Origin of the sequence: Mycobacterium sp. 852014-50255_SCH5639931, assembly GCF_001665605.1 — a bacterium.
Classification (GTDB): domain Bacteria; phylum Actinomycetota; class Actinomycetes; order Mycobacteriales; family Mycobacteriaceae; genus Mycobacterium; species Mycobacterium paraffinicum.
Genome location: NZ_LZSV01000031.1, coordinates 56,129 through 113,159 on the forward strand (window position 1 = coordinate 56,129; position 57,031 = coordinate 113,159).

55 protein-coding genes (2 of these 55 cut by a window edge) are annotated in these 57,031 nt (G+C 69.6%); 23 read left to right on the plus strand and 32 right to left on the minus strand.

The annotated features are described in order from the left end of the window. The 9 genes from mtrB to A5758_RS17875 all read right to left on the minus strand — a co-directional run. Positions 1–1,165, minus strand: the 5' portion of a protein-coding gene (gene mtrB, locus A5758_RS17835; RefSeq protein WP_082939307.1) for an MtrAB system histidine kinase MtrB. Its footprint begins 521 nt before the window's first position; the window shows 1,165 of its 1,686 coding nt (coding positions 1–1,165); its start codon is at positions 1,163–1,165; its stop codon lies beyond the left edge, outside the window. Between the two features lie 46 nt (positions 1,166–1,211). Next, positions 1,212–1,898 (minus strand): two-component system response regulator MtrA, encoded by a 687-nt coding sequence (gene mtrA, locus A5758_RS17840; RefSeq protein ID WP_067205366.1) that lies wholly within the window; start codon positions 1,896–1,898, stop codon positions 1,212–1,214. A gap of 80 nt (positions 1,899–1,978) precedes the next feature. Continuing rightward, positions 1,979–2,668, minus strand: coding sequence for a dTMP kinase (locus tag A5758_RS17845; protein ID WP_067205363.1), 690 nt, complete (start codon positions 2,666–2,668; stop codon positions 1,979–1,981). Positions 2,669–2,759: 91 nt separating this feature from the next. Further along, positions 2,760–4,232, minus strand: coding sequence for an adenosylhomocysteinase (gene ahcY, locus A5758_RS17850; protein ID WP_067205360.1), 1,473 nt, complete (start codon positions 4,230–4,232; stop codon positions 2,760–2,762). A gap of 99 nt (positions 4,233–4,331) precedes the next feature. Then, positions 4,332–4,928 carry a TetR family transcriptional regulator gene (locus A5758_RS17855; protein ID WP_156622693.1) on the minus strand — a complete coding sequence of 199 codons (597 nt, stop codon included), beginning with the start codon at positions 4,926–4,928 and terminating at the stop codon, positions 4,332–4,334. Positions 4,929–4,996: 68 nt separating this feature from the next. Then, the gene (locus A5758_RS17860) at positions 4,997–5,179 is read right to left on the minus strand and encodes a rubredoxin (RefSeq protein WP_066956259.1); all 183 of its coding nucleotides are present in this window, start codon (positions 5,177–5,179) and stop codon (positions 4,997–4,999) included. Further along, positions 5,176–5,349, minus strand: coding sequence for a rubredoxin (locus A5758_RS17865; RefSeq protein ID WP_067742621.1), 174 nt, complete (start codon positions 5,347–5,349; stop codon positions 5,176–5,178). The genes A5758_RS17860 and A5758_RS17865 overlap by 4 nt, the downstream gene beginning before the upstream one ends. Further along, positions 5,346–6,587, minus strand: coding sequence for an alkane 1-monooxygenase (locus A5758_RS17870; protein WP_067742628.1), 1,242 nt, complete (start codon positions 6,585–6,587; stop codon positions 5,346–5,348). The genes A5758_RS17865 and A5758_RS17870 overlap by 4 nt, the downstream gene beginning before the upstream one ends. A gap of 101 nt (positions 6,588–6,688) precedes the next feature. Beyond that, positions 6,689–8,197 (minus strand): APC family permease, encoded by a 1,509-nt coding sequence (locus tag A5758_RS17875; protein ID WP_067742631.1) that lies wholly within the window; start codon positions 8,195–8,197, stop codon positions 6,689–6,691. 99 nt (positions 8,198–8,296) lie between these two features. Here A5758_RS17875 and A5758_RS17880 point away from each other — a divergent pair, with 99 nt between their 5' ends. Further along, positions 8,297–9,673 (plus strand): NAD(P)/FAD-dependent oxidoreductase, encoded by a 1,377-nt coding sequence (locus A5758_RS17880; protein WP_156622694.1) that lies wholly within the window; start codon positions 8,297–8,299, stop codon positions 9,671–9,673. On the opposite strand, the gene manA is transcribed toward A5758_RS17880, so the two are convergent. From manA to A5758_RS17900, 4 genes are all read right to left on the minus strand, one after another. After that, positions 9,651–10,877, minus strand: coding sequence for a mannose-6-phosphate isomerase, class I (gene manA, locus A5758_RS17885; protein WP_067205343.1), 1,227 nt, complete (start codon positions 10,875–10,877; stop codon positions 9,651–9,653). The genes A5758_RS17880 and manA overlap by 23 nt on opposite strands. An 8-nt stretch (positions 10,878–10,885) precedes the next feature. After that, complete coding sequence (locus A5758_RS17890) at positions 10,886–11,986, minus strand: TobH protein (RefSeq protein ID WP_067205340.1); 1,101 nt, start codon at positions 11,984–11,986, stop codon at positions 10,886–10,888. Continuing rightward, positions 11,983–13,380 carry a phosphomannomutase/phosphoglucomutase gene (locus A5758_RS17895; RefSeq protein WP_067742637.1) on the minus strand — a complete coding sequence of 466 codons (1,398 nt, stop codon included), beginning with the start codon at positions 13,378–13,380 and terminating at the stop codon, positions 11,983–11,985. The genes A5758_RS17890 and A5758_RS17895 overlap by 4 nt, the downstream gene beginning before the upstream one ends. Before the next feature lie 121 nt (positions 13,381–13,501). Continuing rightward, positions 13,502–13,945 carry a DUF3499 domain-containing protein gene (locus A5758_RS17900; protein WP_082939747.1) on the minus strand — a complete coding sequence of 148 codons (444 nt, stop codon included), beginning with the start codon at positions 13,943–13,945 and terminating at the stop codon, positions 13,502–13,504. A gap of 172 nt (positions 13,946–14,117) precedes the next feature. Between A5758_RS17900 and A5758_RS17905 the strand changes: the two genes are divergently transcribed. After that, the gene (locus A5758_RS17905) at positions 14,118–14,540 is read left to right on the plus strand and encodes a metallopeptidase family protein (RefSeq protein ID WP_007168084.1); all 423 of its coding nucleotides are present in this window, start codon (positions 14,118–14,120) and stop codon (positions 14,538–14,540) included. Between the two features lie 27 nt (positions 14,541–14,567). Here A5758_RS17905 and A5758_RS17910 read toward each other — a convergent pair whose 3' ends face one another. Next, entirely contained in the window at positions 14,568–14,906 is a 339-nt protein-coding gene (locus A5758_RS17910) for a WhiB family transcriptional regulator (RefSeq protein ID WP_067205331.1), read from the minus strand. Positions 14,907–15,258: 352 nt separating this feature from the next. Between A5758_RS17910 and cofD the strand changes: the two genes are divergently transcribed. Genes cofD through A5758_RS17930 form a run of 4 tightly spaced genes read left to right on the plus strand, consistent with a single transcriptional unit; the run spans position 15,259 to position 19,718 of the window. After that, positions 15,259–16,260 carry a 2-phospho-L-lactate transferase gene (gene cofD / locus A5758_RS17915; RefSeq protein WP_067742643.1) on the plus strand — a complete coding sequence of 334 codons (1,002 nt, stop codon included), beginning with the start codon at positions 15,259–15,261 and terminating at the stop codon, positions 16,258–16,260. Beyond that, entirely contained in the window at positions 16,257–17,597 is a 1,341-nt protein-coding gene (locus A5758_RS17920) for a coenzyme F420-0:L-glutamate ligase (RefSeq protein ID WP_067742646.1), read from the plus strand. The genes cofD and A5758_RS17920 overlap by 4 nt, the downstream gene beginning before the upstream one ends. 10 nt (positions 17,598–17,607) lie before the next feature. Continuing rightward, on the plus strand, positions 17,608–19,185 hold the full coding sequence (locus tag A5758_RS17925; RefSeq protein ID WP_067742649.1) for a class I SAM-dependent methyltransferase: 1,578 nt from the start codon (positions 17,608–17,610) through the stop codon (positions 19,183–19,185). Beyond that, positions 19,182–19,718: an NUDIX hydrolase gene (locus A5758_RS17930; RefSeq protein ID WP_067742652.1), complete on the plus strand. Its 537-nt coding sequence runs from the start codon at positions 19,182–19,184 to the stop codon at positions 19,716–19,718. The genes A5758_RS17925 and A5758_RS17930 overlap by 4 nt, the downstream gene beginning before the upstream one ends. A gap of 19 nt (positions 19,719–19,737) precedes the next feature. Here A5758_RS17930 and A5758_RS17935 read toward each other — a convergent pair whose 3' ends face one another. The 3 genes from A5758_RS17935 to rfbD are packed head-to-tail and all read right to left on the minus strand — an operon-like array spanning position 19,738 to position 22,595. Continuing rightward, entirely contained in the window at positions 19,738–20,817 is a 1,080-nt protein-coding gene (locus A5758_RS17935; protein ID WP_067205312.1) for a sugar phosphate nucleotidyltransferase, read from the minus strand. Position 20,818: 1 nt separating this feature from the next. After that, positions 20,819–21,718, minus strand: a complete 900-nt coding sequence (locus A5758_RS17940) for a glycosyltransferase family 2 protein (protein ID WP_067205309.1) — start codon at positions 21,716–21,718, stop codon at positions 20,819–20,821. Next, on the minus strand, positions 21,711–22,595 hold the full coding sequence (gene rfbD / locus A5758_RS17945; RefSeq protein ID WP_067742655.1) for a dTDP-4-dehydrorhamnose reductase: 885 nt from the start codon (positions 22,593–22,595) through the stop codon (positions 21,711–21,713). The genes A5758_RS17940 and rfbD overlap by 8 nt, the downstream gene beginning before the upstream one ends. A gap of 99 nt (positions 22,596–22,694) precedes the next feature. Between rfbD and A5758_RS17950 the strand changes: the two genes are divergently transcribed. From A5758_RS17950 to ctpC, 4 genes are all read left to right on the plus strand, one after another. After that, a complete protein-coding gene (locus A5758_RS17950) occupies positions 22,695–24,167 on the plus strand; it encodes an LCP family protein (RefSeq protein WP_067742658.1) in 1,473 nt (490 codons plus the stop codon). Further along, a complete protein-coding gene (locus A5758_RS17955) occupies positions 24,155–24,880 on the plus strand; it encodes a TIGR03089 family protein (RefSeq protein ID WP_197503973.1) in 726 nt (241 codons plus the stop codon). Before A5758_RS17950 ends, A5758_RS17955 begins: the two co-directional genes overlap by 13 nt. 90 nt (positions 24,881–24,970) lie before the next feature. Further along, complete coding sequence (locus tag A5758_RS17960; protein ID WP_066949897.1) at positions 24,971–25,252, plus strand: DUF1490 family protein; 282 nt, start codon at positions 24,971–24,973, stop codon at positions 25,250–25,252. 11 nt (positions 25,253–25,263) lie between these two features. Next, on the plus strand, positions 25,264–27,438 hold the full coding sequence (gene ctpC / locus A5758_RS17965; protein ID WP_067742661.1) for a manganese-exporting P-type ATPase CtpC: 2,175 nt from the start codon (positions 25,264–25,266) through the stop codon (positions 27,436–27,438). Between the two features lie 109 nt (positions 27,439–27,547). On the opposite strand, the gene A5758_RS17970 is transcribed toward ctpC, so the two are convergent. Together A5758_RS17970 and A5758_RS17975 are read right to left on the minus strand one after the other, a co-directional pair. Next, a complete protein-coding gene (locus A5758_RS17970) occupies positions 27,548–28,207 on the minus strand; it encodes a cation transporter (protein WP_067742664.1) in 660 nt (219 codons plus the stop codon). A gap of 65 nt (positions 28,208–28,272) precedes the next feature. Next, a complete protein-coding gene (locus A5758_RS17975) occupies positions 28,273–29,877 on the minus strand; it encodes an AMP-binding protein (protein ID WP_067742667.1) in 1,605 nt (534 codons plus the stop codon). A 114-nt stretch (positions 29,878–29,991) separates the two neighbouring features. Here A5758_RS17975 and A5758_RS17980 point away from each other — a divergent pair, with 114 nt between their 5' ends. Both A5758_RS17980 and A5758_RS17985 read left to right on the plus strand, forming a co-directional pair. Further along, positions 29,992–30,906: a class I SAM-dependent methyltransferase gene (locus A5758_RS17980; RefSeq protein WP_067742872.1), complete on the plus strand. Its 915-nt coding sequence runs from the start codon at positions 29,992–29,994 to the stop codon at positions 30,904–30,906. Between the two features lie 13 nt (positions 30,907–30,919). Beyond that, positions 30,920–32,101, plus strand: coding sequence for a CoA transferase (locus tag A5758_RS17985; protein WP_067742669.1), 1,182 nt, complete (start codon positions 30,920–30,922; stop codon positions 32,099–32,101). Between the two features lie 2 nt (positions 32,102–32,103). On the opposite strand, the gene A5758_RS17990 is transcribed toward A5758_RS17985, so the two are convergent. The 6 genes from A5758_RS17990 to A5758_RS18015 form a co-directional block, all read right to left on the minus strand. Next, positions 32,104–32,544, minus strand: a complete 441-nt coding sequence (locus tag A5758_RS17990) for a response regulator (RefSeq protein WP_067205287.1) — start codon at positions 32,542–32,544, stop codon at positions 32,104–32,106. Continuing rightward, on the minus strand, positions 32,541–34,067 hold the full coding sequence (locus tag A5758_RS17995; protein ID WP_082939757.1) for an ATP-binding protein: 1,527 nt from the start codon (positions 34,065–34,067) through the stop codon (positions 32,541–32,543). Before A5758_RS17995 ends, A5758_RS17990 begins: the two co-directional genes overlap by 4 nt. 71 nt (positions 34,068–34,138) lie before the next feature. Further along, positions 34,139–35,332, minus strand: a complete 1,194-nt coding sequence (locus tag A5758_RS18000; RefSeq protein ID WP_067742675.1) for a PP2C family protein-serine/threonine phosphatase — start codon at positions 35,330–35,332, stop codon at positions 34,139–34,141. A 136-nt stretch (positions 35,333–35,468) separates the two neighbouring features. After that, positions 35,469–36,638 carry an acyl-CoA dehydrogenase gene (locus A5758_RS18005; protein WP_067205276.1) on the minus strand — a complete coding sequence of 390 codons (1,170 nt, stop codon included), beginning with the start codon at positions 36,636–36,638 and terminating at the stop codon, positions 35,469–35,471. 14 nt (positions 36,639–36,652) lie between these two features. After that, on the minus strand, positions 36,653–37,174 hold the full coding sequence (gene purE, locus A5758_RS18010) for a 5-(carboxyamino)imidazole ribonucleotide mutase (protein WP_067742678.1): 522 nt from the start codon (positions 37,172–37,174) through the stop codon (positions 36,653–36,655). Next, positions 37,161–38,453 carry a 5-(carboxyamino)imidazole ribonucleotide synthase gene (locus A5758_RS18015; protein WP_082939305.1) on the minus strand — a complete coding sequence of 431 codons (1,293 nt, stop codon included), beginning with the start codon at positions 38,451–38,453 and terminating at the stop codon, positions 37,161–37,163. The genes purE and A5758_RS18015 overlap by 14 nt, the downstream gene beginning before the upstream one ends. Positions 38,454–38,550: 97 nt before the next feature. Between A5758_RS18015 and A5758_RS18020 the strand changes: the two genes are divergently transcribed. Next, positions 38,551–39,210: a GtrA family protein gene (locus tag A5758_RS18020; protein WP_067205262.1), complete on the plus strand. Its 660-nt coding sequence runs from the start codon at positions 38,551–38,553 to the stop codon at positions 39,208–39,210. On the opposite strand, the gene A5758_RS18025 is transcribed toward A5758_RS18020, so the two are convergent. From A5758_RS18025 to A5758_RS18035, 3 genes are read right to left on the minus strand one after another with little or no spacing between them, the layout of a single operon-like run. Continuing rightward, positions 39,165–39,683 (minus strand): PH domain-containing protein, encoded by a 519-nt coding sequence (locus tag A5758_RS18025; protein WP_066949936.1) that lies wholly within the window; start codon positions 39,681–39,683, stop codon positions 39,165–39,167. The genes A5758_RS18020 and A5758_RS18025 overlap by 46 nt on opposite strands. Positions 39,684–39,716: 33 nt before the next feature. Further along, entirely contained in the window at positions 39,717–40,529 is an 813-nt protein-coding gene (locus tag A5758_RS18030; protein WP_067742681.1) for a biotin--[acetyl-CoA-carboxylase] ligase, read from the minus strand. A gap of 17 nt (positions 40,530–40,546) precedes the next feature. Next, positions 40,547–42,112, minus strand: coding sequence for an FAD-binding protein (locus A5758_RS18035; protein WP_067742684.1), 1,566 nt, complete (start codon positions 42,110–42,112; stop codon positions 40,547–40,549). 35 nt (positions 42,113–42,147) lie between these two features. On the opposite strand from A5758_RS18035, the gene A5758_RS18040 reads away from it, so the two are divergent. The 8 genes from A5758_RS18040 to A5758_RS18075 all read left to right on the plus strand — a co-directional run bounded on the left by A5758_RS18040 (position 42,148) and on the right by A5758_RS18075 (position 49,173). Next, a complete protein-coding gene (locus tag A5758_RS18040) occupies positions 42,148–43,788 on the plus strand; it encodes an acyl-CoA carboxylase subunit beta (protein ID WP_067205248.1) in 1,641 nt (546 codons plus the stop codon). Between the two features lie 56 nt (positions 43,789–43,844). Further along, entirely contained in the window at positions 43,845–44,102 is a 258-nt protein-coding gene (locus A5758_RS18045; RefSeq protein ID WP_066949831.1) for an acyl-CoA carboxylase subunit epsilon, read from the plus strand. Beyond that, complete coding sequence (locus A5758_RS18050) at positions 44,099–44,740, plus strand: nucleoside triphosphate pyrophosphatase (protein WP_067742687.1); 642 nt, start codon at positions 44,099–44,101, stop codon at positions 44,738–44,740. Before A5758_RS18045 ends, A5758_RS18050 begins: the two co-directional genes overlap by 4 nt. Positions 44,741–44,808: 68 nt before the next feature. Continuing rightward, positions 44,809–45,297, plus strand: a complete 489-nt coding sequence (locus tag A5758_RS18055) for a pyridoxamine 5'-phosphate oxidase family protein (RefSeq protein WP_067742689.1) — start codon at positions 44,809–44,811, stop codon at positions 45,295–45,297. 39 nt (positions 45,298–45,336) lie between these two features. Beyond that, positions 45,337–46,230 carry a sulfurtransferase gene (locus A5758_RS18060; protein WP_067205237.1) on the plus strand — a complete coding sequence of 298 codons (894 nt, stop codon included), beginning with the start codon at positions 45,337–45,339 and terminating at the stop codon, positions 46,228–46,230. Beyond that, on the plus strand, positions 46,227–46,664 hold the full coding sequence (locus A5758_RS18065; RefSeq protein WP_067205233.1) for a SufE family protein: 438 nt from the start codon (positions 46,227–46,229) through the stop codon (positions 46,662–46,664). The genes A5758_RS18060 and A5758_RS18065 overlap by 4 nt, the downstream gene beginning before the upstream one ends. A 108-nt stretch (positions 46,665–46,772) precedes the next feature. Beyond that, a complete protein-coding gene (locus tag A5758_RS18070; RefSeq protein WP_067205229.1) occupies positions 46,773–48,566 on the plus strand; it encodes an acetyl/propionyl/methylcrotonyl-CoA carboxylase subunit alpha in 1,794 nt (597 codons plus the stop codon). A gap of 175 nt (positions 48,567–48,741) precedes the next feature. Next, positions 48,742–49,173, plus strand: a complete 432-nt coding sequence (locus A5758_RS18075) for an STAS domain-containing protein (RefSeq protein ID WP_067742692.1) — start codon at positions 48,742–48,744, stop codon at positions 49,171–49,173. Here A5758_RS18075 and A5758_RS18080 read toward each other — a convergent pair. The 4 genes from A5758_RS18080 to A5758_RS18095 form a co-directional block, all read right to left on the minus strand. Further along, on the minus strand, positions 49,144–49,932 hold the full coding sequence (locus A5758_RS18080; RefSeq protein WP_067205222.1) for an RNA polymerase sigma factor SigF: 789 nt from the start codon (positions 49,930–49,932) through the stop codon (positions 49,144–49,146). The genes A5758_RS18075 and A5758_RS18080 overlap by 30 nt on opposite strands. Then, positions 49,929–50,366: an ATP-binding protein gene (locus A5758_RS18085; RefSeq protein ID WP_055405180.1), complete on the minus strand. Its 438-nt coding sequence runs from the start codon at positions 50,364–50,366 to the stop codon at positions 49,929–49,931. Before A5758_RS18085 ends, A5758_RS18080 begins: the two co-directional genes overlap by 4 nt. A 389-nt stretch (positions 50,367–50,755) precedes the next feature. Further along, positions 50,756–51,067: a protein UsfY gene (gene usfY / locus A5758_RS18090; RefSeq protein ID WP_067205219.1), complete on the minus strand. Its 312-nt coding sequence runs from the start codon at positions 51,065–51,067 to the stop codon at positions 50,756–50,758. A 95-nt stretch (positions 51,068–51,162) separates the two neighbouring features. Continuing rightward, positions 51,163–51,546, minus strand: a complete 384-nt coding sequence (locus A5758_RS18095; protein ID WP_067742695.1) for a hypothetical protein — start codon at positions 51,544–51,546, stop codon at positions 51,163–51,165. A 278-nt stretch (positions 51,547–51,824) separates the two neighbouring features. Here A5758_RS18095 and A5758_RS18100 point away from each other — a divergent pair, with 278 nt between their 5' ends. Continuing rightward, entirely contained in the window at positions 51,825–52,496 is a 672-nt protein-coding gene (locus A5758_RS18100) for a TetR/AcrR family transcriptional regulator (RefSeq protein ID WP_067742698.1), read from the plus strand. A 38-nt stretch (positions 52,497–52,534) separates the two neighbouring features. After that, positions 52,535–57,031, plus strand: partial view of an ATP-dependent helicase gene (locus A5758_RS18105; protein WP_067742701.1) — the 5' portion only. The gene runs 81 nt beyond the window's last position; only the first 4,497 of its 4,578 coding nucleotides appear in the window; its start codon is at positions 52,535–52,537; its stop codon lies off the right edge, out of view.

A 57,031-nucleotide genomic window follows, 5' to 3' on the forward strand; every position in this document is an offset into this window, starting at 1 on the left:
CGGCCAGGTGGCCCACGTTGCTGAGCGCGCTCTGCACGGTGGTGCGCATATCCACCGCCTCGACGGACAACTCGGCCACACCGGCGTCGTGCCGGGAGATTTCCAAGAGGTCGTTGAGCAGCGACTCGAACCGGTCCAGCTCATTCACCATCAGCTCGGTGGACCGCGCCAGCGTGGGGTCGAGGTCGGCGCTGTGGTCATAGATGAGGTCGGCGGCCATCCGCACGGTGGTCAGCGGGGTGCGCAGCTCGTGGCTGACGTCGGAGGTGAACCGGCGCTGCAGGTTGCCGAACTCCTCGAGCTGGGTGATCTGGCGGGACAAGCTCTCGGCCATGTCGTTGAACGAAACCGCCAGCCGGGCCATGTCGTCTTCGCCGCGCACCGGCATCCGTTCGGACAGGTGCCCCTCGGCGAAGCTTTCGGCGATCCGCGACGCAGATCGCACCGGCACCACCACCTGGCGCGAGACCAGCAGCGCGATCCCGGCGAGCAGCACCAGCAGGACGGCGCCGCCGGTGATCATGGTGCCGCGCACCAGCGTGATGGTGGCCTGCTCGTTCTTCAACGGGAAGATCAGGTACAGCTCCAGGTTGGCCACCTGGGACGACGCCGGCGTGCCCATGATCAGCGCCGGACCGGAGAAGCCGTCGGTGTGCACGGTGGCGTACTGGTACGACGCCTGCCCGGCCTTGACGAAGCCGCGCAGGGAATTCGGCACCTGGTCGACGGGCCCGGCCGTGGTCGCCGCGCGCGGCCCGTCGCCCGGCACGATCAGCACCGCGTCGAACGCGCCGGCCAGCCCGGCGCCCGACGCGGGGTCGGTCTTGGACGTCAACGTGTTGCGGGCCAGCTGCAGGCTGCTGTCCAGCGAGCGCGTCTCCTCGCCGCTAACGATCCCGCCGACGGTGGTGCGCGCGCGCTCGATCTGTTCGATGCCGGCCTTGACCTTGACGTCGAGAACCCGATTGGTGACCTGGCTGGTCAAGACGAAGCCGAGCGCCAAGATCACCGCCAGGGACAACCCGAGCGTCAGCGCCACGACACGCAGCTGCAATGACCGGCGCCACGCAACGGCAACGGCTCGACTCACCGCACCCATGCCGCGGGTCATGGGGCCGGAGCGCCCCCAACGGCTCCGAGTGCGTCGCCGGGAGCCCCAGATCACCGCAGGCGTCCTCCCCCGCGACGCTGTTCATGGTCGCCGGCGCGGATCACGGAGGTCCGGCCTTGTAACCCACTCCTCGAACGGTCAACACCACGGTCGGGTTCTCAGGGTCTTTCTCAACCTTGGCCCGCAGACGCTGGACGTGCACGTTCACCAAGCGGGTGTCCGCTGGGTGACGGTAGCCCCACACCTGTTCGAGCAGCACATCACGAGTAAACACCTGCCGCGGTTTGCGCGCCAACGCGACCAGCAGGTCGAATTCCAGCGGCGTCAGGGAAATCTGCTCGCCGTTCCGGGTCACCTTGTGCGCCGGCACGTCGATCTCGACGTCGGCGATGGACAGCATCTCGGCCGGCTCGTCGTCATTGCGCCGCAGCCGCGCCCGCACCCGGGCCACCAGCTCCTTGGGCTTGAACGGCTTCATGATGTAGTCGTCGGCGCCCGACTCGAGGCCGAGGACCACGTCGACGGTGTCGGTCTTGGCGGTGAGCATCACGATCGGGACGCCCGAATCGGAGCGCAGCACGCGACAGACGTCGATGCCGTTCATGCCCGGCAGCATCAGGTCCAACAACACCAGATCGGGGCGCAGTTCGCGCACCGCAGTCAGGGCCTGGGTGCCGTCACCGATGACCGCGGTGTCGAAACCCTCCCCACGCAACACGATGGTGAGCATCTCGGCTAGCGAAGCGTCGTCGTCGACGACCAAAATCCTTTGCCTCATGAAGTCCATGGTGTCACCAGATCGGGACAAACCCGGCGCGCCACACGGGCGTTTCTTGCGCCGAGCCGCAAATATGGAGGCAAATTCGGTCAAATTCGCGTGCTCGACGCCCCCGGCGTGCCCTCCCGGGCGGTTGCGGGGACCTCTTTGGCGCCGATGAGGGTGGCGGCCAGCCGGTCCGGATCGACCTCCGCGTCGGCGACCAGCCAGGGTCCGCCCCAGCCCGCGGCGGCCAGCTCGGCGTAGACCGCGCCCGTGCGCAGCTGCAGTTCGTGGTCGCGTTCGTAGCTGTCGCGCGCCCGGCCCGGGTCGGACTGCGCCCGGCTGCGGGCGCGCTGCCCGGCCAGCTCGGCCGGCACCGCTAGCAACACCTGCCAGTCGGGGGCGGGCAGCCCGAGCCGCCGGTACTCCAGCTCGAGCACCCAGGCGGCCGCAGCCCCGCCCGCGTCCTCGTGCAGGCGCGCGGCGCTGTAGGCCGCGTTGGATGCGACGTAGCGATCCATGATGACCACGTCGTGGTCGCGGCGCAGGGCCTCGATGTCCTCGACGGCGCCCGCCCGGTCGAGCGCGAACAGCAACGCCATCGCATACACCGACGACGCGAGATCGCCGTGCTGTCCGTGCAGGGCCTCGGCCGCGACGTCGGCGGTCACCGATTTCCCGTAGCGCGGGAACGCCACGATCGCCACCGACTTCCCGGCCGTCTCGAAGGCCCTGCGCAAGCCGTCGGACAGCGTCCGCTTGCCCGCGCCGTCAACCCCTTCGATCGCGATCAGCACGGCGCCAGCCTATCGGCGCGTCGAGCGCCCGGCTGGCCGGGCACTCGGTGCCGAACCCCCGGCTGGCCGGGCATTCGGCGAGAGCGACAACTCAGTAGCGGTAGTGGTCGGCCTTGTAGGGGCCGTCGACATCGACGCCGATGTACTCGGCCTGCTCCTTGGTGAGCTTGGTCAGCTTGCCGCCGAGCGCCTCGACGTGGATACGGGCCACCTTCTCGTCGAGGTGCTTGGGCAGCCGGTAGACCTCGTTGTCGTACTCGTCGTTCTTGGTCCACAGCTCGATCTGGGCGATCACCTGGTTGGAGAAGCTGTTGCTCATGACGAACGACGGGTGGCCGGTGGCGTTACCCAGGTTCAGCAGCCGCCCCTCGGAGAGCAGAATGATCGACTTGCCGCTGTCTTTGAACGTCCACACGTCGACCTGCGGCCGGATGTTCGTCTTGGTCGCGCCCGAGCGCTCCAGTTGGGCGACCTGGATCTCGTTGTCGAAGTGCCCGATGTTGCCCAGCACCGCATAGTCTTTCATCGCCTTCATGTGGTCGAGGGTGATGATGTCCTTGTTACCGGTGGCGGTGATGACGATGTCCGCCTCGCCGATCGCGTCCTCGACCGTCTCGACGTCGTAGCCCTCCATCAGGGCCTGCAGGGCGTTGATCGGGTCGATCTCGGTGACGACGACGCGCGCCCCCTGGCCCTTGACCGACTCGGCGCAGCCCTTGCCCACGTCGCCGTAGCCGCAGACCAGCACCTTCTTGCCGCCGATGAGCACGTCGGTGCCGCGGTTGATCCCGTCGATCAGGGAGTGCCGGCAGCCGTACTTGTTGTCGAACTTGGACTTGGTCACCGAGTCATTGACGTTGATCGCCGGGAAGGCCAGGTCACCGGCCGCGGCGAACTGGTACAGGCGCAGCACGCCGGTGGTGGTCTCCTCGGTGACGCCCTTGACCGACTCGGAGATCTTGGTCCACTTGTCCTTGTCGGTCTCGAAGCGCTTGCGCAGCAGCTCCAGGAAGACCTTCCACTCGCTGGGGTCGTCGTCCTCCGCCGGGGGCACCACACCCGCCTTCTCGTACTGCGCGCCGCGCAGCACCAGCATGGTGGCGTCGCCGCCGTCGTCGAGGATCATGTTGGCCGGCTCGTCCGGCCAGGTGAGCATCTGCTCGGCCGCCCACCAGTACTCCTCCAGCGTCTCGCCCTTCCAGGCGAACACCGGGACGCCCTTGGGCTCCTCGGGCGTGCCGTGCGGGCCGACGACCACCGCGGCAGCGGCGTGGTCCTGGGTGGAGAAGATGTTGCACGACGCCCACCGCACCTGCGCGCCCAGGGAGACGAGGGTCTCGATGAGGACCGCGGTCTGCACCGTCATGTGCAGCGAGCCCGAGATCCGCGCCCCCTTGAGTGGTTGCACTTCGGCGTACTCGCGGCGCAGCGACATCAGACCCGGCATCTCCTGCTCGGAGAGCTCGATGTCCCGGCGACCATAGTCCGCCAACGACAGGTCGGCGACCTTGAAATCGATGCCGTTGCGGACGTCGGCGGTCAGCGAACTTTCGGTCGTCGTCATAAATCTCATTCCTTCTGCGGCTTAGGGTCCAAGAGGATTACTTAGCTTAGGTATGCGCTCTTGCGCCACTGTAGTCGGCGGCCGCGGGGGCAGGAGGCGTCAGGGCACGTTGACGACGCCGTGACGTTCCGCGAACGGCGTCATCAGCCGCGCCAGGTCCGCCGCGACGTCGTGGTCGGCCTCCGGCGGCATCGACACGTAGCTCATCGCCAGCCGCACGATGGCGCGCGCGAGCACGCCGGCGTCCTCGTCACTGGTGGCCACCCAGCTTTGGGTGAATGCCGTACTCAGCCGTTCCGACGCGCGCGTGATGATGGGTCCGCTGTCGGTGGTGATGATTTGCAGCAGGTCCGGCTTGGCGACACCGGTCAGCAGCGAGATCACCAGCGGGTCGGCCGCCGACTCCGCGAAGAAGGCGCGAAAGCCCTGCAGGAACGCTTCGTAGATGTTGCCGACGTGGGCGTCGATCGCGCCTCCGACCGCGTCGACCAGGCGATCGGCCAGGCGCAGGGCGTAACCCTGCGCCAGGCCCTGCCGCGAGCCGAACTCGTTGTAGATGGTCTGCCGGCTGATGCCCGCGGCGCGGGCCACGTCCGAGAGCGTGATGGCGGACCAGTCGCGGGTGCCCAGCAGCTCGCGCATGGCGTCCAGCACCGAGTCGCGCAGCAGGGCGCGCGACGCCTCGGGGTACGGCATCCGCTTCACAGGCGCGACAATAGCTGCTTTCGCGACCGTTTCCGCTTCTTCAACCGTGTTCGTGACGATCACGAACGGGCGATCTCCACCATCTCGAAGTCGGATTTCGCGGCGCCGCAATCCGGGCAGCTCCAGTCCTCCGGGATGTCGTCCCAGCGGGTCCCGGGCGCGATGCCGTCTTCCGGCCAGCCCTTAGCCTCGTCGTACTCGAACCCGCACTGCACGCAGATGAAGAGCTTGTAGTCGGTCACTGTTTCACTCCTATCTCCTGGAAGTCGGCCTTCTCGCGCACCGCGCAATCGGGGCAGCACCAGTCGTCGGGGATGTCACTGAAGGGCGTGCCCGCGGGAAAGCCTTCCCGCGGGGCGCCTTTCGCTTCGTCGTAGATGTAGTCGCAACCCGGGCAGCGGTAGGCGATCATGCGGGCGCCCCGTAGCGCGCCAGCACCTTGCCGCGCATCCGCGGGTGGATGTTGACCTTGGTGATGTCGCCGTCGTAGTGCTCCAGCACCCGGTGGTCCATCACCTTGCGCCACAGCGGCGGGATGTAGGTCAGCGAGATCATCGACGCATACCCGCTCGGCAGGTTGGGCGCACCCTCCATGCTGCGCAGCGTCTGGTAGCGGCGCGTGGGGTTGGCGTGGTGATCGCTGTGCCGTTGCAGGTGGTACAGGAACAGGTTGGTGACGATGTGGTCGGAGTTCCAGCTGTGCACCGGCGCACAGCGCTCGTATCGGCCGTTGGCGTTCTTCTGTCGCAGCAGGCCGTAGTGCTCCAGGTAGTTGACGGCCTCGAGCAGGCTGAAGCCGAAGACGGCCTGGATGACCACGAATCCGATGAGCGCCGGGCCGAAGAACCCGATCAGCACACCCCACAACACGATCGACAGCAGCCAGGCGTTGAGCACGTCGTTGGACAGGTACGTCGCCGGGTTCCACGGGTTCTTGTCCTGCCGTCGCAGCCGCTGGGCCTCCAGCCGTAGCGAGGAGCTCAGGCTGCCGAAGACGCTGCGCGGCAAGAACTCCCAGAAGGTCTCACCGAAGCGGGCCGACGCCGGGTCCTCCGGGGTCGAGACGCGCACGTGGTGGCCGCGGTTGTGCTCGATGTAGAAGTGGCCGTAGCAGGTCTGCGCCAGGGTGATCTTGGACAGCCACCGTTCCAGCGCGTCCTTCTTGTGGCCCATCTCGTGGGCGGTGTTAATGCCGACGCCGCCGAGCACGCCGACCGACAGCGCCACGCCCAGCTTGCCCACCCAGCCCAGCCCGCCGTCAAAGCCGAGCCAGTGCAGGTCCGAAGCGGTGAACAGATAGGCACCCATGACCACGCTGAGGTACTGGAACGGAACGTAGATATAGGTGCAGTAGCGGTAGTACTTGTCATTCTCCAGCTGCTCCATCACCTCATCGGGCGGATTCTGCCCGTCGGGCCCGAACCGCAGGTCGAGGATCGGCAGCAGGACGTACAGCAGGATCGGCCCGATCCACAGCGGCGCCTGCGCGGCGGCGTGCCAGCCGAGCTTGTTGAGCCCCCAGACGATCGGCAGCATCACGAACAACGCCGTCGGCGCGATCAGCCCCATCAGCCAGAAGTGCCGCTTCTTGTCGCGCCAGACTGGCGCCTCTGCCGCTTCCGGCGTCACCTGCGGTTCCAATGTGGTCATATGCCAAACCTCCTTGTGAGTCACACCACGTTGGAGATTGACAATATCGCCATATGCGTCTCGTGTCTAGACATCAGACACCATTTTGTAAAGCAGATGGTCTAGGGCACGGCGTCGGGTTCGGCACCCACGGGCGCTTCGACCTCCTCCGACTCCCGGCTGCCCTGCACCGAGTGCCGGTATCCGTAGCCGGCGTAGATCGCGGTTCCCACCACCAGCCAGACGCCGAACCGCACCCAGGTCAGCGCGGTGAGGTTGACCATCAGCCACACGCACGCGCAGATCGAGGCGATCGGCAGGACCGGAACCCAGGGGGCGCGGAAGCCGCGCTCCAGGTCGGGTCGGGTGCGGCGCAGCACCATGACGCCGGCCGAGACCAGGATGAACGCGAACAGCGTTCCGACGTTGACCATCTCCTCGAGCTTGGCGATCGGGAACACCGAGGCGGTGGCGGCCACCACCAGCGCGACGAGCACGGTGATCCGCACCGGGGTGCCGCGCGAGCCGGTCTTCGCCAGCTGCCGCGGCAGCAAACCGTCGCGCGCCATCGCGAACAGGACGCGGCATTGGCCGAGCATCAGAACCATCACCACGGTGGTCAGTCCGGCCAGCGCTCCGATCGCGATGATCTTGCTGGCCCAATGGATGCCGTTCGCCGTGAACGCCGTCGCGAGGTTGGCCGGCTTGTGGCCGGGGACGGTCTTGAGCTGGGTGTAGGAGACCATCCCGGACAGCACCACCGAGACCGCCACGTAGAGCACGGTCACGATCGCCAGCGACGCCAGGATTCCCCGGGGCACGTCGCGCTGGGGACGCTTGGTCTCCTCGGCCATGGTCGCGACGATGTCGAACCCGATGAACGCGAAGAACACGATCGACGCGCCCGCCAGCACGCCGTACCAGCCGTAGTGGCTGCTGTGCGCCCCGGTCAGCAGCGACAACACCGACTGGTTGACGCCCGACGCCTCGCGCCCCGCCTCGGGCTTGGGGATGAACGGCGAATAGTTGGAGCGCTTGATATAGAAGGCGCCGACGACGACCACCAGCAGCACCACCGACACCTTGATGCCGGTGATGATGGCGGAGAACCTCGACGACAGCTTGGTCCCCAGGGCGATCAGGGTGGACACCCCCGCGACGATCAGCAGCGCGCCCCAGTCCACATCGAAAGACCCGAGGCTGGTGGTGCCGCCGGCGAATCCGAACACGTTACCCAGGTAGCTCGACCAACCCTTGGCCACGACCGCCGCGCCGATCGCCAGCTCCAGCAGCAGGTTCCAGCCGATGATCCAGGCCAGGAACTCCCCAAAGGTGGCATACGAGAAGGTGTAGGCGCTGCCCGCGACGGGCAGCGTCGAGGCGAACTCGGCGTAGCACAATGCCGCCAGCGCGCAGGTGACCGCCGCGATGACGAACGAAATCCAGATCGCCGGGCCGGTGATGTCGCCGGTCGTCGACGCGGTCACCGTGAAGATCCCGGCGCCGATCACCACAGCGACCCCGAAAACGACCAGGTCGAACCAGGTGAGCTCCTTGCGTAGCCGGGTGTCTGGCTCGTCGGTGTCGGCGATCGATTGTTCGACCGACTTCGTGCGCCATCGGTTGGCCATCCGCCGCCCTTTCCCATTCACTGGGACCCATTGGTCCGTGACAGTACTGGGTACTCTGCCGAGATGCCGGACACCAAAGCAAACACCAGGGACCATGCGGTGGTCATCGGGGGCAGCATCGCCGGCCTGTGCGCCGCGCGGGTGCTCTCGGATGCGTATTCACACGTCACCGTCTACGAACGCGACGACTTGCCGAGCACACCGTCGAACCGGGCGACGGTCCCGCAGGACCGGCACCTGCACATGCTGATGGCCCGCGGCGCAATGGAGTTCGAGAGCCTGTTCCCCGGGCTGCTGGAAGACATGGTGGCCGCCGGCGTGCCGATTCTGGAGAACAGGCCCGATTGCATCCACCTCGGCGCCGCGGGCCACGTGCTCGGGACGGCGCACACCCTGCGCGACGAATTCACCGCGTACGTGCCCAGCCGCCCGCATCTGGAGTGGCAGTTGCGCAAACGAGTCCAGAACACGGACAACGTCACGATGGTGCGCCGCTCGGTGACCGAACCGCGGTTCGATCCGGCGCACCAGCGGGTGACCGGGGTGCTGTTGGATCCCGCCGACGGCGGGGACCCGGAATTCGTTGCGGCCGACCTCGTCGTCGACTCGGCCGGGCGGGGCACCCGACTGCCGGTGTGGCTGGAGCAGTGGGGGTACGAGCGCCCGAGGGAAGACCTCCTCGACATCGGCATCTACTACGCCACCCAGCAGTTCCGCATCCCCGAAGGCCTGATCGCCGAGAAGGTGGTGGTCGCCGGCGCCTCACACGACAAGTCGCTGGGGCTGGGCATGCTGTGTTACGAGGACGGGACCTGGGTGCTGACCACCTTCGGGGTGGCCAACGTCAAACCGCCGCAGACCTTTCCCGAGATGCTGGGACTGGCCGAAGAGCTGGTCCCGACCCATGTCAACGCGGCGCTGAAGCAGGCCGATCCCATCGGGGAGCCGGCGTTCCACGCCTTCCCGGCCAGCAAGTGGCGCCGCTACGACAAGCTGGACCGCTTACCGGCAGGCATCATCCCCTTCGGCGACGCCGTCGCCAGCTTCAACCCCACCTTCGGGCAGGGGATGACGATGACCTCGCTGCAGGCGGGTCACCTGCGCCGCGCCCTGCAGTTGCCGGACGACGAGGTCGCCGCCGCATTGAACCGAGCGACCGCCAAGACCACCTTTCCGGTGTGGACGATGAACGCCATCGGCGACGTCACCTTCCACCACGCCGGCACCAAGGGGCCCATCCCCTGGTGGTGGCGGCCCACCGGTGCGCTGTTCGACCAGTTCCTGGGGGCCGCCGAAACCGATCCGGTTCTGGCGGAATGGTTTTTGCGCCGCTTCTCGCTGCTCGACAGCCTCTACATGGTTCCGCCGCCGCGCATCGTCGGGCGCACCATCGCGCACAACCTGCGGCTGTGGCTGGGCGAGCGCCGTCAGGCCGCGAAGGACCGGCGGCCCGTTACAGCCCTACAGTCGCCCTGAACAGCTTGGTGGGCTCGCGCGCGACCAGCCGGATCGGGGCGTCGTCGGCCGCCACCCAGGCGGCCATCCCCCGGTGCAGCGTCAGCGACCCGGACTTGCCGTGCACGGTCGTGCAGCCCTCCGTGCACAGCAGGATCTGCGGACCCTCGTGGCTGCACGAGGCGTCGACCTCGTGGCCCAGATAGTCGCCGTCGAGTTCCAGCAGCGCGACCGCGAACTCGTCGGCCGGGGTCTCGTAGATCAGGCCGAAGCCCTCGCGGCGGATGTGGGGCCGCACCTCCGCCTCGGTGGTCGGCGTGAAGTCGAGCACCCGCAGCAGCTCGGGGACGTCGACGTGCTTGGGGGTCAGGCCACCGCGTAACACGTTGTCGGAGTTGGCCATGACCTCGACGGCGAAACCCCGCAGGTAGGTGTGCAGGCTGCCGGCCGACACAAAGATCGCCTCGCCCGGGGCCAGGGTGATGCGGTTCAGCAACAGGGCCGCCAGCACCCCGGCATCGCCCGGATAGCGTTCCCCGAGCTCCAGCACCGTCTTGACCTCGCCGGCGAATTCCGTTGCACCGGAGCTGATGTACTGGATGGCACCGTCCAACACGGCCGGCACCAGCACGTCGATGTCGGGCTGCGGTGCGGTGATCCAGGTGGTGAACAGCGCGCGCAGGCCGTCGGCGTCGGACTGGTCGTTGAGCAAGTCGATGAAGGGGTCGAGGTCGGAGACGGCCAGGGCCCGCAGCAGCTCGACGGTGCGGGAGGCCTGCCGGAATCCGGCCAGCGCCTCGAACGGCTGCAGCGCCACCAGCAACTCGGGTTTGTGCGAGGTGTCGCGGTAGTTGCGCACCGGGGAGGACAGCGGAATGCCCAGCCGCTCCTCACGCAGGTAACCCTCGGCCGCCTGCGCCGCGCTCGGGTGGGCCTGCAGGGACAGCGGCTCGTCGGCCGCGAGGACCTTGACCATGAACGGCAGCACGTCACCGAACCGGGCGCGCGCCCCCGGGCCGAGCTGCCCCTCCGGGTCGGCGACCAGCACGTCCATCAACGAGATCTCGCCTGTGTCGGTTTCCAGCCAGGCCGGGTCGCCCGGGTGCGCGCCGAACCAGAGCTCGGCCTCCGGGTGGGCGGCCGGAACCGAACGCCCGGTGAATTCCGCTAAGGCGGTACGCGATCCCCAGGCGTAGGTCCTCAAGGCTCCGCGAAGCAGTTCCACTGTTCTATCTATCCCCGCACCAGTCGCGCGTAAACCGCGGCCATCTCCAGTCGAACGGCCAATACTGCCAGCTGCTGCTCGGCGCTGATGGCGCCACCCAACGCCGGCGCAACCGTCGAGCCGGCAGAGCCGCCGGGCCCGTCGGGCACATCTTCGGCGGCGAGCAGATACACGTCGTCGAGCCCGGCGGTCCGGGCCGCCACGATCGGCTGTTCGGCGGACAAGGTGAGGGCCAGCACCAGCGGGCGCGGCGCCAGCGGCCCGTCGATCTGTTCGTCGTGGAAGAGCGCATCGGCGGGGTCCCGGAGGCCGCCGGAGATCCCGGCCCGCAGCGCGACGACGGCGTCCGACAGCCCCGTGGCGCCGACGACCTGGTGGGCGATCCGCAGCAGGACCGAACTGCCATGCCGGGCCAGCGCCAGCGTCGCGGCGCAGTCGCCGGCCAGCGCCACCTGGCGGTCGGCGATGCGCGCGGCAATTGTCTTGGCCGGGTTCGTGAACAGCTCGCGGCTCGCGCTGTTGCGCAGCGCCTCGGCGTCCAACTGGTCGGCCAGCGCGCCCAGATCGATGCTGGGTCGCTGGTCAACGCTTTGCACAACGGCGAGGCCGGCGGCCAGGTAGCGGCACAACCCGAACTCGTCGGGAAGCGGAAGCCGTGGCGCCAACACCGCCGCCCGGCCGGCCGTGGCGTCCCGCAGCGGACCCTCGTTCGGTGCGGTGACGACAACCCGCGCACCGCGGCGCACCCCGGTCGCGGCGGCGGCGACCAGCACGGGATCCCCGGGATCGTCACCCGCGACGATCAGCACATCGAGCGGCCCGATCCACGGCGGAACCTCGGTGGTCTGCACGATCGGCTCGGAAGCCGCACCGCCCACCGTCGCGGCCACCATCGCGCCGGCGTTTTCGGCGGCCCCGCGGCCGGCGACCCAGATCAGGCTGCGCGGTCGGTCGTCGGCCCGCAGTGAATCCAGCGCGCCCTCGTCGACGGCGGCGGCAATCGCGCGCACCTGCGCGCCGCCCGACGAGGCCGAGCGCAGCAGGCCGTCCCGGTCGGCGGCCAGCAGGCCCTCGGTGTCCTCCAGATCGATCGCCCGGACCACGCTCACGGCGCGGCCCCGGCGGGCGCCGACTGCGCGTGGATCTGCTCGCTGATCTGGGCTACCACCGCGTCGACGTCCTCGGTGCTGCGCGCCTCCACGTTGAGCCGCAGCAACGGCTCGGTGTTGGAGCTGCGCAGGTTGAACCAGCTGCCGTCGCCCAGGTCCACCGTCACCCCATCCACGTGGTCGATGGAGTGGATCCGGGTGCCGAAGGACTTCAGCACCGCCTCCGTGCACAGCGCGGCGTCCGCCACCGTGAAGTTGATCTCGCCGGACGATTCGTAGCGCTGGTAGTCGGCGGTCAACTCCGACAACGGCCGGTCCTGCTCGCCGAGGGCGGCCAGCACGTGCAGCGCGGCCAGCATTCCGGAGTCCGCGCCCCAGAAGTCGCGGAAGTAATAGTGCGCCGAGTGTTCGCCGCCGAAGATGGCGCCGGTGTCGGCCATCATCGCCTTGATATAGGAGTGTCCGACGCGCGAACGCAGCGGCGTGCCGCCGCGTTCGGTGACCAGCTCGGGCACCGCCCGCGAGGTGATCACGTTGTGGATGATGGTGGCGCCGATCTCGCGGCCCAGCTCGCGGGCGGCCACCAGACTGGTCACCGTCGAGGGCGACACCGGCCGGCCGCGTTCGTCGACGACGAAGCAGCGGTCGGCGTCCCCGTCGAAGGCCAGCCCGATATCGGCGCCGCTGTCGCGGACGTGCGCCTGCAGGTCGACCAGGTTGGCCGGGTCGAGCGGGTTGGCTTCGTGATTGGGAAACGAGCCGTCGAGCTCGAAGTACAACGGCAGCAAGGTGATCGAGCCGATCGCGCCGAGCACCGCGGGCGCGGTGAGCCCGGCCATGCCGTTGCCGGCGTCCACGGCCACCCGCAAGGGACGCAGCCCCGAGGTGCTCACCAGCGAACGCAGGAACGTCCCGTAGTCGTCCAGCACGTCGCGGTCGGTGACGGTTCCGGGTGGTCCGTCATAGCGCTCGACCCCGGCGATCACGTCCTCGCTGATGTTGCGCAGGCCGCTTTCGGCGCCGACCGGCTTGGCGGCCGCCCGGCACAGCTTGATGCCGTTGTAGGCCGCCGGGTTGTGGCTCGCGGTGAACATCGCGCCCGGGCAGTCCAGCGACCCGGAGGCGAAGTACAGCTGGTCGGTGGAGGACAAGCCGATCCGCACCACGTCCAGGCCCTGGCCCGTCACGCCGGACGCGAAAGCCGCGGCCAGCGTGGGCGAACTGTCGCGCATGTCGTGGCCGATCACCACCTGCCGGGCACCCTCGCCGCGCATCAGCTTGGCGAAGGCCGCCCCCAAAGCGGTGACCAGCGGCTCGTCCAGCTCCTCGCCGACCAGCCCGCGTACGTCATAAGCCTTGACGACGCGGTGCACGGTCGCGGCGAGCCGAGACATGCCGGGGCCTCCTGACGCCTTGAAAGTGCTTCGTTCCTTCGCCTGTTGGCCGCCAGCCTATCGGCCCCCGGGAAACACCGACCGCAGCGGTGCGCGAGGAACGCGCGCGACGCCGGAACGGCTAGTCACTGGGGTCGGGCAACACCCGCAGATGCCCGCGGCGCCGGCCGGATCGATGCTCGGGCGGCGCGAGCACACTGCTGCTGGGGGCGGTGGCCTGCGACCCGCCGTGATGAATGTGCGGGTCGGCGAAACCGTTCACCGGCGTTGCGGCGTACGGCACGCCGCGATCGCCACCCTCGCGCACCGCGTCGGCCAGGGCGACCAGGTCGTCCTCGTCGGGGTGGGTGGGCTCAGAAACGAGGGCGCCGGCGTGGCGCACCAGATCCCACCCGCGGGGCGCGGTGATCCGGCCGGCATGGCCGACGCACAGGTCCCAGGAATGCGGTTCCCGCGCGGTCGCCAACGGGCCGACGACTGCCGTCGAGTCCGAGTAGACGAACGTCAGGGTCGCCACGGCGTAGTGCGGGCACCCGGGCCGGCAACAGCGACGGGGAACGTTCACGCCGAAAGGCTATCGTGCGAAAACGCCGTCGAAGCGCCGGACACGCGCAACCGGCCGACCCCCGATGTGCAACCGTTACCATCTTCGCGTGGGCGATTCGCGCAGCTCCCCGCGGAGGGATCGGCCCCAGGGCCGATTCGCTTCCCATCGGTCCTCCCGACGGGGCCGCGATGTGCGCGGCCCGCTGCTACCGCCGACGGTGCCCGGGTGGCGCAGCCGGGCCGAGCGATTCGACATGGCGGTGCTGGAGGCCTATGAACCCATCGAGCGGCATTGGCAGGCCCGCCTGGCCGACCTCGACGTGGCGGTCGACGAGATTCCGCGCATCGCGGCCAAGGATCCCGACAGCGTGCAGTGGCCGCCGGAGGTGATCGCCGACGGGCCGATCCCGCTGGCGCGATTGATCCCGGCCGGCGTCGACGTCCGCGGCAATGCCACGCGGGCACGAATTGTCCTGTTCCGCAAGCCGATTGAGCGACGGGCCAAGGACACCGTCGAGCTCGGTGATTTGCTGCACGAAATCTTGGTGGCCCAGGTGGCCATCTACCTTGATGTAGAGCCGTCGGTCATCGACCCGACGATCGACGACGAATGACCCTGACGTTCAGGCGCCTTCGGCGCCTTAGATGATGCCGCGCTTGAGGCGGCGGCGCTCACGCTCGGAGAGCCCGCCCCAAATGCCGAAGCGCTCGTCATGCTCCAGGGCGTACTCCAGGCACTCGTGGCGTACCTCGCACCCCAGGCAGATCTTCTTCGCCTCGCGGGTGGAGCCGCCCTTCTCCGGGAAGAACGCCTCGGGATCCGTTTGGGCGCAAAGCGCCCGGTCCTGCCACTGGTCCGCGACGGGCGCCAGCATCGGCTCGGGCTCGAATGCGACTGGCGCATCAGGAACCACGGTCAGGTGCGGCCGAACGGGTTGGACCGGCGCTGAGACGATAGGGGTGTGCGGCGTGCTCGCCATGACTCCTCGAAGATGTTCGTAAGACATACGGTCGTCCGCCTCCTCAGTTTGATTGGGAGAGTGAGTGGTTCCCACTTTTCTGATGTGTACCGACAATTCGAACAAGTGATCGAATCTCGGTCTGCGACACCGGAACCGGCCGGCCAACCGGGAAATGACACTGTTGTGATTAGACACGGGTTAATCTGCCGGGTCAAGCATTACGGCGCATTTCCATACCATCTCGTGACCGAATTACGGCGTTTCCGTTGTTTTGCGCATTCGGCGTGTCGATCACACCGCGCGCGACTACGCTTAAGGGCCGCGTAACGGCCCCGCCACCGCACAGTCGTCGGGCAGTACTGTCGTCCACGTGAAGGTCACCGTTCTGGTCGGTGGGGTTGGCGGCGCCCGCTTCCTGCTGGGGATTCAACAGTTGCTCGGGCTGGGACAGTTCGAAACGCAACAGCACCCAGACGCGGGAACCGGCAACCACGAACTTAATGCAATCGTCAACATCGGCGACGACGCCTGGATTCATGGACTGCGGGTCTGCCCGGATTTGGACACCTGCATGTACACCTTAGGTGGAGGGGTAGACCCGGAGCGAGGGTGGGGTCACCGCGACGAAACCTGGCGCGCCAAAGAGGAATTGGCGCGCTACGGCGTGCAGCCGGATTGGTTCGGGCTCGGCGATCGGGATATCGCCACCCACCTGGTGCGCACCCAGATGCTCAACGCCGGCTACCCGCTCTCGCAGATCACCACGGCGCTGTGCGATCGCTGGCAACCCGGCGCCCGACTGCTGCCGGCGAGCGACGACCGCTGCGAGACGCACGTGGTGATCACCGATCCGGACGACGGCACCAGGCGGGCGATTCACTTCCAGGAGTGGTGGGTGCGCTACCGCGCCGACGTGCCCACGCACAGCTTCGCGTTCGTCGGCGCCGAAAAGGCCACCGCCACAAGTGATGCTGTCGCGGCCATCGCCGACGCCGACGTCATCCTGCTGGCGCCGTCCAACCCGGTGGTGAGCGTCGGCGCCATCTTGGCCGTCCCCGGCATCCGGGCGGCCTTGCGCTCGGCGACCGCCCCGGTCGTCGGCTACTCGCCCATCATCGGTGGAAAACCATTGCGCGGCATGGCTGATGCGTGCCTGTCGGTGATCGGGGTGGACTCCACCGCGGAGGCGGTCGGGCGGCACTACGGGGCGCGCCGTGGCACCGGGATCCTGGATTGCTGGCTGGTGCACGAGGGCGACCACGCGGACATCGACGGCGTGGCGGTGACGGCCGCGCCGCTGTTGATGACCGACCCGAAGGCGACGGCCGAGATGGTGAGCGCCGGGCTCGACCTCGCGGGCGTGAAGCCGTGACCGAACACGGCACCGGCGCGGCGATCGAGATCCTGCCCGTCGCCGGGCTGCCCGAATTCCGGCCCGGCGACGACCTGAGCGCGGCCCTGGCCGCGGCCGCGCCCTGGCTGCGCGACGGCGACGTCGTGGTGGTGACGAGCAAGGTGGTGTCCAAGTGCGAGGGCCGGCTGGTGCCGGCGCCGCAGGACGCCGAGGAGCGCGACCAACTACGGCGCAGGCTGGTCGAGGCCGAGGCGGTGCGGGTGCTGGCGCGCAAGGGCCGCACCCTGATCACCGAGAACCGCATCGGCCTGATTCAGGCCGCCGCGGGCGTGGACGGATCCAACGTCGGCCGCGACGAACTGGCGCTGCTGCCGGTCGACCCGGACGGCAGCGCCGCGGCCCTGCGCGCCGGGCTGGCGGATCGGCTCGGCGTCGACGTCGCCGTGGTCATCACCGACACGATGGGCCGCGCGTGGCGCAACGGCCAGATCGACGCGGCGGTGGGGTCGGCCGGTCTGGCTGTGCTGCACGGCTATTCGGGGGCCGTCGACCGCCACGGCAACGAGCTGGTGGTCACCGAGATCGCGGTCGCCGACGAGGTCGCGGCGGCGGCCGACCTGGTGAAGGGCAAATTGACCGCCGTGCCGGTGGCCGTGGTGCGCGGCCTGGCGGTGGCCGACGACGGCTCGACCGCCCGGCAGCTGTTACGGCCCGGCGAGGAAGACCTGTTCTGGCTGGGCACCGCCGAGGCCCTCGACATGGGGCGCCGGCAGGCGCAGCTGTTGCGCCGGTCGGTGCGCCGGTTCAGCGCCGAGCCGGTCGCGGCCGAGCTGATCGAAGCCGCCGTCGCCGAGGCGCTCACCGCGCCGGCCCCGCACCACACCCGGCCGGTCCGGTTCGTCTGGCTGCAGACCCCCGAGGTTCGGACGCGGCTGCTGGACCGGATGAGGGACAAGTGGCGGTCGGACCTCGCCGGTGACGGCCGGCCCACCGACTCGGTGGAGCGGCGGGTGGCCCGCGGCCAGATCCTCTACGACGCACCCGAGGTCGTCGTCCCGATGCTGGTTCCCGACGGCGCGCACACGTATCCCGACGCCGCCCGCACCGACGCCGAGCACACCATGTTCACCGTCGCGGTCGGGGCGGCCGTGCAGGCCCTGCTGGTCGCGTTGGCCGTGCGGGGGGTGGGCAGCTGCTGGATCGGCTCGACGATCTTCGCCGCCGACCTGGTGCGCGCCGAGCTCGACTTGCCGGGCGATTGGGAGCCGTTGGGCGCCATCGCGATCGGCTACCCCGAGGAACCCGCCGGGCCGCGGGACGCCGCGGGCGCCGGGGATTTGTTGATCCGCAAGTGATACTGGCCTCATGAAAACGTTCGCGGGCAAGGCGGCGGCGTCCGCCGACAAGGCTCGCGGCGGCTACTACACACCGGCGCCCGTCGCCCGGTTCCTTGCCCGCTGGGTGCGCGACGCCGGACCGCGCATCGTCGAACCCTCCTGCGGTGACGGTGCGATCCTGCGCGAGCTGGCCGCCCTCGGCGGGCGGGTGCGTGGCGTCGAGCTCGTCGCCGAAGAGGCGGCCAAGGCACGGGAATTCGCGCCCGTCGACGCCGCGAACCTGTTCGCCTGGCTCGCCACCGCCTCGCCCGGCGGCTGGGACGGGGTCGCGGGGAATCCGCCCTACATCCGGTTCGGCAACTGGGCGTCCGAGCAGCGCGACCCCGCCCTGGAGCTGATGCGGCGCGAGGGATTGCGGCCCACCCGGCTGACCAACGCCTGGGTCCCCTTCGTGGTGGCGAGCTCGATCTTGGTGCGCGGCGGCGGCCGGGTGGGCCTGGTGCTGCCCGCCGAGTTACTCCAGGTCACCTACGCCGCACAGCTGCGCGAGTTCCTGTTGAGCCGGTTCAGTGACATCACGCTGGTGACGTTCGAGCGATTGGTGTTCGACGGCGTCATGCAGGAGGTGGTGTTGTTCTGCGGGGTCGCCGGCCCCGGGCCCGCCCGGATCCGCACGGTCCACCTCACCGACGCCGATGCCCTCTCGCACGCGGACCTGGACGCCGAATGGGCGCCCGCGCTGTTGCACGAGAACGAGAAGTGGACCAAGTACTTTCTGGACCCGGCCGCGATCCGGCTGCTGCGAACGCTCAAGGGGTCGACGACGCTGACCCGGCTCGGGTCGGTCGCCGACGTGGACGTGGGGATCGTGACGGGCCGCAACAGCTTCTTCACGTTCACCGACGCGCAGGCCCGCGAGCTCGGGCTGCTCCCCCACTGCGTCCCGCTCGTCTCGCGCAGCGCGCAGTTGTCCGGGTTGGTCTACGACACCGACTGCCGGGCAAGCGATGTCGCCGCCGGGCACCGCGGCTGGCTGCTCGACGCGCCGCGCGACCCCGTCGACCCCGCCCTGCTCGCGCACATCGCTGCCGGTGCGGCCGCCGGCGTGGATCGGGGCTTCAAGTGCTCGATCCGCAAGCCGTGGTGGAGCACGCCGTCGCTGTGGATCCCGGACCTGTTCCTGCTTCGCCAGATCCACCTGTCGCCGCGGCTGACCGTCAACGCCGCCGCGGCGACGAGCACCGACACGGTGCACCGGGTCCGGGTCGCCGCCGATGTCGACCCGGGCGGGCTGGCCGCGGTGTTCCACAACAGCGTGACGTTCGCCTTCGCCGAGATCATCGGCCGCAGTTACGGCGGGGGGATCTTGGAGCTGGAACCACGCGAAGCCGAGCAGTTGCCCATTCCCCCGCCGGCGCTCGCCGGCCCCGGGCTCGCCTGCGACGTCGATCTGCTGTTGAAGGCCAACGAGATCGAGAAGGCGCTCGACCTCGTCGACCGCCACGTCCTGATCGACGGGCTGGGGTTGGCACCCGACGTGGTGACGCACTGCCGCGTGGCCTGGGTCGCGCTGCGGGACCGCCGGAAACGACGGGGTTCCCGGTGAGCGTCCGGGAGTCGGCGATCTCGCTGCTGTCCGAGTGGCAGGCGCCCGACGCGGCGCAGGATGCGTTGCGGCACGCGGTCCTGGCCTTCGTGCTCGCCCGCCCCGACGCCTGCCTGCGCGAGTGCGTGCCGGGCCATGTCACCGCCTCGGCGCTGGTGCTCGACGACACCGGCAGCCGGGTGCTGCTGACGTTGCATCCCCGCGTGGGCCGGTGGGTGCAGCTCGGCGGCCACTGCGACGAGGACGACGGCGACATCGTCGCCGCCGCGCTGCGCGAGGCCACCGAGGAGTCCGGCGTCGACGGTTTGCGCATCGAGCCGCGGCTGGCCGCGATCCACGTCCACGCGCTCACCTGTTCGTTGGGCGTGCCCACCCGCCACCTGGATCTGCAGTTCGTCGCGCACGCGCCGGCCGGCGCGCAGATCACGATCAGCGACGAGTCCGACGACCTGCGGTGGTGGCCCGCCGACGCGTTGCCGGACGGCACCGACCACGCGCTGGCGTACCTGGTAAGGCGGGCGTCCCGCCCCTAGCCGCCGAGGGGTGAAGGCCTCAGACGTCGGACGAGTAGCGGATCCCGCCGTCGGGAATCGAGACGCCGGGCCACACCCGGGCGCCGCGCAGCAGCTCGCAGCGCGCACCGATGTCGGCGCCGTCGCCGATCACGCCGTCGCGGATCAGCGCCCGCGGGCCGATGCGCGCGCCGAAGCCGATGATGGACCGCTCGATCACGCTGCCGGCCTCGACCTTGACGCCGTCGAAGATCACCGCGCCGTCCAGCCGGACGCCGGGGCCGATCTCGGCGCCCCGCCCGACGACGGTGCCGCCGACCAGCACCGCGCCCGGCGACACCGCCGCGCCGTCGTGCACCAGCTGCTCGCCGCGGTGGCCGTGCAGGGCCGGCGACGGCGCGATCCCGCGCACCAGGTCCGCCGATCCGCGCACGAAGTCTTCCGGTGTGCCCATGTCCCGCCAGTAGGTGGCGTCGACATAGCCGCACACCTTGACGTCCGGGTCGGAGAGCAGCGCGGGAAACACCTCGCGTTCGACCGACACCTCGCGGCCCCGCGGGATGCGGTCGATGATGCCGCGCTCGAAGACGTAACAGCCGGCGTTGATCTGATCGGTGGGCGGATCCTGCGTCTTCTCCACGAAGGCGGTGACCCTGCCGTTCTCGTCGGTGGTGACGCAGCCGAAGGCCCGTGGGTCGCCCACCCGCACCAGGTGCAGGGTGACGTCGGCCTGCTGCGCGCGGTGGAAGTCGATCATCTGATTGAGGTCGGAACCCGAGAGCACGTCGCCGTTGAACACCATCACGGTGCCGTGACGCAGGTGGCCGGCCACGTTGGCGATGCCGCCGCCGGTCCCCAGGGGCCGGTCCTCGGTGACGTAGTCGATCTGCAGGCCGAGCTTGGACCCGTCGCCGAACTCCGCCTCGAACACCGCGGCCTGATACGAGGTGCTCAGGATGACGTGCTCGATGCCCGCCGCCGCGATCCTCGACAGCAAGTGGGTCAAGAACGGCAGCCCGGCGGTGGGCAGCATCGGCTTGGGCGCCGACAGCGTCAGCGGCCGCAGCCGGGTGCCCTTGCCGCCGACCAGAATTACGGCATCTACTTGCGGGTTAGCCATCTCAGCGCCGCCCTTCCGCCAGTTTCCGTCGCCGACTGCGCAGCGCGCCACGCACCATCAGGCGGGACCGCAGTGCCAGCGAGGCCCGCAGCGTCCAGCGCAGCGGCGCGCGCCGCCACCCCGAATGCCGGTCGGCCAGGAACATGTAGGTGCTCTCGTGATGCGCCGCCAAATGGCTCGCCGGGTCGTCCCCGGTGGAGTGGCCCTTGTGGTGCAGCACCTCGGCCGACGGCACGTAGACGTTCAGCCAACCGGCCCGGCCGAGCCGGTCCCCGAGATCGACGTCTTCCATATACATGAAGTAGCGCTCGTCGAACCCGCCGACTTGGCCGAAGGCGGACCGGCGCACCAGCAGGCACGACCCCGACAGCCAGCCCACGGGGCGTTCGGTGGGTTCCAGCCGCTCCTGGCGGTAGGCCGCCGTCCACGGATTGCGCTTCCAGATCGGGCCGACGACCGCGTGCATGCCGCCGCGGATGAGGCTGGGCAGGTGGCGCGCCGACGGGTACACCGAGCCGTCGGGGTCGCGGATGAGCGGGCCCAGGGCGCCGGCGCGCGGCCAGCGGGTGGCGGCGTCCAGCAGGGCGTCGATGCTGCCCGGGCCCCACTGAACGTCGGGGTTGGCCACGATCACCCAGTCGTCGTCGACGTCCGGTGTCTCGGCGAGCTGCGCGACCGCGCGATTGATCGCGGTGCCGTACCCGAGGTTGGCGCCGGTGTGGAACAGCCGCACGTTCGGGTAGCGCTCGACGGCGGCCTGCGGGGTTCCGTCGGTGGATCCGTTGTCGGCCATCAGCACACACACGGGCCGCTCGGTTGCCAGCGACAGCGAGGCCAGGAATCGCTCGAGGTGTGGGCCCGGTGAGTAGGTCACCGTCACGACCGGCAGGACGTCAGTCACGCGTAGAGGGTAACGGTAGATCGGCGGCAAGCGCCGCGACAAGCGCAGCGCGCCAGGGCCTTAGCGGCCGCAGGCCCGCCGCGGCGGACTCGCGGCCCGACAGCGCGGAGTAGGTCGGCCGCGGCGCGGGGCGGGGAAACTCCGCGGTGCTGACCGGGCGCACGCGCTCGGGGTCGGCGCCGCATTCGGAGAAGATCGCGCGGGTCTGCTCGAAGCGGGACACCGCGCCCTCGTTGGCGGCGTGCAGGATCGGCCCGGGCACGTGGTCGTCGGCGATCTGCAGCAGGGCCTCCGCCAGGTCGCCCACATACGTCGGTGACCCGACCTGGTCGTCGACGACCTTCACCGGGCCTTCCCCCGCGGCCAGCCGGCGCATGACGGCGACGAAGTCCTTGCCGTCACCGCCGGTGTAGACCCAGGCGGTGCGGACGATGACGGCGTCCGGCAGCGCCGCCAGGACGGCCTCCTCCCCGGCATGCTTGCTGCGCCCGTACACGCCCGCCGGGGCGGTTTGATCGCTGGGCTCGTAGGGCCGCGGGTCGGCGCCGCCGAAGTCTCCGTTGAAGACGTAGTCGGTGGAGACGTGGATCAACCGGGCGCCGGCGCGCGCGCAGGCCCGGGCGATGTTCTCCGGGCCGGTGGCGTTGACGGCGTAGGCACCGGCCTCGTCGCTCTCGGCGCCGTCGACGTCGGTGTACGCCGCGCAATTGATCGCCACGTCGCCGCGCTCGATGATCCGTTCGGCGGCGGCGGGGTCGGTGATGTCCCATTCCGACGAGGTCAGCGCCACCACGTCGCGGCCCTGACTGGCCGCCAGCGAGCGCAAATAGCTGCCCAGCTGCCCCCCGGCACCGGCGATCACGATCCTGCTCGACATGGTTTGAGTCTGGCATGCCCAGGAAAGCCCGGGCGAACGCCCGGGGCGCGCGGGGGCTCGCTACCCGCGAAGCGGGTGTGCCGCAAGTAACCTAGTGGGATGCCTGTGCAACGTGTGGTCCGTGTGATTGCCACTACGCTCACGCTCGTGGTGGTCCTCGGCACCGGGCTCGCGTGGAGCAACGTCCGGTCCTTCGAGGACGGCATCTTCCACATGTCCGCACCCTCGCTCGGCAAGGGTGGCGACGACGGCGCGATCGACATCCTGCTGGTCGGCCTCGACAGCCGCACGGACGCGCACGGCAACCCGCTGTCCCAAGAGGAGCTGGCCAGCCTGCGGGCCGGCGACGAGGAAGCGACCAACACCGACACGATCATCCTGATCCGGATCCCCAACAACGGGAAGTCGGCGACCGCCATCTCGATCCCCCGCGACTCCTACGTCGCGGCCCCCGGCCTGGGCAAGACGAAGATCAACGGCGTCTACGGCCAGACGCGCGAGGCCAAGCGCACCAGCCTGGTCAAGTCCGGCGATTCGGCCGAGGACGCCGCGGCGCAGGGCACCGAGGCCGGGCGCGAGGCCCTGATCAAGACCGTCGCCGACCTCACCGGCGTCACCGTCGACCACTACGCCGAGATCGGGCTGCTCGGCTTCTCGTTGATCACCGACGCGCTCGGTGGCGTGGACGTCTGCCTCAAAGAGCCGGTGTTCGAACCCCTTTCGGGCGCCGACTTCCCGGCCGGCCCGCAACGCCTGGACGGGTCGGAGGCGCTCAGCTTCGTCCGTCAGCGCCACGAGTTGCCGCGCGGCGACCTGGACCGGGTGGTGCGCCAGCAGGTGGTGATGGCCTCACTTGCCCACCGGGTCATCTCCGGCAAGACGCTGTCCAGCCCCGCCACCGTGCGACGGCTGGAGGCCGCGGTGCAACGCTCGGTGGTGATCTCGCAGGGTTGGGACGTAATGGATTTCGTCCAGCAGATGCAGAAGCTCGCCGGCGGCAATGTCGCGTTCGCCACCATCCCGGTGCTGGACGGGGCCGGCTGGAGTGACGACGGCATGCAGAGCGTGGTGCGGGTGGACCCGCATCAGGTACAGGACTGGGTCAACGGGCTGCTGCACGAGCAGGAGCAGGGCAAGACCGAGGAGATCGCCTACACCCCGGCGAAGACCACCGCCAGCGTGGTCAACGACACCGACATCAACGGCCTGGCATCGGCGGTCTCACAGGTGTTGACCGCCAAGGGATTTGGCGCTGGCGCGGTCGGCAACAACGACGGCAGCCACGTCAAGGGCAGCCAGGTCCGGGCCGCCAAGAGCGACGACCTGGGGGCCCAGGAGGTGGCCAAGGAGCTCGGCGGGCTGCCGGTGGTCGCCGATCCATCCGTCGCGGCGGGCTCGGTCAAGGTGGTGCTGGGCAACGACTACACCGGCCCCGGCTCCGGACTTTCCGGCACCGCGTCGGTGATGCCCGCCCGGGTGTCCAACGTCGGTGCGGTGGCGGCCGACCCGAACGTCCCGGCGCCCTCGCCGATCCTGACCGCCGGTTCCGACAAACCCGAGTGCATCAACTGAGCACGCTCTCCGGCGCCATCCTCGACCCGATGCTGCGGACCGATCCGGTCGGCCCGCGCATCACCTACTACGACGACGCGACCGGCGAGCGCATCGAGTTGTCGGCGGCGACACTGGCCAACTGGGCGGCCAAGACCGGCAACCTGTTACGCGACGAGCTCGGCGCCGGACCGGGCAGCCGGGTCGCGATCCTGCTTCCGGCGCACTGGCAGACCGCGGCCGTGCTGTTCGGGGTTTGGTGGATCGGCGCCGAGGCCGTGCTCGCGTCGGGCCCGGGGGCCGCAACAGACGTAGCCATGTGCACCGCCGAGCGGCTCGACGAGGCGGACGAAACCGGGGCTAGTGAGGTGGCGGTGCTGTCGCTGGACCCGTTCGGCCGCCCGGCGCCCGACCTGCCGATCGGCGTCACCGACTACGCGACCGCCGTGCGGGTGCACGGCGACCAGATCGTCGCCGAATCCCATCCCGGTCCGGCCCTCGCCGGCCGATCGGTCGACGAGGTCCTCACCGACTGCCAAAGCGCCTCCGCCGCAAGGGAATTGACGTCCGACGACCGGGTGCTGTCCACCGCCGCGTGGTCGGAACCCGGCGAGCTGGTGGACGGCCTGCTGGCGATCCTGGCCGTGGGCGGGTCGCTGGTGCAGGTGGCCAATCCCGACCCGTCGGCGCTGCAGCGCAGGATCGAGACCGAAAAGGTCACCCGGGTGCTCTAGGCGCGGCGGATACATATTGATATCGCAATATTTCAATGTTAACGTCGAGCGAGCATCAGCTGACGCCGCGACGACAGGGAGGTCCGGGTAATGGCGGGGTACGCGCTCTTGGCAAAGGCGGCATCGACGGTGGTCACCGGCCTGGTCGGCGTGACGGCCTACGAGGTGGTGCGCAAGGCCGTGGCCAAGGCACCGCTGCACGAGACCGCGGTGTCAGCGGCCGAGCTGGGGTTGCGCGGGACGCGCAAGGCCGAGGAAGCCGCCGAGTCCGCCCGGCTGAAGATCGCAGACGTCATGGCCGAAGCCCGCGAGCGCATCGGCGAGGAAGCGCCCACGCCGGCCGTCGCCGACGTCCACCAGCACGACCACTGATCCCCGCGCAGATGGCGCTCGCCACCGCCCTGGAGCCGGTCCTCTCGAAAGACCCCGCGCTGCAGATCCTTTCGGATGCGGCCGGGCGCATGCGGGTTTCCGTCGACTGGCTGCGGTGCGACTCCCGGCGCGCGGTGGCGGTCGAGGAGGCCGTCGCCAACGAGGACGGCGTGCGCGTGGTGCACGCCTACCCGCGCACGGGGTCCGTCGTCGTCTGGTATTCGCCCCGGCGCTGTGACCGCGCCGCGGTGCTGGCCGCGATCAGCTCCGCCGCGCATGTCGCCGCCGAGCTGATTCCCGCACGCACGCCGCATTCGGAGGAGATCCGCAATACCGACGTGCTGCGGATGGTCGTCGGCGGTGCCGCGCTGGCCCTGCTCGGCGTGCGCCGCTACGTGTTCGTCCGGCCGCCGCTGCTCGGCCCGAACGGCCGGGTTCTGGCCACCGGAGTCACCATCTTCACCGGCTACCCGTTCCTGCGCGGCGCGCTGCGCTCGTTGCGCTCCGGCCGGGCCGGCACCGACGCCCTGGTGTCGGCGGCGACGGTGGCGAGCCTGGTGCTGCGCGAGAACGTGGTGGCGCTGACGGTGCTGTGGCTGCTCAACATCGGCGAGTACCTCCAAGACCTCACCCTGCGCCGGACCCGCCGGGCCATTTCCGAATTGCTGCGCGGCAGCCAGGACACGGCGTGGATCCGGCTGACCGACGGGGCCGAAGTCCAGGTCCCCATCGACACCGTCCAGATCGGCGACGAGGTGATCATCCACGATCACGTCGCGATACCGGTGGACGGCGAGGTGGTCGACGGCGAGGCGATCGTCAACCAGTCCGCGATCACCGGCGAGAACCTGCCCGTCTCCGTCTTGGTCGGAGCGCACGTGCACGCCGGGTCGGTCGTGGTGCGCGGGCGCCTGGTGGTGCGCGCGCAGGCCGTCGGCAACCAGACGGCGATCGGCCGCATCATCACCCGGGTCGAGGAGGCCCAGCACGACCGCGCGCCCATCCAGACCGTGGGCGAAAACTTCTCCCGCCGTTTCGTTCCCACCTCGTTCATCGTGTCTGCCCTCACCCTGGCGGTCACCGGCGATGTGCGCCGCGCGATGACCATGCTGTTGATCGCGTGCCCCTGCGCGGTGGGCCTGTCCACCCCGACCGCGATCAGCGCCGCGATCGGCAACGGCGCGCGCCGCGGCATCCTGATCAAGGGCGGCTCTCACCTCGAACAGGCCGGCCGGGTCGACGCGATCGTGTTCGACAAGACCGGAACGCTCACCGTCGGCCGCCCCGTCGTCACCAATATCATTGCTCTGCACAAGGATTGGGAACCCGAGCAGGTACTGGCCTACGCGGCCAGCTCGGAGATCCACTCCCGCCATCCGCTGGCCGAGGCGGTGATCCGCTCTACCGAGGAACGCCACATCACCATCCCGCCGCACGAGGAGTGCGAGGTCCTGGTGGGCCTGGGCATGCGCACCTGGGCCGACGGCCGCACCCTGCTGCTGGGCAGCCCCGGGCTGCTGCGCGCCGAAAAGGTGCGGGTTTCGAAGAAGGCGTCGGAGTGGGTGGACAGGCTGCGCCGCCAGGCCGAGACCCCGCTGCTGCTCGCGGTCGACGGCAAGCTGGTGGGGTTGATCAGCCTGCGCGACGAGGTGCGGGCCGAGGCGGTCGAGGTGCTGAAGCAGCTGCGGGACAACGGCATCCGCCGCATCGTCATGCTCACCGGCGACCACCCGGACATCGCCCAGGTGGTTGCCGAGGAGCTGGGCATCGACGAGTGGCGCGCCGAGGTGATGCCGGAGGACAAGCTCGAGGTGGTGCGCGGACTGCAGAACGACGGCTACGTGGTCGGCATGGTCGGCGACGGCATCAACGACGCCCCGGCGCTGGCGGCCGCCGACATCGGGATCGCCATGGGCCTGGCCGGAACCGACGTCGCCGTCGAGACCGCCGACGTGGCACTGGCCAACGACGACCTGCACCGGCTGCTCGACGTGCGCGACCTGGGTGCCCGGGCCGTCGACGTCATCCGGGAGAACTACGGCATGTCCATCGCCGTCAACGCCGCCGGGCTGATCATCGGGGCCGGGGGCGCGCTGTCCCCCGTGCTGGCCGCGATCCTGCACAACGCGTCGTCAGTCGCGGTGGTGGCCAACAGCTCCCGGCTGATCCGCTACCGGCTGGACTAGTGGCGACCGCGAGCGCGGCGAAGCCGGGCGAAGCGGGTCGGCGCGCAACAATAGTGGCGATCGCGAGCGCGGCGAAGCCGGGCGAAGCGGGTCGGCGCCGCAGAAACACTCAGCAGCAGCCACAGTCGTGGCCGCGCCAGGCGCGGACGCCCTGCCAGGCGGCGACACCGGCGATCCCGAGTCCGACCGCCGGGTCGATCCACCATCCGCCCGACCACGACGCCGTCGCGGCGAGCCCCACGAGCACCCCGGCCGCCTGGGCGGCACACAGGTAGTTCTGGATTCCCTCGGCCTCGGTGGCTCCCGAATCCAGCCGCAGGCCGAGCCGGCGGTTAGCCCGGCCGAGAATCGGCATCAGCAGCAAACCGGTGGCCGTCAGCGCGATGCCGATCAGCGAGGCCTCGGCGTGGCGTTCACCCATCAGCTCGCGAAGGGATTCGGCCGCAACGTAGGGGGCGGTCAGCCAGAACGACACCGCGACACCGCGTTGCGCGCGCCGCTCGGCGTTCGGGGCAAACGTCCGCGCCCCGCTGAACCGCCACACCACCATCGCGCTGGCCAGCGCCTCGGACACGCCGCCGAGGGCCCACCCGGTGAGGGCCACGGACCCGACGGCCAGCCCCTGCCACAGGCCGATGCCGCCCTCGACGAGCACCGCGGCCAGGCTGACCCAGGCCAGCCGCCGCGCCCACTCGGCGTCGCGCTGCCAACGGGCGTCCCGCGTCGCTGCGATGGTGCATTCATCGGCGATGACAGAGGAAGTGGTCATTGCGCGAGGCTAGCGGCGATCGCGCACGCTCGCGGGCCCAGACACCCGCTAGTAACACAACCGTGTCAAACCCGACTGGTCAGCACCCGCTTGAGCACCTTGCCGCCGGCGTTGCGCGGCAGCTCGTCGACGAACACCACGTCGCGCGGAATCTTGAAGCGCGCCAGCCGGTTTCGCACGTATTCCCGGACGTCGTGCTCGGTCAGCGTCGCGCCCGGCCGGCGCACGAGGTAGGCGCGCAACCGCTGCCCGAACTCCTCGTCGTCGACGCCGACGACGGCGGCGTCGAGGATGCCGGGATGCTGCACAAGCGCCTCTTCGACCTCGCCGGGGTAGACGTTCTCCCCGCCGGAGACGATCATCTCGTCGTCGCGCCCGTCGATGAAGAGCCTGCCGTCGGAATCGAAATGACCGATGTCGCCGGTGGACATCAGTCCCTGAACCGACTCCTTGGTGCCGCCATCGGTGTATCCCTCGAAGGTCAGCACGTTGCCGACGAAGATCCGCCCCGGCGTCGCCGGCGGGACCTCGCGGCCGTCATCGCCGAAGATCTTGACGACCGAGCCCGGGACCACCGCACCCACGCAGCCGGGCGCGGCGGTCAGGTCGGCTGGCGTGGCGATGGTGGCGTAGGCGACCTCGGTTGATCCGTACATGTTGTAGACCACGGGGCCGAGCGCCTCGAGCGCCCGGGTGGCGAGCGCGCCACCGAGCTGGGAACCGCCGATGAACACGATGCGCAGGGACGACAGGTCGTGCTCGGCCAGGGCCGCCGGCCCCAGATCAAGAATGCGCCGCAACATGATCGGCACGACGATCACGGCGCTGGCCCGGTGCGCGGCCACGCTGGCCAGCGTCTCTCGGGCATCGAATTGGCGGCGCAGCACCAGGGTCGAGCCCAGCACCATCGCATACATCGCGTGGCTGAAACCCATCGAATGAAGAAGCGGCACACAGCATTCCGTGACTTCCCGGCCGCGGAACGGCACCTTGCCGAGCAGACCGCCCACCGGTATCAGCGAGTGGGGCTCGGAACGCGCGGCGCCCTTCGGTGTTCCCGTCGTCCCACTGGTCGAGATGACGATCTTGGGTCGCCCACCCGACGAGGGCGGCGGACGGGGATCCCCGCGTTCGATCAGCGCGTCCAGGGTGTCGGGAGCGGGCGTATCCGTCCAGGCCCGGATCCGGCCCAACCTCGGCCGGACGTCCCCGACGACGGCGCTGTACTCCTCGTCGTAGACCAGGAGGTCCGCGCCCTCGCGGGCCAGCGTCTCGGCGAACTGCGTGCGCCCGAAGCCGGTGTTGAGCAGCAGGACGAATGCGCCGCACTTGCCGGCGGCGAAGACGGCCTCGAGAAAGCCCCGGTGGTTGCCGGCCAGGATGGCCACGCCGGCGCCCGGGCCGAGCCCGCGCCGCCGCCACTCGTTGGCCAACGCGTTGGTCCGTTCCTCCAGCTCACCGAACGTCAGGGGCCCGCGCTCGTCGATCAGCGCCACCCCGTCACGGTTTCGCCCGGCGGCGATCGCCGGCGCCGCCCCCAGCAGCCCGTAGCGATCGAGGGCGCGCAGCACCGGCACGATCCGCCCGGGCGGTAGCCACCCCAATCCGCCGGACCGCGCATAGAGAAACAGCGACCGGGCTTCCAAACCCGCGCGCCGGAGAAGTTCCACACCTCGATGCTGCCGCCGGCCCTCGCCTCGGATAAGGGCGCAACGCCACTCCGACAGGGGTCTTTCGTCACCATCGTTACTCTGGTTAACGACTAGACGGAAAGGGCAGTGCCGATGACACGCACCGACAACGACAGCTGGGACCTGGCCACGAGCGTGGGGGCCACCGCCACCATGGTGGCGGCCGGACGGGCCCGGGCCACCCGCGACGCGCTGATCGACGACCCGTTCGCCGAGCCGCTGGTGCGCGCCGTCGGCGTCGATTTCATGACGCGATGGGCCGCCGGCGAATTGAGCTCGGCCGACGTCGACGAACCCGGCGCCCCGTGGGGCATGCAACGCATGACCGACATGCTGGCCGCCCGCACGCGCTACATCGACGCGTTCTTCGCCGAGGCGGGTGCAACGGGCATCCGCCAGGTCGTCATCCTGGCGTCCGGCCTGGACGCGCGCGCCAACCGGCTGCCGTGGGCGGCGGGCACCACGGTGTTCGAGATCGACCAGCCGCAAGTCATCGAATTCAAGACGGCAACCATCGCCGAGCTGGGCGCCCAGCCCACCGCCGAGGTTCGGGCCGTCCCGTTCGACCTGCGCCACGATTGGCCGTCGGCGCTGCGCGACGCCGGCTTCGACACCAAGCGGCCGGCCGCCTGGGCCGCCGAGGGCCTGCTCGGCTTCCTGCCGCCAGAGGCGCAGGACCGGTTGCTCGACGACATCACCGCGCTCAGCGCCGACGGGAGCCGGCTGGTGGCCGAGGTCTTCAGCAACTCCGGTGACAACGGGGACGCCCTGAACGCCGCCAGCGAGAAGTGGCGGGAGAACGGCCTGGACATTGCGCTCGGCGACCTGGGGTTCCCCGGCGAGCGCAACGACGCGGCGACGTATCTGGAGCGGCGGGGCTGGCGCCCGGTTCGCACACCCCTGAATCAGTTGTTGGCCGACAACGGGTTACCTTTGCAGCGCACCGAAGCCGGTGCGCCGTTCGCCGAGAACTACTACTGCATCGCGGAGTTGCACACGGCCCGTTGACGGAAGGCCACCCATGGCAGACAGCACGCACGCCAAGCCGCTTGACGGGTTCCGGGTACTCGATTTCACCCAGAACATCGCCGGGCCGCTTGCCGGCCAGGTGCTGGCCGACCTGGGCGCCGAGGTGATCAAGGTCGAGGCGCCCCTGGGTGAGGCGGCCCGGCAGATCACCGCGGTCCTGCCCGGGCGTCCGCCGCTGCCCACGCTGTTTCTGCCGCACAACCGGGGCAAGAAGTCGGTGGCGGTCGACCTCACGAACGACGAAGCCAAGCAACAGATCCTGCGGCTGGTCGACACCGCCGACGTCGTGCTGGAAGGGTTCCGCCCCGGCGTGATGGAGCGGATGGGCCTGGGGCCCGACGAGTTGCGCGCCCGCAACCCCCGGCTCGTCTATGCGCGGCTGTCGGCCTACGGCGGCAACGGCCCGCACGGCAGCAGGCCGGGCGTCGATCTGATGGTTGCGGCCGAGTCGGGCATGACGACCGGGATGCCGACGCCGACCGGCAAACCGCAGATCATCCCCTTCCAGCTCGTCGACGCCGCCAGCGGTCACGTGCTGGCCCAGGCGGTGCTGGCCGCCCTGCTCAACCGGGAGCGCCATGGCGTGGCCGACGTGGTGCGCGTCGCCATGTACGACGTCGCGGTCAACTTGCAGGCCAGCCAGCTCACGATCCATCTGAACAAGCCCAGCGCGGTGGTCAAGCCCGACGCCACACCGAAGCCCAAGAAGCGCAAGGGAGTTGGCTTCGCCACCCAACCGTCCGACGCGTTCAAGGCCGCCGACGGGTACCTGGTGATCAGCGCGTATGTGCCCAAGCATTGGGCGAAGCTGTGCCAGATCATCGGGCGGCCGGACCTGCTGACCGACGAGCGGTTCATCGATCAGCGTTCGCGGGCAATGAATTACCACGAGTTGACCGAGGAACTCGAGTCGGCGCTGGCCGCCAAGACGGCGGCCGAATGGGTTGAGCTGCTTCAGGAAGGCGGCCTGATGGCCTGCCTGGCCTACACCTGGAAGCAGGTGGTGGACACCCCGCTCTTCGGGGAGAACGAGCTCGCCCTTCCGGTGGGCACCGGCGGCGACGCGGTCACGGTGGTCCGCATGCCGGCGCGCTACGCGAGCTTCGACGCTGTGGTCACCGATCCCCCGCCCGCGCCCGGGCAGCACAACGACGAGTTCCTCACCGCGCCATAGCCTTACAGGCTGGGCAGGCGCACCACCTGGACGAAGAACTCGTCGATCTGCCGGACCGCCTTCATGAACTGATCCAGGTCGACCGGCTTGGTGACATAGGCGTTGGCGTGCAGCTTGTAGCTGCGCAGGATGTCCTCCTCGGCCGAGGAGGTGGTGAGCACGACGACCGGGATGCGGGCCAGGTCCGGGTCGGACTTGATCTTCTCCAGCAGCTGGCGGCCGTCGTACTTGGGCAGGTTCAGGTCCAGCAGGATGAGGTCGGGCCGCGGCGCATCCTCGAACTTGCCGCGCTGGTAGAGGTAGTCGAGGCCTTCCTCCCCGTCGTGCGCCACGTGGAGCCGGTTCTTGAGTTTGTTGTGCTCGAAGGCTTCTCGCGTGATGAGCTCGTCCCCCGGGTCGTCCTCGACGAGCAGGATGTCGATCGCTCTGCCTTCTGATGTCATTGGTGCGCTCCTTCCAAAGCGTCTGAGTCTGCTTCGGCTACGGCCTCGGGCATGGGCAGCGTGAACTCGAACCGCGTCCCCTCGGTGCGGGTCGGGTCGATCCGGATGGTGCCGCCGTGGTGCTCGACGATCTTCTTGACCAACGCGAGGCCGACGCCGGTCCCGGCGTACACGTCGCGACCGTGCAGGCGCTGGAAGATGACGAAGACCTTGTCGGCGAACTCGGGCGGGATGCCGATACCGTTGTCCGACACGGTGATCAACCATTCGCCGTCATGGATGCCGGTGCCCGGCACGCACTCGATGACGACGCGGGGCCGGCGATCTTTGTGCCGGAACTTCACCGCGTTGCCGATGAGGTTCTGCCACAGCATCGTCAGCAACATGGGGTCGCCCTTGATCCGCGGCAGCGCGTCGGGGCGCACGATTTCGGCGTCCGACTCTTCGATGGCGGTGGCCAGGTTGGCCAGGCCGGAGTCCAGCGCCGTGTCGAGGTCCACGTCGGTCTCCGTGGCGCCCAGCCGGCCGACGCGCGAGAAGGTGAGCAGGTCGTTGATCAGCGCCTGCATCCGTTTGGCCCCGTCGACCGCGAATCCGATGTATTCGATGCCGCGCTCGTCGAGCTTGTCACCGTATCGCCGCTCCAGCAGCTGGCAGAACGAGGCGACCTTGCGCAGCGGCTCCTGCAGGTCGTGCGATGCGACGTAGGCGAACTGCTCGAGTTCGGTGTTGGACCGGCGCAATTCGGCCGCCTGCTCGTCCAGCTGCGCCTGGGCCGTACGCGACGTCTCGAGCTCGTCGACCATGCGCTTGCGCATGTTCTCCACGTTGATCGCCATGTCGCGGATGTCTTTGGGCCGCTTCGGCGCCGCGATGCTTTGCTCGAAGTTGCCCTCGGTGATCCGCCGGCACGCCGCGGCCAGCGCGGCGAGTGGGCGCGCGACCGTGTCCCGGATCAGGAACCCCAGCAGCCCGGCCGTGACGAAGAACAGCAACACCATGGCGCCGAACGCCCTGTCGCGCCAGGCATCGACGCGTTTGAGTTCGTTCGCGGCGGTCGTCCGCGCGGCGGACAGATTCGCGTTCTGGCTATCGAAAAGCATTCGCAAATGGTCGAATTCGGCTTTGCCGCGCTCCGCCGACGGTTTGCTCGTGACGTTCTTGCCGTTCGGCATCACGGTGCCGATGACCGGTTCGGCATAGCTCGCCCGCCACTTGGCCGCGGCGTTCTCGATCGCGTCCAGGTCGCCGATGAGGTCCGGACGCTCGCTCAGACGGCGCCGGATCTCGTCCACCGCAGCGTGTTCGGCGTGCTGTCCGTCGTAGTACGGCGTGAGGAATTGCCGGTCCCCGGCGATCAGGTAGCCCCGGATGCCCGTCTCCTGGTCGCGCAGCGCGGCCTGCAGCTGGAAGGCCGCCACGCGCGCCGGCTGGATGTTGTCGAGGAGGTCGCGCGTCATCTGGTCGGTGCGGTCCAGCAACAGCCCGCCGACGAGTGCGCCGGCGAGCACCATCACGCCCATGCTGACCAGGACGAGGGCGTGCCAGCCACGCACCGTGAGCTGCGACAGGGGCAGGCGGCGCGACCTCGGGGTCACGGGGTGGTCCTTTCGACCCGCAGCACGGCGATGTCGTCGGTGAGCCCGCCGTGCGACTGGGCGAGTTCCTGGGCGCCGTCGATGAGCGCGTCGACGAACTCCGGACCCGGTCGGTTCGCGTGCGACCGGGCCAGCTCGAGCAGACCGTCCTCGCCGAGGCGCTGGGTGCCTTGTCCCGAATATCCCTCGAACAGGCCGTCGGTCAGCAGCAGCAGGCCATGACCCGCGGGAAACTCCATCTCATAGCGCGGCCAGTCGTCGTCGGCGCGCAGGCCCAGCGCGGGACCGCCGGGCGGCTCCACCCATTCCACCGTGCCGTCGCGCTGCAACAGCATCCCGGGGTGACCGGCGCGGATGACGGTGATGCGCGGACTGTCGGCCGGGATCTCCAGACTGAGCACGGTCGCGAAAACGCCTATGCCCGTTCGCTCGGAGTGCAGCACCCGCTCGAGCTGCCGCATCAGCTCGACCCCGTGCACGCCGGCGAAGGTGAGCGCGCGGAAGGCGATGCGCAGCGCCGCGCCCAGGGCGGCCTCGTGCGGCCCGTGCCCCGCGACGTCGCCGATCAGGACGTGAACGACCCGGTCGGGCGTCTGGACCACGTCGTAGAAGTCCCCGCACAGCAGCGCGTCCTCGCGGCTCGGCCGGTACCGGGCGACGATGTCGACGCCCGGGTTGTCCAGCAGCAGCGGGGAGGGCAGCAGGCCGCGCTCCAGCAGGGCGTTCTCACGGGCCCTCAGCTGGGTCGCGTGCAGGTCGGCGGCGATCAGCTCGGCGCGCTTGCGCTCGATCGCGTACAGCAGCGCGCGCCGCAGCATCTCGGGCTCGACACGGCCCTTCACCAGGTAGTCCTGGGCGCCCGCGGCGACCGCCGAGGCGCCGAAGTACTCGTCGTTCAGCCCGGTCAGCACGACGATGGGAACCGTGGCGTCGTGCTTGGCGATGCGGTCCAGCGCGTCGATGCCGTTGGCGTCGGGCAGGTGCAGGTCCAGCAGCACGCAGTCGGGCCGGGCGGAGGCAAGCTCACGCTCGGCGTGGGCCATCGACTGCGCCCACACCACCCGGATATCGGCGACCGCATCGGCGATCAGGTCTTCCACCAGCACCGCGTCGGCGCGGTCGTCCTCGACCAACAGCAAAGACAACGACTGCCAATTCGCCGCCGGGGTCGCCGGAGCGCGCATGGGCATCAATTGCCGGTCATCCCGGCGTGCGCAGACGACGCCACGCCGTTCACTGAGACCCCCACGGTCAGACCCATTCGCACGACTCTACGTGTGGCCCCACCACCCCGAATGGCTGCCCTGAGAGATCCTAGCGTCGCGTTCAGCGCAGCAGCGCCCGCGACATGACAACGCGCTGAATCTGATTCGTGCCCTCGTAGATCTGGGTGATCTTGGCGTCGCGCATCATCCGCTCGACCGGGAAGTCGACGGTGTAGCCCGCGCCGCCGAAGAGCTGCACCGCGTCGGTGGTCACCTCCATCGCGACGTCGGAGGCCCAGCACTTGGACGCCGCGGAGATGAAGCCCAGGTTGGATTCGCCGCGTTCCGCGCGGGCGGCCGCGTGGTAGACCATCAGCCGCGCCGACTCCAGCTTCATGGCCATGTCGGCGAGCATGAACTGCACACCCTGGTTGTCGCTGACGGGGCGGCCGAACTGCTTGCGGTCCTTGGTGTAGGCGATGGCGGCGTCCAGCGCGCCCTGCGCGATGCCGACCGCCTGGGCGCCGATGGTGGGGCGGGTGTGGTCCAGCGTCGCCAGCGCGGTCTTGAAGCCGGTGCCCGGCTCACCGATGATCCGGTCGCCCGGGATGCGGCAGTTCTCGAAGTACAGCTCGGTGGTCGGGGAGCCCTTGATGCCGAGCTTCTTCTCTTTGGGCCCGACGGTGAACCCCTCGTCGTCGGCGTGCACCATGAACGAGGAGATGCCGTTGGCGCCCTTGTCCGGATCGGTGACGGCCATGACGGTGTACCAGCTCGACTTGCCGCCGTTGGTGATCCAGCACTTGGCGCCGTTGAGAATCCAGTCGTCGCCGTCGGCCTTGGCCCGCGTGCGCATGGCTGCCGCGTCGCTGCCGGCTTCCCGCTCGCTCAACGCGTAGGACGCCATCGCGGTGCCGTCGGCGATGGACGGCAGCACCTGCTTCTTCAGCTCGTCGGAGCCGCGCAGGATCAGCCCCATGGTGCCCAGCTTGTTCACCGCGGGGATCAGCGACGCAGAAGCGTCGACGCGGGCGACCTCCTCGATCACGATGCACGCCGCGACGGAATCCGCGCCCTGGCCACCGAACTCCTCGGGGACGTGGACCGCGTTGAAGCCGGACGCGTTCAGCGCCTCCAGCGCCTCGTCCGGGAAGCGCGAATTCTCGTCGACGTCGGCGGCGTGCGGGGCGATCTCCTTCTCCGCCAGCGCGCGGATCGCCGCCCTCAGCTCCTGGTGCTCCTCGGGCAACTGGAACAAATCGAACGACGGGTCTCCGGCCCAACCAGCCATCTCAAGCCTCCTTGCTACTCACCGGTAACTTTACCGTGCAGCTGCTGTAGCGCCTCATCCTTGGCGCGCACGCTCTCGGCCAGCTGGCCTTGGAACTCGACGAGGCGGGCCCGCAGCGCGGGATCGGATGAGCCGAGGATGCGCACGGCGAGCAGGCCCGCATTGCGCGCGCCGCCGATCGAGACCGTGGCCACCGGGACGCCCGCGGGCATCTGCACGATCGACAGCAACGAGTCGAGGCCGTCCAGCCGCGCCAGCGGCACCGGCACCCCGATCACCGGCAGCGGCGTCGCCGACGCGACCATCCCGGGCAGGTGGGCGGCGCCGCCGGCTCCAGCGATGATCACCTCGATGCCGCGGTCGGCCGCGCCGCGCGCGTAGTCGAACATCACCTGGGGCGTGCGATGCGCCGAGACCACCCGAACCTCGGCCGGTACGTCGAACTCGGCCAGCGCCGCGGCGGCGTCGGACATCACCGACCAGTCGCTGTCGCTGCCCATGATGACCCCGACGCGGGGTTGCTCACTCATGGCCATTTATGCCGCTTCTCCCGCCTTTTCCTATCGCACTGCTCTGTTTATCGTCGCCGGCATGCGGATCCCATCCGTCCGTCCACTGCCCGTGCGACAACCAGTGTGCCGCCAACTCGGCACGCGTCCGCAGCGCGGCCACCTCCGCCATGTCGGTGCCCAGGAAATTGACGTGGCCGACCTTGCGACCGGGCCGTTCCTCCTTGCCGTAGAGGTGCACCCGGGCGTCGGGCATCCGCGCGAACAGGTGGTGCAACCGCTCGTCGATTGTCATCGCGGGCCGCTCCGCGGCGCCGAGCACGTTGGCCATCACCGTCACCGGCGCGATGGCGTCGGTGTCGCCCAGCGGATAGTCCAGCACCGCGCGCACGTGCTGTTCGAATTGACTGGTGCGCGCCCCGTCCATGGTCCAGTGCCCGGAGTTGTGCGGCCGCATCGCCAGCTCGTTGACGAGCAGCTCTCCGTCGGTGGTCTCGAACAGCTCGACGGCGAACACCCCGACCACGCCCAGCTCGGCGGCCAGGCGCAGCGCCAGCTGCTGGGCCGCGGCGGCGACGTTGTCGGGCAGCCCGGGCGCGGGCGCGATCACCTGCACGCAGATCCCGTCCCGTTGCACCGTCTCGACGACCGGCCACGCCGCGCCCTGGCCGAACGGTGAGCGCGCCACCAGCGCCGACAGTTCGCGGCGCAGACTCACCTGCTCCTCGGCCATCACCGGCACCTCATCGGCCAGGAAGTCGGCCGCGATCTCTCTCGCATGCAGAGGGTCGCGTGCCATCCGCACCCCGCGGCCGTCGTAGCCGCCGCGCACCGCTTTCACGACCACGGGGCCGGCGATGCGCCGCGCGAAGGCATCGAGTTCGTCGACGCTCCGGATTTCGGCGTAGCTGGGCACGGGAACGCCCAGCGACTCCAGCCGCCGCCGCATGACCAGCTTGTCCTGGGCGTGCACCAGCGCCTGCGGCGGCGGGGCGACGTTGACGCCCTCGGCGACCAGCTTGTCCAGCAGCTCGCCCGGCACATGCTCGTGGTCGAACGTCAGGACATGGGCCCCGGCGGCGACCCGGCGCAGGTCTTCCAGCTCGGTGTGTGAACCGATCACGACGTCGGGGGTGACCTGCGCGGCCGGCTCGTCGGCGGCGGTCGCCAGCACCCGCAGCGTCTGCCCCAGGGCGATCGCGGCCTGATGGGTCATCCGGGCGAGCTGGCCGCCGCCGACCATGGCGACCAACGGCGCTACTGCGGGGGCGGCCCTGGGCGGGCGTGTACTCGGCACGGCCATCATGGTGTCACGGCGCGGGCGGCGTGTTGACCGGCGGTGACACCGAATCGTTATGTACGATTTTGCGTCGATTTTGTGTCCGTCCGTACACTGACCACTTGTGCCCTTCGCCGACGCCGCAATCGAACGCATGCCCGGGTTTATTCAGCCCTATTTGCTGCGCCACCACGAACTGATCAAATTCGCCATCGTCGGCGGAACCACGTTCGTGATCGACTCGGCGATTTTCTACACGCTGAAACTGACAATTCTGGACTCCAAGCCGGTCACCGCGAAGGTCATCGCCGGCATCGTCGCGGTGATCGCGTCCTACGTGTTGAACCGCGAGTGGAGCTTCCGCGATCGCGGCGGCCGGGAACGTCACCACGAGGCGCTGCTGTTCTTCGCCTTCAGCGGTGTGGGGGTGCTGCTGTCCATGGCGCCGCTGTGGTTCTCCAGCTACGTCCTGCAGCTGCGGGAGCCGATGGTCTCGCTGACCGTGGAGAACATCGCCGACTTCATCTCGGCCTACATCATCGGCAACCTGCTGCAGATGGCCTTCCGCTTCTGGGCGTTCCGGCGCTGGGTGTTCCCCGACGAGTTCGCGCGCAACCCCGACAAGGCACTGGAATCCGCCCTCACCGCCGGCGGCATCGCCGAGATGCTCGAGGACGAGATCGAGGGCGGGAACGTCACTCCGCTGCGCACCTGGCGCAACCGGGCCGGCCGGCGGGGTCAGCTGGGCGACTCCTCCGAACCCAGGGTGTCGAAAACTTCGTGATACAGCAGCGCGTGCACCTCGCGCAGGCGCGGAATGTCGTAGAACTCCAACGGATCCTGTGACGCCGATTCAATAATCAGCGTGCCGGTGCGAAACATTCGCTCAGTGATCCGATCGCGGAATTCCACGCTGTTGATCCGCGCCAGGGGGATATCGATTCCGGTGCGGGTCAGCACCCCGTGCCGAAACATCACCCGCCGGTTCGTCACGACGAAATGAGTGGTCAGCCAGCTCAGGAACGGCCACAGCGTCAGCCAGCCGACGATTACCAGCCAGATGCCCCAGATGACGCCGTAGATGATGTTCTTGGCCAGCTGCCCCCAATGAGTCGAGTTCAGGTAGCCCGACCCGAACGCCGCCAGCGCGGTCGCCAGCAGCAGGGCCACGACGGGCCAGATCAACCGCTTCCAGTGCGGGTGGCGGTGGACGATAACCTGCTCGCCCGCGGCCAGGACGTTATCCGGGTAGCTCATGCCCGCCGACATTAGCCGCGCGGGGCCGGACAACTAGCGCAAATGCACCACGTCGCCCGCCGAGACGACGACGGTCTCTCCCCCGGTGTCGATGCACAGCCTGCCCTGGTCGTCGACGGCGGTCGCGTCCCCGACCACTTCCTTGCCGCCGGGCAGGTGGGCCCGCACCCGGTGGCCGATGGTCAGGCTGCGCGCCCGGTAGTCGGCTGCCAGCGCCCAGTCCGCCCCGCGCGCGGCGCGCCACGCCACGATCCGCCGGCCGAGCTCGGACAACAGCCCGCACACCAGCAGGGTGCGGTCGGGAGCCTGCACACCGAGGTCGAGCAGCGAGGTGGCCCCCTCGATGCCGTCGGGCGCCTGAAACACGTTGAGCCCCAAGCCGATCACCACCACCGGCCGTGCCACCTCGGCGAGGATGCCGGCCAGCTTGCCCGGGGATTCGGGGGCGCCGGCCAGCACGTCGTTGGGCCACTTGAGCCCCACCGGAACGCCGCCGAGCAGTGGGGCCACCGTGTCGACCACCGCCACCCCGGTGGCCAGGGGCAACCAGCCCCAGCCGGCGGTCGGCACGTCGACGATGCTGATGCCAACCGACATCGTGATCTGGGTCCGCGGGGTGGCCGACCAGCTGCGGCCGTGCCGCCCGCGGCCCGCCGTCTGGTGCTCGGCGATCAGCACCGCCCCGGCCACGTCGGTCCCCGACGCCGCTCGCGCGAGCAGGTCGGCGTTCGTGGAGCCGGTCTGTTCGACGACGTCGAGTCGGCGCCAGCCCAGTCCGGTGCCGATCAGTTCGGCGCGCAGCGCGGCCTGGTCCAGCGGTGCTCTGAGCTGGTCTCGGTCTGTCACTGGACCCAGCCTAGAACTCACCGGCGCCGGCGGCTCGCGTCTCGCATGTCCAGGGCGGCCAGGTGGCTGAACAGCATGCTGGTTCCGATCGGGTTGCCGCCGCCGGGGTAGGCGGTGCCGCTGGGCGCGGCCATCGTGTTGCCGGCGGCGTACAAACCGGGGATGGGGTTGCCGGACGTGTCGAGCACCCGGGCGGCGGTGTCGGTGCGCAGGCCGCCCTTGGTGCCCAGATCCGAAATGCCGAAAGCCGCGGCGTGATACGGCGGCCGATCGATGGGCACCAGTGGCGAGGCGCCCCCCGAGAACGCGCGGTCGAAAGCCTCGTCGCCCCTGCCGAAGTCCCCGTCGACGCCGGACGCGGCAAAACCGTTGAACCGGGCCACCGTTGCCGCCAGCTGCCGGCCCGGGACACCGATCTTGTCGGCCAGTTCCTCCAGGGTGTCCGCCGAGTGCCACAGGCCGGCGGCGACGTAGCGCTCCGTCTCGACGATGGGGACGTTGGCCGCCTTCACCGGAGGCACTTCGCCCTCCCTGTCGTCGTAGATCATCCAGTACGGCAACGTGATTGACCCGTCCTGCAGTTGCGCGATGATCTCGCGGCCGGCCCGGTCGTACGCACGGGACTCGTTGACGAACCGGTTGCCGTCCTGGTTCACGAAGATGCCACCGGTGAACCACAGCGCGAACGCGGACCGGCCGTCCGGGTGGGTCATGCCCGGCGACCACCACGCCTGATCCAGCAGGTCGGTGTCGGCGCCCGCGGCGATGCCGGCCTGCAGCGCCAGCCCCCGACTCCCCGGGCCGCCCATGGTGTCTCGGGTCGCGCCCGGCACCCCGTATTCGCGCCGCAACTCCTCGTTGTTCTCGAAGCCGCCGGCGGCCAGCAGCACCCCCAGCCGGCTCCGGATCGCGCGGCGCTCACCGTCGCTCTCGACGATCGCGCCCGTCACCGCCCCTTCGGACATCACCAACTCGACCAGGGCGGTGTCACGCCGCAGCGAGGCCGTCGGATACTGCTCAATCGCCTTGAGGAACCGCGCGATCAGCGCCCGACCCCCGAGGAAGTAGTCGGAGGGCGGTTCCGCGCCGAGCCGGTCGGTGTCCAGCGGCCCGCGGATCACCTCCCGCAGTTCGGGGGCGGCGGCCACCTTCCAGGGCTTCGCGGCGATGTGGCGCTGGCCGTCCAGCCGCGCCTTCGGCGCTTTGCCGTAGTAGTCCGGCCAGGGCAACGGCACGAACTTCAGCAGGGGGTCGGCTTCCAGGTACTCGATCAGCCGGGCGCCGCCGCGGACATAGGTTTCCTGCAGTTCACGGGGGGTGCGGTCACCGACGACGGCGTGGTAGTAGGTGAGCGCGTCCTCGATGGTGTCGTCAAACGAGCCAGGGCCCCCGGCCCGCAGCAGCACCGGGTTGCACGGGAACCAGACGCCGCCCCCACCGGAGTAGGCGGTGGTCCCGCCGAATTTAGACGTCGCCTCCACCAGCAACACGTCCAGGCCTTCGCGCGCCGCGGTGTAGGCACCGGTGACGCCGCCACCGCCCGATCCCGCGACCAGCACATCGCATTCGGTCGCCCAGTCCATCAGCGGAGACTAGCCCGCCGCTAAGCTCGGATCCCATGACAAGCGTTACCGACCACACCGCGGAGCCGGCCGCTGAGCACACCATCGACATCCACACCACCGCAGGCAAGCTGGCCGAGCTGCACAAGCGCCGCGAAGAGTCGCTGCACCCGGTGGGTGAAGAGGCCGTCGAGAAGGTGCACGCCAAGGGCAAGCTGACCGCCCGTGAGCGCATCCTCGCCCTGCTCGACGAGGACTCGTTCGTCGAACTCGACGCGCTGGCGCGGCACCGCAGCAAGAACTTCGGCCTGGAGAACAACCGCCCGCTCGGCGACGGCGTGATCACCGGCTACGGCACCATCGACGGTCGCGAAGTGTGCATCTTCAGCCAGGACGCCACGGTGTTCGGCGGCAGCCTCGGCGAGGTGTACGGCGAGAAGATCGTCAAGATTCAGGAACTGGCGATCAAGACCGGCCGCCCGCTGATCGGCATCAACGACGGCGCCGGCGCGCGTATCCAGGAGGGTGTCGTCTCGCTCGGCCTGTACAGCAAGATCTTCCGGAACAACATCCTGGCCTCCGGCGTGATCCCGCAGATCTCGCTGATCATGGGCGCCGCCGCCGGTGGGCACGTGTACTCCCCCGCCCTGACCGACTTCGTGGTGATGGTCGACCAGACCAGCCAGATGTTCATCACCGGGCCGGATGTCATCAAGACCGTCACGGGCGAGGACGTCACGATGGAGGAGCTCGGGGGCGCCCACACCCACATGGCCAAGTCGGGCACCCTGCACTACGTCGCATCGGGCGAGCAGGACGCCTTCGACTGGGTGCGCGACCTGCTGAGCTACCTGCCGCCCAACAACGCCACCGACGCGCCGCGCTACGCCGAGCCCGTCCCCGAGGGCGCCATCGAGGACAACCTCACCGAGGAGGACCTCGAGCTGGACACGCTGATCCCGGACTCCGCCAACCAGCCGTACGACATGCACGAGGTGATCACCCGGATCCTCGACGACGACGAGTTCCTGGAAATCCAGAACGGCTACGCCACCAACATCGTCGTCGGCTTCGGCCGCATCGAGGGCCGACCGGTCGGGATCGTGGCCAACCAGCCCACACAGTTCGCCGGCTGCCTGGACATCAACGCCTCGGAGAAGGCGGCCCGGTTCGTGCGGACCTGCGACTGCTTCAACATCCCGATCATCATGCTGGTGGACGTCCCGGGCTTCCTGCCGGGCACCGGCCAGGAATACAACGGCATCATCCGGCGCGGCGCCAAGCTGCTGTTCGCCTACGGCGAGGCCACCGTCCCGAAGATCACCGTGATCACCCGCAAGGCCTACGGCGGCGCGTACTGCGTCATGGGCTCCAAGGACATGGGCTGCGACGTCAACATCGCCTGGCCGACGGCGCAGATCGCGGTGATGGGCGCCTCCGGGGCCGTCGGCTTCGTCTACCGCAAGCAGCTCTCCGAGGCGGCCAAGGAGGGCAAGGACGTCGACGCGCTGCGCCTGGAGCTGCAGCAGGAGTACGAGGACACGTTGGTCAACCCCTACGTCGCCGCCGAGCGGGGCTACGTCGACGCGGTGATCCCGCCGTCGCACACCCGCGGCTACATCGGCACGGCGCTGCGGCTGCTGGAACGAAAGATCGCGCACCTGCCCCCCAAGAAGCACGGGAACATCCCGCTGTGAGCCGAACGAGCGGAGCGAACGCGGTGAGCGACGGGAGTGAGGCGAACGATCCGGCCATGAGCGACGAAAACGGCTCTGAGACAACCGAAGCCGCGCACCAGCCGCACGAGCCGCACATCCACGTCCTCAAGGGTCGCCCCACCGACGAGGAGGTGGCCGCGCTGGTCACCGCGCTGGGCGTCGTCGGTGGCGGCGTCCCCGAGCCCACCGAGCCCGAGCCCACCCGCTGGGGCCTGCCGGTGGACCGGCTGCGGTTCGCGATGTCCAACTACCAGCGGCTCACCATGCAGCAAATGACGCACATGAAGCATTGACCCGGCTGGTCCTCGGGTCGGCCTCGTCGGGCCGCCTGCAGGTGCTGCGCCAGGCCGGCATCGATCCGCTGGTCGTGGTCTCCGGCTTGGACGAAGACGCCGTCGTCGCGGAGCTGCGGCCCGAAGCCGCGCCCGCTGAGGTGGTGTGCGCGCTGGCGGCGGCCAAGGCCGAGCGCGTGGCGGGCGAACTGGCCGGTGCCGTCGCCGCCGATTGCGTTGTCGTCGGCTGCGATTCGATGCTCTATCTCGACGGCGAACTGTGCGGCAAGCCCGGGTCGGCCGGCGAAGCGATGGCCCAGTGGCGTCGCATGGGTGGCCGGTCGGGCCGGCTGCACACCGGGCACTGTCTGCTGCGGCTGGTGGGTGGCGCGATCACCCATCGCGAAGTGGAATCCGCTTGCACCACAGTGCGTTTCGCCGTACCCACGGAGGAGGACCTGCGGGCTTACGTCGCCAGCGGCGAGCCGCTGCACGTGGCCGGCGGGTTCACCCTCGACGGGCTGGGCGGCTGGTTCGTCGACGGGATCGACGGCGACCCGTCGAACGTGATCGGTGTGAGCCTGCCGCTGCTGCGGTCCATGTTGGGAAGGGTGGGGCTGTCGGTGACCCAGCTGTGGGCGGCAACGCCGAACCCGTAAATCCGCAGGCGCCCACTCGCACTTTCTCCGCAGAATTACAGGTTCGGCGGAAACCCTAGGGTCAAGCCATGACCACTTGGACCGAGTTCACCGCCCAAGCGCCGCGCATCGCCGGCATCTTCACCCGTCGACATCTCGCCAGCGGCAACCTGTGCATGTTGGCCACCCTGCGCTCCGACGGGTTCCCCCGGATCAGCCCGATGGAGCCGCGGATCTTCGAGGAAGAGCTGTGGCTGCCCGGGATGCCGGCCACCACTAAGTTCCTCGATCTGGCGCGCGACCCGAGGTTCTGTCTGCACACCGCGACGGTCGACACCGAGGTGACCGACGGCGACGCGAAGCTGTGGGGCCTGGCCCGCGTCGTTCCCTACGGCGCGGTGCACCGGCGCTTCGCCGAGACGCTGTTCTCCGAGACCGGATTGGACCTGCGCGAGCAGCGATTCGACCTGCTCGCCACCGACGTCACCGGGGCATCGGCGGTTGAGGTCCGCGACGGCCATCTGGACATCACCATCTGGAACCCCGGCGTGCCCGAGCGGCTAGTCCGCAAGCACTGACCCGATTGCCGTTTCCGAGCTGACGGTAGGCTCGGAGGCGTGGCATTACCCCCGGATCCAAGCCCGACTCTGACGGCCTACGCCCACCCCGAACGGCTGGTCACCGCCGACTGGCTCTCCGCCCATCAGGGCACCCCCGGCCTGGTGATCGTCGAATCCGACGAGGACGTCTTGCTCTACGACGTCGGCCATATCCCCGGCGCGGTCAAGATCGACTGGCACACCGACCTCAACGACCCGAGGGTCCGCGACTACATCAACGGCGAGCAGTTCGCCGAATTGATGGACCGCAAAGGCATCTCGCGCGACGACACCGTGGTGATCTACGGCGACAAGAGCAACTGGTGGGCCGCCTACGCGCTGTGGGTCTTCACGTTGTTCGGCCACCCCGATGTGCGCCTGCTCAACGGCGGGCGCGACCTGTGGCTGGCCGAGCGCCGGGAGACCACCCTGGACGTCCCCACCAAGACCTCCACCGGCTACCCCGTCGTCGCCCGCAACGACGAGCCCATCCGGGCCTTCAAGGACGACGTGCTGGCCATCCTCGGCACCCAGCCGCTGATCGACGTGCGCTCGCCGGACGAGTACACCGGCAAGCGCACCCACATGCCCGACTACCCCGAGGAGGGCGTGCTGCGCGGCGGCCACATCCCCACCGCCCGGTCCATCCCGTGGGCCAAGGCGGTCGACGAGAGCGGGCGATTCCGCAGCCGCGAGGAGCTCGAGGAGCTCTACGACTTCATCACCCCGGACGACAAGACCGTCGTGTACTGCCGCATCGGCGAGCGGTCCAGCCACACCTGGTTCGTGCTCACCTACCTGCTGGGCAAGCCCGGGGTGCGCAACTACGACGGATCGTGGACCGAGTGGGGCAACACCGTGCGCACGCCGATCGTCGCAGGTGAAGAGCCGGGGGCCGTTCCGGTCCGATGACCCTGCCCGCCCCGTTAGCCGAGGTGGTCTCCGACTTCGCCGAAGTCCAGGGCCAGGACAAGCTGACGCTGCTGCTGGAATTCGCAAACGACCTCCCGGCCCTGCCTCCCGAGCTGGAAGAGCAGGCCATGGAGCCGGTGCCCGAATGCCAGACCCCGCTCTTCCTCCACGTCGATGCCAGCGACCCGAACCGGGTGCGGTTGCACTTCAGCGCGCCCGCCGAGGCGCCGACCACCAGGGGGTTCGCGTCGATCCTGGCCGCCGGTCTCGACGAGCAGCCCGCGGCCGACATTTTGGCGGTGCCCGAGGACTTTTACACCGACCTGGGCTTGGCCGCGCTGATCAGCCCGCTGCGGCTGCGCGGCATGTCGGCGATGCTCGCCCGCATCAAGCGGCGGCTGCGCGAGTCGGCTCCAAATTCCGGCACCGCCTGATCGGCCTGACGGCGCGGCGCTTAGACTTCCCGGGAGTTGTAAGAAACTCTCTTAAAGAAGCCCACGGCGGAAACACGTCCGCTTCAGATATGCCAAACAGGAGGCGCAGTGGCTAGTCACGCCAGCTCGAGGATCTCCAAAGTGCTTGTCGCCAACCGCGGCGAGATCGCTGTCCGGGTGATCCGCGCGGCTCGCGATGCGGGCCTGCCCAGCGTGGCGGTGTACGCCGAGCCCGACGCCGACGCCCCGCACGTGCGCCTCGCCGACGAGGCGTTCGCCTTGGGTGGCCAGACTTCCGCGGAGTCCTACCTGGACTTCGGCAAGCTCCTCGACGCGGCGGCCAAGTCGGGCGCCAACGCCATCCACCCCGGCTACGGGTTCCTCTCGGAGAACGCCGATTTCGCGCAGGCGGTCCTCGACGCCGGCCTGATCTGGATCGGCCCGAGCCCCCAGTCGATCCGCGACCTCGGTGACAAGGTCACCGCCCGCCACATCGCGGCACGCGCCCAGGCTCCCCTGGTGCCCGGCACGCCCGACCCGGTCAAGGACGCCGACGAGGTGGTGGCCTTCGCCGAGGAGTACGGCGTCCCGATCGCCATCAAGGCGGCCTTCGGTGGCGGCGGCCGCGGCATGAAGGTCGCGCGCACCATCGAAGAGATCCCGCACCTGTACGAATCGGCGGTGCGCGAAGCCGTCGCCGCCTTTGGCCGCGGCGAATGCTTCGTCGAGCGCTACCTGGACAAGCCCCGCCACGTCGAGGCGCAGGTGATCGCCGACCAGCACGGCAACGTCATCGTCGCGGGCACCCGCGACTGCTCCCTGCAACGCCGCTTCCAGAAGCTGGTGGAGGAGGCGCCCGCCCCGTTCCTGACCGACGCGCAGCGCAAGGAGATCCACGAGTCGGCCAAGCGCATCTGCAAGGAGGCGCACTACTACGGCGCCGGCACCGTCGAATACCTGGTCGGCCAGGACGGCCTGATCTCGTTCCTGGAGGTCAACACCCGGCTGCAGGTCGAGCACCCGGTCACCGAGGAGACCGCGGGCATCGACCTGGTGTTGCAGCAGTTCAAGATCGCCAACGGCGAAAAGCTGGATCTCACCGAGGATCCGACGCCACGCGGCCACGCCATCGAATTCCGGATCAACGGCGAGGACGCCGGACGTGGCTTCCTGCCGGCGCCCGGCCCGGTCACCCGCTACGACACTCCCAGCGGGCCCGGCGTCCGCCTGGACTCCGGCGTCGAGGCCGGTTCGGTGATCGGCGGCCAGTTCGACTCGATGCTGGCCAAGCTGATCGTGTACGGCGCCACCCGCGAAGAAGCCCTGGCCCGCTCCCGCCGCGCCCTCGACGAATTCCACGTGGAAGGGCTGGCCACCGTCATCCCGTTCCACCGCGCCGTGGTGTCCGATCCCGCTTTCATCGGTGACGGCGACAGCTTCTCGGTGCACACCCGCTGGATCGAGACCGAGTGGAACAACACCATCGAGCCCTTCACCGCTGGCGAGCCCCTCGACGAGGAAGACGCCCGGCCCCGCCAGACGGTGGTCGTGGAGGTCGGTGGCCGGCGCCTCGAGGTCTCGCTGCCCGGCGATCTGGCGCTTTCCAACGGCGCCGCGGATCCGGCCGGCGTCATCCGCAAGAAGCCCAAGCCGCGCAAGCGCGGGGCGCATGCGGGTGCCGCCGCCTCCGGTGACGCCGTGACCGCCCCCATGCAGGGCACGGTGGTCAAGGTCGCGGTCGAGGAGGGACAGGAGGTCGCCACCGGCGACCTGGTCGTGGTCCTCGAGGCGATGAAGATGGAGAACCCGGTCACCGCGCACAAGGACGGTGTCATCACCGGCCTTGCGGTCGAGGCCGGCGCCGCCATCACCCAGGGCACGGTGCTCGCCGAGATCAAATAGCCGCCGGACGATATTCCTGGGAAACAGTTGTCGACCAGGTCTGGCGCGGGTAGCGTTCGAGTCAGGTTGAGTTCACAGCCGTCCGGATCACGTCAATTTGGCGCGGGGAGGGCGAACTCCCTGTTTTCCGCTTCAATCCACGCCTGACGTTTTCCGCAGCACAACTGCTCTACGGATGGAGTCAGTAATGTCTGTGGCCCAATCTTGGCAGCACAGTCGCGCGGCGCAGTTCACGGCGCGCTGGGGGCCGTCGGGGACCCTGGTCACGGTGGACGGTGAGCTCGACGCCGCCAACGCCGACCAGCTCGCGGCGTACGTCCGACACGTCGTCGCTCGTTCCCGGCGCGTGATCCTGGACCTGCGCGGCCTGAAGTTCATTGGCACGGCCGGCTTTTCGGCGCTACACCGCATCAACGTCGTCTGCTCGGGCGCCCAGGCCCATTGGGCGATGGCACCGAGCCCGGCGGTGGCGCGGTTGCTGCGCATCTGCGACCCCGACGGCACCCTCCCGGTGACGACACCGATGGCCGAGCCACTTCTGGAACCGCTGCGAGCGGAGGGCGAAGAGCCGCCGTCCCTACTGCAGTTGGTCGCGCAGCCGCGTTAGCGACTTCGCCAGCAGCCGGGACACGTGCATCTGCGAGATGCCGACCCGCTCGGCGATCTGGGTCTGCGTCATCGACTCGAAGAACCTGAGCACCAACACCGTCCGCTCCCGCTCGGGCAGGGCCTCCAGCAGTGGGCGCAGCGACTCCTGATCCTCGATCCGGTCCAGACCGGTATCCACGTCGCCCAGGGTGTCGGCGATCGCGCGGGCTTCGTCCTCCTCGCTGCCGCCGCCGCTGTCGATGGACAAAGTGTTGTACGAGCTGCCCGCCACGAGGCCCTCGACGACCTCCTCGCGGTCCATGTCGAGTTCGGCGGCCAGTTCGGTCGCGGTGGGCGCCCGGCCGAGCCGTTGCGACAGATCGGCGGTGGCGGTGCCGAGACGCAGGTGCAGTTCCTTCAGGCGCCGCGGTACCTTGACCGACCAGCTGTTGTCGCGAAAATGCCTGCGGACCTCGCCCATGATCGTGGGCACCGCGAAGGACACGAAGTCAGAGCCGGCCTCGACGTCGAACCGCACCACCGCGTTGACCAGCCCCACGCGCGCCACCTGGACGAGGTCGTCGCGGGGCTCGCCGCGGCCCTCGAACCGGCGGGCGATGTGATCGGCCAGGGGCAGGCAGCGCTCGACGATCTTGTCCCGTTGACGCTGGAATTCCATCGAGCCGGCGTCGATAGTGGCCAACTCTCGGAACATCTCCGGGACATCGGCGTACTCGTTCGGGCGCGAGACCGAACCGCCGGCAGCTGGTGGGGTCACCTGCTGGAGGCCGCCCGTCGCGCCGTCAGCGTGATACCGAAAACGCTGCCGGTTTGGTTGGGCTCGCGACCATCGTGGAAAGTCTGGACGTCATCGGCCAAGGACGTCAGCACGTGCCAGCTGAAGCTGCCGGGAGCGACCACGTCATGGGTGTCACACGCCGCCGACGCCTCCACCACCAACTGGTCGTCCTGCGGGTCCACCACCACGACGAGGGTCGCGTCGGGCGTCGCGCAGCGGATCAGCCGGGTGCACACTTCGTCGACCGCAAGGCGCAGATCCGCGACGGCGTCGAAGTCCAGGTCCTCGAAGGTGCCGATCGCACCGACAAGCGTCCGCAGCATCGCCAAGTTCTCCAGACGTGCAGCGACGTGCAATTCGACGGCGCGATGGCCACGCTGACGTTTGTTAGTGCGCAATCCCGCATCGTTCATCTGGTCTCCCGGCAATGTTTGACTGACACTACTACCGCCCCGCAGCCCGCCGTGGACCGTGCGTTCGAGCCGATTAGTCATGGTTTCCGCCGGGTGTGCGGCCCGATGTGGACAGGCCGGAAACCACCGAAACGGTTCGGACACGGCGGCTCGAGCGCGTGGCGATGATCGCCGGGATCGCGCTGGTCGTATTGGTAGTTCTCGCTGTAAGCATCTATGTCGGTGTCTTCGTGTTCCTGCCCCCCATGGGGTGACCACGCTGACGCAACCCTTCCAGCACTCATCATGGTGCACACGTGATACCCACTCGACGAGGCGGGTAACCCCCCGCGCGTTTACTTCCCGACAAAAAGGGTTCGGCGCTCAGCGACGCCGCGGCGCAAGCGCTCCTAGCTGGCGGGCCACTGCCTGTGTACCTCGGGGTGCTCGGCGTACCAGCGATCCGCGATCCGGCGGATCCGCCGGTGCTCGATCGCCACCCACACCAACCCGAGGACCGTGGCGATGATCGCCACCACGCCCGCGGTCATGCCCTCGTGCTGATGCCCGCTGCCGAAAGCCGACAGGCTTCCGGATCCTCCGATCACACCAGCTACCACCAACAGGTAGCCGGGCCAGTGCAGTACGTCGATCAGCGACTCCCCGGCGAGTGGCCGCGTTGTCCTGAGATGGTCGACTGGGTCGTGAAATGTGTCTCCCATGGCTGCTCCTAGTGGAGATTGGTAAACCATTCGCAGCTCAATACGGGTTGCACCATCAACGGTAGATCCCCCGGGAGGCATTGGCGAGACCCCAGTCAGAGGACCAGCGCCGGGCCGGCGATCGGCGCCACGCCCATGGCGACCATCAGCACCATCAGCGTGAACAGAAACCAGCCTGCGCCGTGCCATCCCCACCAGGTGCCTTGCGCCTTCCATACCTGATAGGTGCGCCAGAATGCCCAGAGGCCGGCCGCCAGCAGGATCAGCGGTCCGCCCAGCGCCAGCAATGTCCGCTGGGGCGCGCCGCACGCCGCGGTGTCCGCACCGGTGCCGGGACAGGTGCTCACCCACAGCGCGGCCATGACCAGGAAGCCGACCGCCACGGCCGCGGCCACCGCTGCGAACCGGATGGCGGCACGCACCTCGCCGTCTTCCTGCCCCAAGCGATCACCACCCGATCGCTCATCCGCCTTGTGCATCCGTGCCCCTCATATCCCGGGTAATCAATGTTTTGTTCATCGTTTGCTGCACCGCAATGGTTACCGCGCGATGACAAGCGGAAATCGCATGGGGACAAATACCCATCGGCAAACCCGGCAAAACGGCTCAGTCCTGGGTATTGCCGGCGAAATTCCCATCGGCGCGCGAATAGCCCGCACCGTCAATTATTCGGATGGATTACCGCTGGCCCGGGGCGTGGAGCCGGGAAAGACACAATGTGGTCGGTGACTCAGGACCGGTGAGTACTATCTCTCACATGCCGACAGGCCGAAGGCGGTTATCCCCCGAGGATCGACGCGCTGAGCTGCTCGCTTTGGGGGCCGAAGTCTTCGGAAAGCGACCCTACGACGAGGTGCGGATCGACGAGATCGCCGAGCGCGCCGGAGTGTCCCGGGCGCTGATGTATCACTACTTCCCCGACAAGCGCGCCTTCTTCGCCGCGGTGGTCAAGGACGAGGCCGACCGGCTGTACGAGACCACCAACATGGACGACGCCACCGGCCTCACCATGTACGAAGAGGTGCGGGCCGGGGTCATGGCGTACATGGCCTACCACGAGCAGAATCCGGAGGCCGCCTGGGCCGCCTATGTCGGGCTGGGCCGGTCCGATCCGGTTCTGCTGGGCGTCGACGACGAAGCCAAGAATCGCCAGCTCGAACACATCATGAACCGCATCCACGACCTGGTGGCCAACATCTCCGGGGCGAAGCTGGAAGGGGACGTCGAGCGCGACCTCCGGGTGATCTGTCACGGCTGGCTGGCGTTCACCTTCGAGCTGTGCCGCCAGCGCATCATCGATCCCACCATCGACGCCGAGCGCCTCGCCGACGCTTGCGCGCACTCACTGTTCGACGCCATCGCCCGCGTGCCGGACATACCCCCAGAGCTGTCGCACGCGATGGCGACGGCCCGAATCCAGCCGCGCTAGCCCGCGCTCTTGTCGGTACGCCTTGGCACCATGGTGAGGTGACCACCCGTGACCCGTTAGGCCGGTTCAGCGCGACCACGCGCGAATGGTTCACCAGCACGTTCGCCGGGCCCACCACCGCGCAGGCCGAAGCCTGGGACGCCATCGCCGACGGCGACAACACACTGGTGGTCGCGCCGACCGGATCCGGCAAGACGCTCGCGGCGTTCCTGTGGGCCCTGGATTCCCTCGCCAACCCCGCCGGTGTCGACGGCTCGGCCGAACAGCCGGCCGGCACGCGCGTGCTCTACGTGTCCCCGCTCAAGGCGCTGGCGGTCGACGTCGAGCGCAACCTGCGCACCCCGCTGGCCGGCCTCACCCGCATCGCCGAGCGCCACGGGCTCCCCCCGCCCGACATCAGCGTCGGCGTCCGCTCCGGCGACACCCCGCCCGCCGAACGCCGACAGCTCATCGCGCGACCCCCCGACGTGCTGATCACCACGCCGGAGTCGCTGTTCCTGATGCTCACCTCGGCCGCGCGCGAAACGCTCGCCGGCGTGCGGACGGTGATCGTCGACGAGATCCACGCCATCGCCGCCGGCAAGCGCGGCGCGCACCTGGCGCTGTCACTGGAGCGGCTCCAGGACTTGTCACAAGAGCTGCGGGAGGGGCCGCCCGCACAGCGCATCGGGTTGTCGGCGACGGTGCGTCCACCCGAAGAGCTCGCCCGGTTCCTGTCCGGGCAGCAACCGACCACCATTGTCGCGCCCCGGGCGGCCAAGACCGTCGAGCTGGCGGTGCAGGTGCCGGTGCCAGACATGGCCAACCTGGCCAACAACAGCATCTGGCCCGACGTCGAGGAGCGGCTGGTCGACCTGATCGAGGCGCACAACTCGACCATCGTGTTCGCCAACTCGCGGCGGCTGGCCGAGCGGCTCACCGCACGGCTCAACGAGATCCACGCCGAACGCTGTGGTGTGGGACTGTCGGGCGAGACCAACCCGAAGGTGGCGGGCGGGGCGCCCGCGCACATCATGGGCAGCGGCCAGACCTACGGCGCCGAGCCGCTGTTGGCGCGCGCCCACCACGGCTCGGTCAGCAAGGAGCAGCGCGCCCTGGTCGAGGAGGACCTCAAGCGTGGGCTGCTCAAGGCGGTGGTGGCGACGTCGAGCCTGGAACTCGGCATCGACATGGGCGCGGTCGACCTGGTGATCCAGGTGGAGGCCCCCCCGTCGGTGGCCAGCGGCCTGCAACGCATCGGGCGGGCCGGCCACCAGGTCGGCGAGGTGTCCCAGGGCGTGCTGTTCCCGAAGCACCGCACCGACCTGATCGGCTGTGCGGTCACCGTGCAGCGGATGCTCGCCGGCGAGATCGAGACGATGCGGGTGCCCGCCAACCCGCTGGACATCCTGGCGCAACAGACGGTGGCGGCCGCCGCGCTGGAGCCGCTGGACGCCGATCGGTGGTTCGACACGGTGCGCCGCAGCGCCCCCTTCGCGACGCTGCCGCGCAGCGTGTACGAGGCCACCCTCGACCTGCTGTCGGGCAAGTACCCCTCGACCGAGTTTGCCGAGTTGCGTCCCCGCCTGGTCTACGACCGCGACACCGGCACGCTGACGGCGCGGCCCGGCGCGCAGCGGCTGGCCGTCACCTCCGGCGGCGCCATCCCGGACCGCGGCATGTTCACCGTCTACCTCGCCAGCGAGTCGGAAAAGCCGTCGCGCGTGGGCGAATTGGACGAGGAAATGGTGTACGAGTCCCGGCCCGGTGACGTCATCTCGCTGGGCGCCACCAGCTGGCGAATCACCGAGATCACCCACGACCGCGTTTTGGTGATCCCCGCGCCCGGCCAGCCGGCCCGGCTGCCCTTCTGGCGCGGCGACGACGCGGGCCGGCCCGCCGAGCTGGGCGCCGCGCTGGGCGCGTTCACCGGCGAGCTGGCCGGACTCGACCGTGCCGCCTTCGACGCCCGGTGCGCGGGCCTGGGCTTCGACGCCTACGCCACCGACAACCTGTGGGCGCTGCTGGACGAGCAGCGGACCGCCGCCGGCGTGGTCCCCACCGACACCACCCTGCTGGTCGAGCGGTTCCGCGACGAACTGGGCGACTGGCGGGTGATCCTGCACTCGCCGTACGGGCTGCGGGTGAACGGGCCGCTGGCGCTGGCGGTGGGCCGGCGGCTGCGCGAACGCTACGGCCTCGACGAGAAGCCGACCGCCTCCGACGACGGCATCGTGGTGCGGCTGCCGGACACGCTGTCCGACACCGGCGAGACCCCACCCGGCGCCGAGTTGTTCGTCTTCGACGCCGACGAGATCGATCCGATCGTCACCGATGAGGTGGGCGGTTCGGCGCTGTTCGCGTCGCGGTTCCGGGAGTGCGCGGCCCGCGCGCTGCTGCTGCCCCGCCGGCACCCGGGTAAGCGGTCGCCGCTGTGGCACCAGCGCCAGCGGGCCGCCCAGCTGCTGGACGTGGCCCGCAAATACCCCGACTTCCCGGTCGTGCTGGAAACCATCCGCGAATGCCTGCAGGACGTGTACGACGTGCCCGCCCTGGTCGCCCTGATGGCCGGCATCGCCCAGCGCAAGGTGCGGGTGCTCGAAACGGAGACGGCGCGGCCGTCCCCGTTCGCGGCGTCCCTGCTGTTCGGCTACGTCGGCGCCTTCATGTACGAGGGCGACACCCCGCTGGCCGAGCGCCGGGCCGCGGCGCTGTCGCTGGACAGCACGCTGCTGGCCGAGCTGCTCGGCCGGGTCGAGCTGCGCGAGCTGCTCGACCCGGACGTCATCGCCGCCACCGGCCGCCAGTTGCAGCACCTGTCGGCCGACCGAGCCGCGCGCGACGCCGAAGGCGTCGCGGACCTGCTGCGGCTGCTGGGGCCGATGACCGAGGACGAGGTCGCCGCCCGCGCCGGCGGGGCCGAGGTGGGTGGCTGGCTCGAAGGCCTGCTCGCGGCGCGGCGGGCGCTGCCCGTGTCGTTCGCCGGTTGCAGCTGGTGGGTGGCCATCGAGGACATCGGCCGCCTGCGCGACGGCGTCGGGGCGCCGGTTCCGCTGGGCGTGCCGGCCGCCTTCACCGAGGCGGTGGCCGACCCGCTGGGCGAGCTGCTGGGCCGCTACGCGCGCACCCACACCCCGTTCACCACCGCCGCAGCCGCCGCCCGGTTCGGGCTGGGGCTGCGGGTGACGGCCGACGTGCTGGGCCGGTTGGCCACCGACGGCCGGCTGGTGCGCGGTGACTTCGTCGCCGCCACGGAAACCTCCGCGGCGTCCGGAGGCGAGCAGTGGTGCGACGCCGAAGTGCTGCGCGTCTTGCGGCGGCGTTCGCTGGCCGCGCTGCGCGCGCAGGTCGAACCGGTGAGCACCGCCGCGTACGGAAGGTTCCTGCCGGCCTGGCATCGGGTGGCCTCCCCCGGTTCGTCGGGCCAATCGGGGCTGGACGGCCTGATGTCCGTGGTCGACCAGCTGGCCGGGGTCCGGATGCCGGCGTCCGCAGTCGAACCCCTGGTGCTGGGCCCGCGGGTCCGGGACTACTCCCCCGCCATGCTCGACGAGCTGCTCGCCACCGGGGAGGTGACCTGGTCGGGCGCCGGGTCGATCTCGGCCAGTGACGGCTGGGTCGCATTGCACGTGGGCGACTCCGCGCCCTTGACGCTGGCCGGGCCCGCCGAAATCGACTTCACCGAACCCCACCGCGCGATCCTGGACACGCTGGCCGGCGGCGGCGCGTACTTCTTCCGTCAGCTGGCCCAGAGCGGCATCCCCGACGCCGAACTCAAAGCCGCGCTGTGGGAGCTGATCTGGGCCGGGTGGGTCACCGGTGACACCTTCGCGCCGGTACGCGCGATGCTCGGCGGCGTGGGCAACCGCAAACGCTCGGCCCCGGCGCACCGGTCACATCGGCCGCCGCGCCTGAGCCGATACAGCGTGGCGCACGCGCAGTCCCGCCCCACCGACCCGACGGTGGCGGGCCGGTGGTCGGCCCTGCCGCCACCCGAGCCCGATTCCACGGTGCGCGCCCACTACCAGGCGGAGCTGCTGCTGGGCCGCCACGGCGTGCTGACCCGGGGCGCGGTCGCGGCCGAGGGCATCACCGGCGGGTTCGCCACTCTCTACAAGGTGCTGAGCACCTTCGAGGAAGCCGGCCGGTGCCAGCGCGGCTATTTCGTCGAGTCGCTGGGCGGCGCCCAGTTCGCCGTCGCCTCGACCGTCGACCGGCTGCGCAGCTACAGCGACGGGATCGACCCCGAGCGGCCGGAATACCGGGCGGTCGTGCTGGCCGCCGCCGACCCGGCCAATCCCTACGGCGCCGCGCTGCCATGGCCGGCGTCCGGCGCGGAGGGCGCGCGGCCGGGCCGCAAGGCCGGCGCGCTCGTCGTGCTGGTCGACGGCCACCTCGCCTGGTTCCTGGAGCGCGGCGGGCGATCACTGCTCACCTTCATCGACGACCCGGCGGCCCACCACGCGGCGGCCGCGGCGCTGGCCGAGCTGGTCGCCTCCCGGCGCGTCGCATCGATCCTGGTCGAACGCATCGACGGCGCACCGGCGCTGCAGCCC

Coding starts and splice junctions, on each gene's coding strand:
- A5758_RS18045 (WP_066949831.1), top strand. CDS start 43,845: ATGAGCGACGAAAACGGCTCTGAGACAACCGAAGCCGCGCACCAGCCG.
- rfbD (WP_067742655.1), bottom strand. CDS start 22,595: ATGTCGAGCAGGATCGTGATCGCCGGTGCCGGGGGGCAGCTGGGCAGC.
- A5758_RS17910 (WP_067205331.1), bottom strand. CDS start 14,906: ATGGCGAGCACGCCGCACACCCCTATCGTCTCAGCGCCGGTCCAACCC.
- A5758_RS18085 (WP_055405180.1), bottom strand. CDS start 50,366: ATGAACGATGCGGGATTGCGCACTAACAAACGTCAGCGTGGCCATCGC.
- A5758_RS18065 (WP_067205233.1), top strand. CDS start 46,227: ATGACCCTGCCCGCCCCGTTAGCCGAGGTGGTCTCCGACTTCGCCGAA.
- A5758_RS18025 (WP_066949936.1), bottom strand. CDS start 39,683: ATGAGCTACCCGGATAACGTCCTGGCCGCGGGCGAGCAGGTTATCGTC.
- A5758_RS17855 (WP_156622693.1), bottom strand. CDS start 4,928: ATGCCGTACCCCGAGGCGTCGCGCGCCCTGCTGCGCGACTCGGTGCTG.
- A5758_RS18075 (WP_067742692.1), top strand. CDS start 48,742: ATGGAGTCAGTAATGTCTGTGGCCCAATCTTGGCAGCACAGTCGCGCG.
- A5758_RS17950 (WP_067742658.1), top strand. CDS start 22,695: ATGCCTGTGCAACGTGTGGTCCGTGTGATTGCCACTACGCTCACGCTC.
- A5758_RS18040 (WP_067205248.1), top strand. CDS start 42,148: ATGACAAGCGTTACCGACCACACCGCGGAGCCGGCCGCTGAGCACACC.
- A5758_RS18000 (WP_067742675.1), bottom strand. CDS start 35,332: ATGCCCATGCGCGCTCCGGCGACCCCGGCGGCGAATTGGCAGTCGTTG.
- A5758_RS17895 (WP_067742637.1), bottom strand. CDS start 13,380: ATGTCTCGGCTCGCCGCGACCGTGCACCGCGTCGTCAAGGCTTATGAC.
- A5758_RS17995 (WP_082939757.1), bottom strand. CDS start 34,067: ATGGGCGTGATGGTGCTCGCCGGCGCACTCGTCGGCGGGCTGTTGCTG.
- mtrA (WP_067205366.1), bottom strand. CDS start 1,898: ATGGACTTCATGAGGCAAAGGATTTTGGTCGTCGACGACGACGCTTCG.
- A5758_RS17960 (WP_066949897.1), top strand. CDS start 24,971: ATGGCGGGGTACGCGCTCTTGGCAAAGGCGGCATCGACGGTGGTCACC.
- A5758_RS18015 (WP_082939305.1), bottom strand. CDS start 38,453: ATGATGGCCGTGCCGAGTACACGCCCGCCCAGGGCCGCCCCCGCAGTA.
- A5758_RS17935 (WP_067205312.1), bottom strand. CDS start 20,817: ATGGCTAACCCGCAAGTAGATGCCGTAATTCTGGTCGGCGGCAAGGGC.
- A5758_RS17970 (WP_067742664.1), bottom strand. CDS start 28,207: ATGACCACTTCCTCTGTCATCGCCGATGAATGCACCATCGCAGCGACG.
- A5758_RS17865 (WP_067742621.1), bottom strand. CDS start 5,349: ATGATCGCCTACCGCTGCCCGGGTTGCGACTACATCTACGACGAAGCG.
- A5758_RS18095 (WP_067742695.1), bottom strand. CDS start 51,546: ATGCACAAGGCGGATGAGCGATCGGGTGGTGATCGCTTGGGGCAGGAA.
- A5758_RS18100 (WP_067742698.1), top strand. CDS start 51,825: ATGCCGACAGGCCGAAGGCGGTTATCCCCCGAGGATCGACGCGCTGAG.
- A5758_RS17985 (WP_067742669.1), top strand. CDS start 30,920: ATGGCAGACAGCACGCACGCCAAGCCGCTTGACGGGTTCCGGGTACTC.
- A5758_RS17870 (WP_067742628.1), bottom strand. CDS start 6,587: ATGACCACATTGGAACCGCAGGTGACGCCGGAAGCGGCAGAGGCGCCA.
- usfY (WP_067205219.1), bottom strand. CDS start 51,067: ATGGGAGACACATTTCACGACCCAGTCGACCATCTCAGGACAACGCGG.
- ahcY (WP_067205360.1), bottom strand. CDS start 4,232: ATGACGACGACCGAAAGTTCGCTGACCGCCGACGTCCGCAACGGCATC.
- A5758_RS18035 (WP_067742684.1), bottom strand. CDS start 42,112: ATGGACTGGGCGACCGAATGCGATGTGCTGGTCGCGGGATCGGGCGGT.
- A5758_RS18055 (WP_067742689.1), top strand. CDS start 44,809: ATGACCACTTGGACCGAGTTCACCGCCCAAGCGCCGCGCATCGCCGGC.
- A5758_RS17925 (WP_067742649.1), top strand. CDS start 17,608: ATGAAAACGTTCGCGGGCAAGGCGGCGGCGTCCGCCGACAAGGCTCGC.
- A5758_RS17990 (WP_067205287.1), bottom strand. CDS start 32,544: ATGACATCAGAAGGCAGAGCGATCGACATCCTGCTCGTCGAGGACGAC.
- ctpC (WP_067742661.1), top strand. CDS start 25,264: ATGGCGCTCGCCACCGCCCTGGAGCCGGTCCTCTCGAAAGACCCCGCG.
- purE (WP_067742678.1), bottom strand. CDS start 37,174: ATGGCCATGAGTGAGCAACCCCGCGTCGGGGTCATCATGGGCAGCGAC.
- A5758_RS17875 (WP_067742631.1), bottom strand. CDS start 8,197: ATGGCCAACCGATGGCGCACGAAGTCGGTCGAACAATCGATCGCCGAC.
- A5758_RS17980 (WP_067742872.1), top strand. CDS start 29,992: ATGACACGCACCGACAACGACAGCTGGGACCTGGCCACGAGCGTGGGG.
- A5758_RS18005 (WP_067205276.1), bottom strand. CDS start 36,638: ATGGCTGGTTGGGCCGGAGACCCGTCGTTCGATTTGTTCCAGTTGCCC.